General features: G+C 69.9%; 45 protein-coding genes and 2 tRNA genes (2 of these 47 cut by a window edge). 33 read left to right on the top strand and 14 right to left on the bottom strand.

Features of this window, described 5'->3' with window-relative positions; all coding sequences use genetic code 11:
* Nucleotides 1–1,478 carry the 5' portion of an aminopeptidase N gene (gene pepN / locus AB0E78_RS05005; protein WP_361828342.1) on the bottom strand. Its footprint begins 1,099 nt before the window's first position, so 1,478 of the gene's 2,577 nt are visible here — the first part of the coding sequence; the start codon lies at nt 1,476–1,478; its stop codon lies beyond the left edge, outside the window.
* 163 nt (nt 1,479–1,641) lie between these two features.
* Here pepN and AB0E78_RS05000 point away from each other — a divergent pair, with 163 nt between their 5' ends.
* A complete protein-coding gene (locus AB0E78_RS05000) occupies nt 1,642–2,289 on the top strand; it encodes a DsbA family protein (RefSeq protein ID WP_361828340.1) in 648 nt (215 codons plus the stop codon).
* A 151-nt stretch (nt 2,290–2,440) separates the two neighbouring features.
* On the opposite strand, the gene AB0E78_RS04995 is transcribed toward AB0E78_RS05000, so the two are convergent.
* The 3 genes from AB0E78_RS04995 to AB0E78_RS04985 all read right to left on the bottom strand — a co-directional run bounded on the left by AB0E78_RS04995 (nt 2,441) and on the right by AB0E78_RS04985 (nt 6,203).
* Nucleotides 2,441–3,091 (bottom strand): superoxide dismutase, encoded by a 651-nt coding sequence (locus AB0E78_RS04995; RefSeq protein WP_361828337.1) that lies wholly within the window; start codon nt 3,089–3,091, stop codon nt 2,441–2,443.
* Nucleotides 3,092–3,284: 193 nt separating this feature from the next.
* Nucleotides 3,285–4,727, bottom strand: coding sequence for an amino acid permease (locus AB0E78_RS04990; RefSeq protein WP_361828335.1), 1,443 nt, complete (start codon nt 4,725–4,727; stop codon nt 3,285–3,287).
* Nucleotides 4,728–4,862: 135 nt separating this feature from the next.
* On the bottom strand, nt 4,863–6,203 hold the full coding sequence (locus tag AB0E78_RS04985; protein ID WP_361828571.1) for an amino acid permease: 1,341 nt from the start codon (nt 6,201–6,203) through the stop codon (nt 4,863–4,865).
* A gap of 368 nt (nt 6,204–6,571) precedes the next feature.
* Here AB0E78_RS04985 and AB0E78_RS04980 point away from each other — a divergent pair, with 368 nt between their 5' ends.
* The gene (locus AB0E78_RS04980) at nt 6,572–7,150 is read left to right on the top strand and encodes a biotin transporter BioY (RefSeq protein ID WP_361828333.1); all 579 of its coding nucleotides are present in this window, start codon (nt 6,572–6,574) and stop codon (nt 7,148–7,150) included.
* Between the two features lie 18 nt (nt 7,151–7,168).
* On the opposite strand, the gene AB0E78_RS04975 is transcribed toward AB0E78_RS04980, so the two are convergent.
* Nucleotides 7,169–8,500 carry an FAD-binding oxidoreductase gene (locus tag AB0E78_RS04975; protein WP_361828330.1) on the bottom strand — a complete coding sequence of 444 codons (1,332 nt, stop codon included), beginning with the start codon at nt 8,498–8,500 and terminating at the stop codon, nt 7,169–7,171.
* Between the two features lie 135 nt (nt 8,501–8,635).
* Between AB0E78_RS04975 and AB0E78_RS04970 the strand changes: the two genes are divergently transcribed.
* Nucleotides 8,636–9,682, top strand: coding sequence for a serine/threonine-protein kinase (locus tag AB0E78_RS04970; protein ID WP_361828327.1), 1,047 nt, complete (start codon nt 8,636–8,638; stop codon nt 9,680–9,682).
* On the opposite strand, the gene AB0E78_RS04965 is transcribed toward AB0E78_RS04970, so the two are convergent.
* Nucleotides 9,679–11,178, bottom strand: a complete 1,500-nt coding sequence (locus AB0E78_RS04965; RefSeq protein WP_361828325.1) for an amino acid permease — start codon at nt 11,176–11,178, stop codon at nt 9,679–9,681. The genes AB0E78_RS04970 and AB0E78_RS04965 overlap by 4 nt on opposite strands.
* 183 nt (nt 11,179–11,361) lie before the next feature.
* Here AB0E78_RS04965 and AB0E78_RS04960 point away from each other — a divergent pair, with 183 nt between their 5' ends.
* The 3 genes from AB0E78_RS04960 to AB0E78_RS04950 all read left to right on the top strand — a co-directional run bounded on the left by AB0E78_RS04960 (nt 11,362) and on the right by AB0E78_RS04950 (nt 13,117).
* A complete protein-coding gene (locus AB0E78_RS04960) occupies nt 11,362–11,847 on the top strand; it encodes a ribose-5-phosphate isomerase (RefSeq protein WP_361828322.1) in 486 nt (161 codons plus the stop codon).
* Nucleotides 11,848–11,996: 149 nt separating this feature from the next.
* The gene (locus AB0E78_RS04955; protein ID WP_361828319.1) at nt 11,997–12,818 is read left to right on the top strand and encodes a DNA-formamidopyrimidine glycosylase family protein; all 822 of its coding nucleotides are present in this window, start codon (nt 11,997–11,999) and stop codon (nt 12,816–12,818) included.
* A 74-nt stretch (nt 12,819–12,892) separates the two neighbouring features.
* Entirely contained in the window at nt 12,893–13,117 is a 225-nt protein-coding gene (locus AB0E78_RS04950; RefSeq protein WP_361828316.1) for a superinfection immunity protein, read from the top strand.
* A gap of 19 nt (nt 13,118–13,136) precedes the next feature.
* On the opposite strand, the gene AB0E78_RS04945 is transcribed toward AB0E78_RS04950, so the two are convergent.
* Nucleotides 13,137–14,366: a GNAT family N-acetyltransferase gene (locus AB0E78_RS04945; RefSeq protein WP_361828314.1), complete on the bottom strand. Its 1,230-nt coding sequence runs from the start codon at nt 14,364–14,366 to the stop codon at nt 13,137–13,139.
* A 129-nt stretch (nt 14,367–14,495) separates the two neighbouring features.
* Here AB0E78_RS04945 and AB0E78_RS04940 point away from each other — a divergent pair, with 129 nt between their 5' ends.
* Nucleotides 14,496–15,656 carry a PP2C family protein-serine/threonine phosphatase gene (locus AB0E78_RS04940; protein ID WP_361828312.1) on the top strand — a complete coding sequence of 387 codons (1,161 nt, stop codon included), beginning with the start codon at nt 14,496–14,498 and terminating at the stop codon, nt 15,654–15,656.
* Here the strand turns inward: AB0E78_RS04940 and AB0E78_RS04935 are convergent.
* Nucleotides 15,642–16,823, bottom strand: a complete 1,182-nt coding sequence (locus AB0E78_RS04935) for a cation:proton antiporter (protein WP_361828309.1) — start codon at nt 16,821–16,823, stop codon at nt 15,642–15,644. The genes AB0E78_RS04940 and AB0E78_RS04935 overlap by 15 nt on opposite strands.
* 273 nt (nt 16,824–17,096) lie before the next feature.
* Between AB0E78_RS04935 and AB0E78_RS04930 the strand changes: the two genes are divergently transcribed.
* Genes AB0E78_RS04930 through AB0E78_RS04920 form a run of 3 tightly spaced genes read left to right on the top strand, consistent with a single transcriptional unit; the run spans nt 17,097 to nt 20,920 of the window.
* On the top strand, nt 17,097–17,948 hold the full coding sequence (locus AB0E78_RS04930; protein WP_361828307.1) for an ABC transporter ATP-binding protein: 852 nt from the start codon (nt 17,097–17,099) through the stop codon (nt 17,946–17,948).
* Between the two features lie 43 nt (nt 17,949–17,991).
* Nucleotides 17,992–20,448: an FtsX-like permease family protein gene (locus AB0E78_RS04925; RefSeq protein WP_361828305.1), complete on the top strand. Its 2,457-nt coding sequence runs from the start codon at nt 17,992–17,994 to the stop codon at nt 20,446–20,448.
* A gap of 10 nt (nt 20,449–20,458) precedes the next feature.
* Nucleotides 20,459–20,920, top strand: coding sequence for an HD domain-containing protein (locus tag AB0E78_RS04920; RefSeq protein WP_361828302.1), 462 nt, complete (start codon nt 20,459–20,461; stop codon nt 20,918–20,920).
* A gap of 47 nt (nt 20,921–20,967) precedes the next feature.
* On the opposite strand, the gene AB0E78_RS04915 is transcribed toward AB0E78_RS04920, so the two are convergent.
* Nucleotides 20,968–22,230: an acyltransferase family protein gene (locus AB0E78_RS04915; RefSeq protein ID WP_361828299.1), complete on the bottom strand. Its 1,263-nt coding sequence runs from the start codon at nt 22,228–22,230 to the stop codon at nt 20,968–20,970.
* A 641-nt stretch (nt 22,231–22,871) separates the two neighbouring features.
* Between AB0E78_RS04915 and AB0E78_RS04910 the strand changes: the two genes are divergently transcribed.
* The gene (locus AB0E78_RS04910; RefSeq protein ID WP_361828297.1) at nt 22,872–23,066 is read left to right on the top strand and encodes a hypothetical protein; all 195 of its coding nucleotides are present in this window, start codon (nt 22,872–22,874) and stop codon (nt 23,064–23,066) included.
* Nucleotides 23,067–23,204: 138 nt separating this feature from the next.
* On the opposite strand, the gene AB0E78_RS04905 is transcribed toward AB0E78_RS04910, so the two are convergent.
* A tRNA-Gly gene (locus AB0E78_RS04905) sits at nt 23,205–23,275 on the bottom strand.
* 159 nt (nt 23,276–23,434) lie between these two features.
* Here AB0E78_RS04905 and AB0E78_RS04900 point away from each other — a divergent pair.
* From AB0E78_RS04900 to clpX, 5 genes are all read left to right on the top strand, one after another.
* A tRNA-Pro gene (locus tag AB0E78_RS04900) sits at nt 23,435–23,511 on the top strand.
* A 126-nt stretch (nt 23,512–23,637) separates the two neighbouring features.
* Nucleotides 23,638–25,023, top strand: a complete 1,386-nt coding sequence (gene tig / locus AB0E78_RS04895) for a trigger factor (protein ID WP_361828294.1) — start codon at nt 23,638–23,640, stop codon at nt 25,021–25,023.
* Between the two features lie 415 nt (nt 25,024–25,438).
* A complete protein-coding gene (locus AB0E78_RS04890; protein ID WP_361828568.1) occupies nt 25,439–26,044 on the top strand; it encodes an ATP-dependent Clp protease proteolytic subunit in 606 nt (201 codons plus the stop codon).
* 59 nt (nt 26,045–26,103) lie between these two features.
* Complete coding sequence (locus AB0E78_RS04885; RefSeq protein ID WP_361828291.1) at nt 26,104–26,805, top strand: ATP-dependent Clp protease proteolytic subunit; 702 nt, start codon at nt 26,104–26,106, stop codon at nt 26,803–26,805.
* 157 nt (nt 26,806–26,962) lie between these two features.
* A complete protein-coding gene (clpX, locus tag AB0E78_RS04880) occupies nt 26,963–28,249 on the top strand; it encodes an ATP-dependent Clp protease ATP-binding subunit ClpX (protein ID WP_361828289.1) in 1,287 nt (428 codons plus the stop codon).
* Between the two features lie 89 nt (nt 28,250–28,338).
* Here clpX and AB0E78_RS04875 read toward each other — a convergent pair whose 3' ends face one another.
* Nucleotides 28,339–29,337: a hypothetical protein gene (locus tag AB0E78_RS04875; RefSeq protein ID WP_361828286.1), complete on the bottom strand. Its 999-nt coding sequence runs from the start codon at nt 29,335–29,337 to the stop codon at nt 28,339–28,341.
* 107 nt (nt 29,338–29,444) lie between these two features.
* Nucleotides 29,445–30,389: a hypothetical protein gene (locus AB0E78_RS04870; protein ID WP_361828283.1), complete on the bottom strand. Its 945-nt coding sequence runs from the start codon at nt 30,387–30,389 to the stop codon at nt 29,445–29,447.
* A gap of 136 nt (nt 30,390–30,525) precedes the next feature.
* Here AB0E78_RS04870 and AB0E78_RS04865 point away from each other — a divergent pair, with 136 nt between their 5' ends.
* Entirely contained in the window at nt 30,526–33,177 is a 2,652-nt protein-coding gene (locus AB0E78_RS04865; RefSeq protein ID WP_361828280.1) for a valine--tRNA ligase, read from the top strand.
* Between the two features lie 30 nt (nt 33,178–33,207).
* Here the strand turns inward: AB0E78_RS04865 and AB0E78_RS04860 are convergent, their stop codons facing one another.
* Nucleotides 33,208–33,873: a hypothetical protein gene (locus AB0E78_RS04860; RefSeq protein WP_361828278.1), complete on the bottom strand. Its 666-nt coding sequence runs from the start codon at nt 33,871–33,873 to the stop codon at nt 33,208–33,210.
* 119 nt (nt 33,874–33,992) lie between these two features.
* On the opposite strand from AB0E78_RS04860, the gene AB0E78_RS04855 reads away from it, so the two are divergent.
* Nucleotides 33,993–35,153: a histidine kinase gene (locus tag AB0E78_RS04855; protein WP_361828275.1), complete on the top strand. Its 1,161-nt coding sequence runs from the start codon at nt 33,993–33,995 to the stop codon at nt 35,151–35,153.
* Between the two features lie 368 nt (nt 35,154–35,521).
* Here the strand turns inward: AB0E78_RS04855 and AB0E78_RS04850 are convergent, their stop codons facing one another.
* Complete coding sequence (locus AB0E78_RS04850; protein ID WP_361828272.1) at nt 35,522–36,529, bottom strand: rod shape-determining protein; 1,008 nt, start codon at nt 36,527–36,529, stop codon at nt 35,522–35,524.
* Between the two features lie 133 nt (nt 36,530–36,662).
* On the opposite strand from AB0E78_RS04850, the gene AB0E78_RS04845 reads away from it, so the two are divergent.
* The 15 genes from AB0E78_RS04845 to AB0E78_RS04775 form a co-directional block, all read left to right on the top strand.
* Nucleotides 36,663–38,189, top strand: coding sequence for a folylpolyglutamate synthase/dihydrofolate synthase family protein (locus AB0E78_RS04845; protein ID WP_361828269.1), 1,527 nt, complete (start codon nt 36,663–36,665; stop codon nt 38,187–38,189).
* 5 nt (nt 38,190–38,194) lie between these two features.
* On the top strand, nt 38,195–38,545 hold the full coding sequence (locus tag AB0E78_RS04840) for a DUF4233 domain-containing protein (protein ID WP_361828266.1): 351 nt from the start codon (nt 38,195–38,197) through the stop codon (nt 38,543–38,545).
* 134 nt (nt 38,546–38,679) lie between these two features.
* On the top strand, nt 38,680–39,093 hold the full coding sequence (gene ndk / locus AB0E78_RS04835) for a nucleoside-diphosphate kinase (RefSeq protein WP_361828263.1): 414 nt from the start codon (nt 38,680–38,682) through the stop codon (nt 39,091–39,093).
* Between the two features lie 324 nt (nt 39,094–39,417).
* Nucleotides 39,418–40,437 (top strand): rod shape-determining protein, encoded by a 1,020-nt coding sequence (locus AB0E78_RS04830; RefSeq protein WP_160505014.1) that lies wholly within the window; start codon nt 39,418–39,420, stop codon nt 40,435–40,437.
* 166 nt (nt 40,438–40,603) lie between these two features.
* A complete protein-coding gene (gene mreC / locus AB0E78_RS04825; RefSeq protein ID WP_361828260.1) occupies nt 40,604–41,557 on the top strand; it encodes a rod shape-determining protein MreC in 954 nt (317 codons plus the stop codon).
* Between the two features lie 14 nt (nt 41,558–41,571).
* Nucleotides 41,572–42,243, top strand: a complete 672-nt coding sequence (gene mreD, locus AB0E78_RS04820; RefSeq protein ID WP_361828257.1) for a rod shape-determining protein MreD — start codon at nt 41,572–41,574, stop codon at nt 42,241–42,243.
* A gap of 97 nt (nt 42,244–42,340) precedes the next feature.
* Entirely contained in the window at nt 42,341–44,515 is a 2,175-nt protein-coding gene (gene mrdA, locus AB0E78_RS04815) for a penicillin-binding protein 2 (RefSeq protein ID WP_361828254.1), read from the top strand.
* Nucleotides 44,515–45,717: a rod shape-determining protein RodA gene (gene rodA, locus AB0E78_RS04810; protein WP_361828252.1), complete on the top strand. Its 1,203-nt coding sequence runs from the start codon at nt 44,515–44,517 to the stop codon at nt 45,715–45,717. The genes mrdA and rodA overlap by 1 nt, the downstream gene beginning before the upstream one ends.
* A 49-nt stretch (nt 45,718–45,766) precedes the next feature.
* The gene (locus AB0E78_RS04805; protein WP_361828249.1) at nt 45,767–47,377 is read left to right on the top strand and encodes a CYTH and CHAD domain-containing protein; all 1,611 of its coding nucleotides are present in this window, start codon (nt 45,767–45,769) and stop codon (nt 47,375–47,377) included.
* A 64-nt stretch (nt 47,378–47,441) separates the two neighbouring features.
* A complete protein-coding gene (locus tag AB0E78_RS04800; RefSeq protein ID WP_361828246.1) occupies nt 47,442–49,364 on the top strand; it encodes a TIGR03960 family B12-binding radical SAM protein in 1,923 nt (640 codons plus the stop codon).
* Nucleotides 49,365–49,451: 87 nt separating this feature from the next.
* A complete protein-coding gene (locus AB0E78_RS04795; RefSeq protein WP_361828566.1) occupies nt 49,452–49,934 on the top strand; it encodes a GNAT family N-acetyltransferase in 483 nt (160 codons plus the stop codon).
* Nucleotides 49,935–49,970: 36 nt separating this feature from the next.
* Entirely contained in the window at nt 49,971–51,314 is a 1,344-nt protein-coding gene (locus AB0E78_RS04790) for a hypothetical protein (RefSeq protein WP_361828243.1), read from the top strand.
* Between the two features lie 46 nt (nt 51,315–51,360).
* Nucleotides 51,361–52,164 (top strand): TIGR03936 family radical SAM-associated protein, encoded by an 804-nt coding sequence (locus tag AB0E78_RS04785; RefSeq protein ID WP_361828241.1) that lies wholly within the window; start codon nt 51,361–51,363, stop codon nt 52,162–52,164.
* Between the two features lie 236 nt (nt 52,165–52,400).
* Nucleotides 52,401–56,300 carry an Rne/Rng family ribonuclease gene (locus AB0E78_RS04780; protein WP_361828238.1) on the top strand — a complete coding sequence of 1,300 codons (3,900 nt, stop codon included), beginning with the start codon at nt 52,401–52,403 and terminating at the stop codon, nt 56,298–56,300.
* A gap of 181 nt (nt 56,301–56,481) precedes the next feature.
* Nucleotides 56,482–57,671 carry the 5' portion of a phospholipase D-like domain-containing protein gene (locus AB0E78_RS04775; RefSeq protein WP_361828235.1) on the top strand. It continues 160 nt past the right edge of the window, so 1,190 of the gene's 1,350 nt are visible here — the first part of the coding sequence; it begins with the start codon at nt 56,482–56,484; the stop codon falls past the right edge of the window.

Raw genomic sequence — 57,671 nt, 5'->3', positions numbered from 1 at the left:
ACGCGGTGCGGACGCAGTTCGGGGTGCGACTCGGCGGCCTCCTGGACCACGGAGAGCTCGGTGATCCGGCCCTCCGCGTTCAGAATGACCTGCGGCGTCAGGGAGTTGACTCCGGCCGTCTGCAGCCACGACTGCGACCAGGACGCCATGTCGCGCCCGGAGGTCTCCTCAAGGACCGAGAGGAGGTCACCGAGCCGGGTGCTCCCGTACGCGTGCCGCTTGAAGTAGCGCCGGGCGCCGTCCAGGAACGCGTCTCGGCCGACGTAGGCGACGAGCTGCTTCAGGACCGACGCGCCCTTCGCGTACGTGATCCCGTCGAAGTTGAGCTTGGCGTCCTCCAGGTCGCGGATGTCGGCCGTGACCGGGTGTGTGGAGGGCAGCTGGTCGGCGCGGTAGGCCCACGCCTTGCGGTTGTTGGCGAAGGTGATCCAGCCGTTGGTGAAGCGCGTCGCCTCGACCATCGAGAAGGACCCCATGAAGTCGGCGAAGGACTCCTTGAGCCACAGGTCGTCCCACCAGCGCATCGTGACGAGGTCGCCGAACCACATGTGCGCCATCTCGTGCAGGATGACGTTGGCCCGGCGCTCGTACGACGCCTGGGTCACCTTGCCGCGGAAGATGAACTCCTCGCGGAAGGTCACACAGCCGGGGTTCTCCATCGCTCCCAGGTTGTACTCAGGGACGAAGGCCTGGTCGTACTTCCCGAAGGGGTAGGGATAGTCGAAGTTGTCGTGGAAGAAATCAAGCCCCTGCTTCGTGACCAGGAAGACGTCGTCCGCGTCGAAGTGCTTCGCCAGGCCCTTCCTGCACATCGCGCCGAGCGGGATGTCCAGCGTCGTGCCGTCGTCGAAGGTGCGGCTGTAGGAGTCCGTCACGTAGTGGTACGGACCCGCGACGACCGCCGTGATGTACGTCGAGATCGGCTTCGTCTCGGCGAACTTCCATACGCCGTCGACCAGCTCACCTGCGCCGTTCGACCAGGCGGTCCAGCCCTCGGGCGCCCGCACCTCGAACCGGAAGGGTGCCTTCAGGTCGGGCTGCTCGAAGTTGGCGAAGACGCGGCGCGAGTCCGCGGGCTCGTACTGCGTGTAGAGGTAGACCTCGCCGTCCTCCGGGTCGACGAAGCGGTGCATGCCCTCGCCGGTGCGGCTGTAGGCGCACTGGGCGTCCACCACCAGTTCGTTCTCCGCGGCCAGGTCCTCAAGGGTGATCCGGGTGCCGTCGAAGACCTCGGCGGGGTCCAGGTCCTTGCCGTTCAGGGAGAGCGCCGTGACGCTCGGGGCGATCAGGTCGGCGAAGCTCGTGGCGCCGGGTTCGGCCGAGCGGAAGCGCAGGGTGGTGACGGAGCGGAACGTGCGCGGCTCCTGGTCGCTCTCGCCGATCGCGGAGCGCAGGTCGAGAAAGACCTCGTACCCGTCGACGGACAACAGCGCGGCCCTTTCCTGGGCCTCGTCGCGGGAAAGATTCTCACCGGGCACGGGCGGTACTCCCTTGTACTCGCGGATGTATGTCGTGGATCGCACGACCTGTACGAATGTCTACGATCCTCGCATGTGCCCCCAGTGCGCGGTATCGGGGAATGCCCGGGTAGATCACTGACGTTCTTCTGGCCAAGCGTGCACGCATTCCCTAGGGAGAGACATGTCCGAGAACGGCCGGTCCGGCAAGACCCCTGTTGACTTCTGGTTCGACCCGCTGTGCCCGTGGGCCTGGATGACCTCGCGCTGGATGCTCGAGGTGGAGAAGGTCCGCGATGTCGAGGTCCGCTGGCACGTCATGAGCCTCGCGGTACTGAACGAGGACAGGCTCGACGAGCTGCCCGAGGAGTACCGCGACATGCTGGAGACGAAGGCCTGGGGCCCGGTCCGCGTGGTCATCGCCGCCCAGCAGAAGCACGGCGACGAGTACACCGGCAAGCTCTACACGGCCCTTGGCACCCGCTTCCACAACCTCGGTGAGGGCCCGACCCGTGAGGCGGTCGTCGGCGCGCTCAAGGACGTCGGCCTGCCCGAGGAGCTTGCGGACCACATGGACTCCGACACCTATGACACCGAGCTGCGCGCCTCCCACAAGGAGGGCATCGAGAAGGTCGGCCAGGACGTGGGCACGCCCGTCATCGCCGTCCCCGGCGCGGACGGCGAGCAGGTCGCGTTCTTCGGCCCCGTCGTGACCCCCGCGCCCAAGGGCGAGGCGGCGGCCAGGCTCTGGGACGGCACGCTCCTCGTCGCGTCCACGCCGGGCTTCTACGAGATCAAGCGGACGCGCACGCAGGGCCCGATCTTCGACTGATCCCCGCCGGTCGGTCAGTCTGCCCACCGTCCCCCGGGACCCGGCATACCGAAAGGCCCCCGTGAGTCATGTCCTCACGGGGGCCTTTCGTCCATCCGCCCGCCCGCGCGAAGGTTGAGAAGACGATCACGAGACGGGACGTATCAGGGCGTCACGGAGCCAGGAGCAGGCTGTTCACGCGCTGCCTGGCGGCCTCGTAACGCTTCGCCACGTCCTGCCAGTTGACGACCTGCCACATGGCCTCGATGAAGTCGACCTTCTGGTTCTTGTACTGCAGGTAGAAGGCGTGCTCCCAGGCGTCGAAGACCAGGATCGGCGTGGAGCCCTGGCCGACGTTGCCCTGGTGGTCGTAGACCTGCTCGACGATGAGGCGGTTGCTGAGCGGCTCGTAGGCGAGCACGCCCCAGCCCGAACCCTGCGTGGTCGCCGAGGCCTTGGTCAGCTGGGCCTTGAACTTGGCGAAGGAGCCGAAGGACTCGGTGATCGCGTCCGCGAGGTCACCGACACCGTCCGCGGCCAGCGGCTCACCGCCACCGCCGTCCTTCGGGCTGTTCATGTTGTGCCAGTAGATGCTGTGCAGGATGTGGCCGGAGAGGTGGAAGGCCAGGTTCTTCTCCAGGCCGTTGATGGCGCCCCAGGTCTCCTTGTCGCGCGCCTCCTCCAGCTGCTCAAGGGTGTCGTTCGCGCCCTTCACGTACGCCGCGTGGTGCTTGTCGTGGTGCAGCTCGACGATCTGGGGATTGATGACCGGCTCGAGCGCCGCGTAGTCGTACGGAAGTTCAGGAAGCGTGTAAATGGCCATGTCCGAGCCCTCCGACTGCTGCTCTGCTGTAGTGCAACGCTTATTGCAACGTATATGCAAGTGCAGGTTAGCAGCAGGAGTCGGCCGGAGTTGATCAGCCCTTCGTCCTAGGACCGGAGGCCGGGAGAACGCGAGAGGGCCCCGAGTCGGTCGACTCGGGGCCCTCTTGAAGGTCGAACAGGGGGCGCGGCGGCTACTGGACCGCGGCCTTCTTCTCCACCTTCTCCGCCGTCTTCTGGCGGATGAAGCCGATCACCGCGAGCACCAGCGTCAGCGTGCCCGTGGCCAGGAGCTGCTTGCGGGTGTCCGGCTGGTCCGTCATCAGGTAGAAGATGTACGCCATCGCGGCCAGGGCGATCCACGTCAGGAACGGGTACGCCCACATCTTCACGACCAGCTTCTCCGGTTCCTCGCGCTCCGTCCTGCGGCGCAGGATCAGCTGCGAGACGGCGATGAAGATCCAGACGACCAGGATCATCGCGCCGATCATGTTCAGGAGCCAGGGGAAGACGTCGTCGGGGCGCCAGTAGCTGAGCAGCACGCAGACGAAGCCGAAGACCGAGGAGGCGAGGACCGCGAGGCGGGGGACGCCGCTGTAGACGCGGCCGAGCACCTTGGGGCCCTGGCCGCGTGCGATCAGGGAGTACGACATGCGCGACGCGCCGTAGATATTGGCGTTCATCGCGGAGAGCAGGGCGATCAGGACGATGACGTTCATGATCTGGCCTGCGCCGGGGATGCCCAGGTGGTCGAGGGTGGCGACGTACGGGCCCTTCGCCACGACCTCCTTGTTGTCCCAGGGGAGCAGCGTGACGACGACGAGCATCGAGCCCACGTAGAAGAGGGCGATGCGCCACATCGCCGTGCGCACGGCCTTGGTGACGCTCTGGACCGGGTTCTCGGACTCCGCCGCCGCGATCGTGACGGTCTCCAGACCGCCGTACGCGAAGACGGACGCCAGGAGGCCGATGATCAGGCCGTCCGTGCCGTTCGGCATGAATCCACCCTCACCGGTGAGGTTGGCGGTGCCGGGAGCGGAGACGTCCGAGCCGGGCAGGATGCCGAGGATCGCCAGGACGCCGATGCCCAGGAAGAGCGCGATCGCGCCGACCTTGAGGGCGGCGAACCAGAACTCGAACTCGCCGAAGTTCTTCACGGCCGTCAGGTTGGCCCCGCAGAACACCAGCATGAAGAGGGCGACCCAGGCCCACTCGGGGCTGTCGGGGAACCAGCCCACCATGATCTTCGCGGCGCCGATGCCTTCCAGGCCGACCGCGACGCAGAGCAGGAACCAGAAGCCCCAGCCCGCGGTGAAGCCCGCCCACGGGCCGATCGCGCGCTCGGCGTGCACCGAGAAGGAGCCGGACGCCGGGTTCGCCGCCGACATCTCACCGAGCATGCGCATCACGAGCATCACGAGCGCGCCCGATATCGCGTAGGCGAGGACGATCGAAGGGCCGGCCGCGGCGATGCCCGCTCCGGAGCCCACGAAGAGGCCCGCTCCGATGACGCCACCGAGGGCGATCATGGAGAGATGCCGCTGCTTGAGGCCGTGGACGAGCGGCGAATCGACCTTGGGGGCCGCGTCGGGTGATGCGTCGGGTGATGCGCCCTGGGGGGAGGACGTCCGAGACATGGGCGTGCCCTGTTCAGTAGCTGAGACGGGGGAGCGAGCGGCCCACAGTCTGAAGTCCGGCACCGCTGACAGGGAACACCTGACCGCTATACGGACACGACGCTCACACGTTGTGAAGAAGTGGGCACGACATGTTCACGCCCGTTTCATCTGCCCCTGGCGCCTCTCGCGCCACTCCCGCAGCCCCGCGACCAGAAGGACCAGGCCCGTCGCGCCCGCCGACCACAGCAACTGCGGCCGTGCCCCGTCGTCGGTCAGCATCAGGCCGAGCACGGCCGCCATCGCCGCGAGCGCCGCCCACGTCAGGTACGGGAACGCCCACATCCGCAGGACGAGCCGCTCCGGCGCCTCACGCTCGATGCGCCGCCGCAGCCGCAGCTGCGAGACCGCGATCAGGGCCCACACGAACAGCAGCACCGCGCCGACCGCGTTGAGCATGTAGAGGAAGACGGAGTCGGGCCACTTCAGATTGAGCACGACGGACACGAAGCCGAAGGCCACCGACGCGAGGACCGCCCGGCGCGGGACCCCGCCGCCCGACACCTTCAACAGGGCCTTCGGGGCCTCGCCGCGCTCGGCCAGCGAGAAGACCATCCGGGACGAGCCGTAGAGGTTGGCGTTCAGCGCCGAGAGCAGCGCCACGAACACCACGATGTTCATGATCGTGCCGGCGGACGGCACCCCGATCGAATCGAGGACCGTCACATACGGACTGACGCCTGCCTGCTCCGCCGTCCACGGAAGCACCGTCACGATGACGAGCATCGAGCCGACGTAGAAGAAGAGGATGCGGTAGACGGCGCTGCGCACGGCGCGGGCGACCGAGCGCACCGGGTCGTCGGACTCGGCGGCGGCGATCGTCACGACCTCCAGGCCGCCGAAGGCGAAGACCACGGCGAGCACGCCGGACGTCACGCCCTCCCAGCCGTGGGGCAGGAACCCGCCGTGCCCGGTGAGGTTGGTGAGGCCCACGGGATCGCCGGAAGAATCAGACGCAGCCGGGAGCACCCCGAAGATCGCGAGAAGGCCGAGCACCAGGAACGCGACGATCGCGCAGACCTTCAGTGTGGCGAACCAGAACTCGAACTCGCCGAAGTTCTTCACGGCGGCGAGGTTGGCCGCCGTGAACACCAGCATGAAGATCAGCACCCAGGCCCACTGCGGGACGCCCGGCGCCCAGCCGTTGGCGATCTGCGCGGCGCCGGTCGCCTCCACGGCGAGCACGACGACCAGCAGGAACCAGTACAGCCATCCGACGCTGAACCCGGCCCAGCGGCCGAGTGCCCGCTCGGCGTGCACGGAGAAGGACCCGGAGGCGGGCATCGCGGCCGACATCTCGCCGAGCATCCGCATCACGCACATCGCGAGCGCACCGGCGATGAGGTACGAGACGACGATGCCGGGCCCCGCGACGGCGATCCCGGCCCCGGAGCCGACGAAGAGCCCGGCCCCGATGACGCCGCCGAGGCCGAGCATGGTCAGATGCCGCTGCTTGAGGCCGCCGCCGAGGGGTTCGGGCGCGACGGACACACGATCCCCGTCCTGTGGTGCCGGTGCGGCGGGGGGTGCGTCGTGCATGGTGCTCAGGCTGCTCTCAGGATCACTAAGGCTTGGCGGGAACCTACAGTGTCGCCGGGCCGCGGCCCCCCGCGCAAAACGGGCCCACATCGCCGCTCACCTCAGTGACGAGCGTCACGCCCCCCGCGGGGGTACACCCCGCGCTTTGTACAGAGCCCACCACAACTGCACCCGGCGCCTTGTCACCCGTCGCCGGTGATCCCCGCCCCCGCCTGAGATAGCGTCGCGGAGTCCCATCTGCCCGTCCCACACCCCGCGGAGTCCCGATGAGCATCGCCGCCGTCTCTTCCCGTCCCGGCCAGGTCCTCGCGGACCTGCTCCCCGCGTCCCGCGCGAAGGACGCGGCCTTCGTCCTCGGCGGCGCCGCCCTCACCGGCATAGCGGCCCAGATCGCCGTGCCCGTCCCGGGCTCCCCCGTACCGGTGACGGGCCAGACCTTCGCCGCGCTCCTCGTCGGCACCGCGCTCGGCGCCCGCCGCGGCTTCCTCTCCCTCGCCGTGTACGCGCTCGTCGGCATGGCGGGCATGCCCTGGTTCGCCCAGGCGGGCTCCGGCGTCGCCGCGCCGTCCCTCGGCTACGTCCTCGGCATGCTGCTCGCCGCCACCGTGGTCGGCGCCCTCGCCCGCCGCGGCGGCGACCGTTCGGTCCTGCGCACCGCGGGCACGATGGTGCTCGGGTCCGCGATCATCTACGCGGTCGGCGTCCCCTACCTCGCCGCCGCGACCGGCATGTCCCTGACCCAGGCCGTCGCCGCCGGACTGACGCCCTTCCTGATCGGCGACGCCCTCAAGGCCGCGCTCGCGATGGGCGCGCTGCCCACGGCGTGGAAGCTCCTCGACCGCTGAGCGTTCACCGCTGAGCGTTCAACTGACGCCGTAGTTCCGCCTGAAGAGGTTCGCCGGGTCGTACGTGGCCTTCAGCCCGGCGAGCCTCTTGCGCGTCTCCGCGTCGTACAGCCCCTCACCGCGGTCCCCGGCGCCGAAGGCGAAGTTGAGCAGCCGCCCCTCGCCCGCGAGCAGCCCGAACGCCCGCGCCTGCACGGCCCGCACCGCGTCGACATCCGTGCCGTCCAGCGGCGAGAGCACCCGCACCAGCCACCCCGCGTCCCGGTAGGGCACGGCGTTCTCCATGGGCCCCGCGTACTTCGCGAGCGCCCCGCCCAGCTGGTTGATCTGTACGACGTGCATCGAATCGGCGGCCGGACCGGTCAGCGCGAGGAGCTCGCCCGCCGCCGCGACGTCCAGCTCGCGCACCACCACGCTGTCCCCGTAGTAGGAGTGCGGGAAATCCGGGTCGCTGTGAATGATGTGGCTGTCGGTGTACGGCATCTCCCGCACCGAGTCCGACACCACGGGCCCGATCTCCCGCAGCGGCGCCACGAGCCGCTCGCCCTTCTCCTCCGGCCCGGTGTACGCGACCCGCACCGTCACGAGGTACCGGCCCCGCAGATGGGGCGGCAGCTGCGGGATGTCCGGATAGACCAGCGCCGCCACCGACGAGGTCAGCCCGTCCGGCACGGTCCGCGTCCACGCCTCGTAAGCCCGGAGCACGGCCCCCGGATCGACCTCGCGCCCGTCGAACTCGATCGCCCCGCCGTACAACCGCGCCACCGGCACCAGGCCGATCTCCAGGGCCGTCACCACCCCCAGGTTCGCGCCCCCGCCGAGCAGCCCCCAGAAGAGCTCCGGCTCGCTCTGCGCCGTGACGTGCCGCAGGGTGCCGTCCGCCGTGACGACGTCGAGCCACCGGACGTGGTCGGCCGCGTAACCGAACTCCCGCGCCAGGATGCCGAGTCCGCCGCCAAGGGTGTACGAGACGGCGCCCACGCCGGGCGCCGAACCGTTCAGGGGCGCGAGCCCGTGCGCTGCCGCGGCCTCGACGACCTGGCCCCAGCGGACACCCGCGCCGACGGTGACCGTACGCGCGTCGGCATCGATCCGGACGGAGTCCATCCGCCGGGTGCTGATCAGTACGCCGCCCTCCGACGACCCCGGGAGCCCGTGCCCGGTGGCCTGGACCCCGACGGGCAGTTCCGCGTCCGCGGCGTACGAGACGGCGGCGACGACGTCATCGGGGCCGCCGGCCGCGAACACGATCGCGGGCCGCTGCCCGAAGCCGGTCTGGAACCCGGCGATCTCCTCGTCGTACCCGTCGTCGCCGGGCCGGAACACGAGTCGCTGAGCGGTGAAGTCCACGGTGATCCTCCAAGGTGCGCTGTCTGACGTGACAGAGCTTCCCCGGAAAACCTGACATCCGCCGTCAAGTTTTCCGGCCCTTCGGGAACCGCGCGAACTGTGCTGTCATGAAAGGGGACTCGGGGGTGAGCGCCCATGCCGGAGCTTTCAGTGGTCGCGGGCCGCTACCGCCTGCTCGATGTGGTCGGGCAGGGCGGCATGGGGCGCGTGTGGCGCGCCGCCGACGAGCTCCTCGACCGCCGCGTCGCGGTCAAGGAGATGCGGATCGACATGGCGGACGGCCCGGACGCCGAGAACGCCCGCGTCCGCAGGGAACGCGCGCTGCGCGAGGCGCGGGCCAGCGCGCGGATCGACCACCCCGGTGTCGTACGCGTCCACGACGTGGTCGAGGAGGACGGCCGGCTGTGGATCGTCATGGAGCTCGTCGAGGCCCGCTCGCTCGCGCGGTACATCGACGACGAGGGGCCCTTGGACGAGCGCGCGGCGGCACGCGTCGGCCTCGCTCTGCTGGCGGCGCTGCGGAAGGTGCACGAGGCGGGCGTCGTGCACCGTGACATCAAGCCGGAGAACGTACTGATCGGCGCCGGAGGTCCGGCCGGCCGGGTCGTCCTCACCGATTTCGGCATCGCAGCGCTCCAGGACACCGGGCGCCTCACGCAGACGGGACTGCTGGTGGGCTCGCCCGAGTACATGGCGCCCGAGCGGGTCTCCGGGGCCCCGCAGGGCCCGCCGTCCGACCTCTGGTCCCTCGGCGCGACGCTCTGCACGGCGCTGCGCGGCAGCTCGCCCTTCGCCCGCGACGAGGCCCTGACCACGCTGGTTGCGGTCCTGCACGACGCGCCCGAACTGCCGCCCGAACCCAGCGGGTTGCGCCCGCTCCTGGCGGCGCTCCTGGCCAAGGACCCGGCGCGGCGGCCGGACCTGGACGAGGTGGAGGCGGCGCTGCGGGCGGTGCTCACGGCACCACCCCCGCGGCCACCGCGCAAGCCCGCGGGCGATCGGGTCAGGGCCTGGCGGCCGCACGTGCTGACCGCTCTGGTGCTGCTGGTCGCGGCCGCGTTGGCGGCCGTCATGTTCGTCACCGCGCGCGATCCGGGCGGCGCACCACCGCCCGGACCGGCGACGTCTCCACCGACGGTGGCGGGTACGTCGACCACGCCACCGTCCGGCGGCACCGGCTAGGAGCCGATGTGGGTGTCACCGGCGTCGACGGCGTCGGCGTCGATGGCCGTGGCACCCTCGACGGCGTCGCGGGGCCGCACCTTGTCGCGCACGAGCGAGAAGACGACCACGAACGCCGCCGCGAGCAGCGAGAGCAGCACCTGCTTGCGGCCGGCCTCATCGGTCAGCATGTAGATGAGCACGAACGAGATCATCGCGATCGTGACCCAGGTCAGGTACGGGAAGAGCCACATCTTCACGACGAGCTTCTCCGGCTGCTCGCGCAGGATGATCCCGCGCATCCGCAGCTGCGTGAACGCGATCATCAGCCAGACGAAGAGGGCCACCGCGCCCGACGAGTTCAGCAGGAAGTCGAAGACGGTGTCCTTCCACTGGTAGTTGAACCAGACGGCGACGAAGCCGAACACGACGGACCCGAGGATCGCCGCCTGCGGCACACCGCGGGAGTTGGTGCGTGCGAAGGCCTTCGGCGCGTCGCCCCGCTGGCCGAGCGAGAAGGCCATGCGCGACGCGGTGTAGAGACCGGAGTTGAGGCAGGAGAGCACGGCGGTCAGGACGATGACGTTCATGACCTGACCGGCGTGCGGGATGCCGATCGAGTTCAGCGCGGCGACGTACGAACCGTCCTTGACGATCGACTTGTCGTTCCACGGGAGCAGCGTGATGACGACGAAGATCGAGCCCAGGTAGAAGACGCCGATACGCCAGATGACGCTGTTCGTCGCCTTGGTGACGGCGCGCTGCGGGTCCTCGGACTCACCGGCGGCCAGCGTGACGATCTCGGAGCCCATGAACGAGAAGACGACCATGAGGACGCCCGTGAGGATGGCGCCCGCGCCCTTGGGCATGAATCCGCCCGCGTCGGTGAGGTGCGCGAATCCGGCGCCGGGGTTGTCGGAGCCGGGCAGCACGCCGAAGACGGCGAGCAGACCGATGATCACGAACCCGCCGATGGCGACGACCTTGATCCCGGCGAACCAGAACTCGAACTCGCCGTAGGAGCCGACCGAGACGAGGTTCGTCGCGGTGAGCACCACCATCACGATGAGCGCCCAGCCCCACTGCGGGACGGCCGGTATCCATCCGTTGAGGATGACGGCACCGGCGGTGGCCTCCACGGCGAGCACGACAACCCAGAAGAACCAGTACAGCCAGCCGATGGAGAAACCGGCCCAGCGGCCGAGCGCCTGGTCGGCGTAGGTGGAGAAGGAGCCGGAGGCCGGCCGTGCGGCGGCCATCTCGCCCAGCATCCGCATCACGAGGACGACCATCGTCCCGACGAGGGCGTACGAGACGAGGATGGCGGGGCCCGCAGCGGCGATGCCGGAGCTGGAACCGACGAAAAGGCCGGCGCCGATGACGCCACCGATGGCGATCATGGAGAGGTGGCGGTTCTTCAGCCCGGCCTTGAGGCCGTCGCCGGTGTCTCCAGACTGCGAATCCCCAGGATCGACGGGGTTGCGGTCTGCCTTCGCAAGGGAGGGTTGCGAGGTCATGGACGAATCCTTAAGTTCTCGGGTCACGAGCCCCCGCATTCAAACTCAGGGGTGAACGTGACGGAAGTCCCGACTCCGGATCGTTGTATTCCGGCTCATTGGCCCAGACCTGGTGACCGAGGGTGACCAAGGTCCGGCCCCCGGTCGCCGCTACCCGCTCCCCGACGTGCCACACTCGGTCGCATGCGCGTGTACCTCGGCTCGGATCATGCCGGCTACGAACTGAAGAACCACCTGGTCGAGTGGCTCAAGAGCCACGGCCACGAGCCCGTCGACTGCGGGCCCCACATCTATGACGCCCAGGACGACTACCCGCCCTTCTGTCTCCGCGCCGCGGAGAAGACGGCGGCGGACCCCGAGTCGCTCGGCATCGTGATCGGGGGCTCCGGCAACGGGGAGCAGATCGCCGCGAACAAGGTGAAGGGGGTGCGGGCCGCCCTCGCCTGGAGCGAGCAGACGGCCGCGCTCGGGCGTGAGCACAACGACGCGAACGTGGTGTCGATCGGCGGCCGGATGCACACGCGGGAAGAGGCGACGAAGTTCGTCGAGATCTTCCTGACGACGCCGTACTCGGGCGAGGCCCGCCACACCCGGCGGATCGACATGCTGTCGGCCTACGAGACCACGGGCGACCTCCCGCCCATCCCGGACGGCCACCCGCAGCAGTAGGCGTTACTCCCCTACACGATGTCCTCAAACGCCGGACGGGCTGAAAATTCAGCCCGTCCGGCGTTTGAGGACGAACTCGGCGAAGCCGGTGATTCTCCGGTGCGCCGAGGGGCAGTACTGATTGATCCGCACCCCCCTGGGAGGACCCCGTGCCGGAGGGGCACACCATTCACCGGCTGGCTGCCGACCACCGGGAACGGTTCGAGGGCCGCGGCCTTCTCCGCGTCACCAGCCCCCAGGGCAAGTTCTCCGACAGCGCGGCCCTCCTGGACGGGCAGGCGATGGACACCGCGGAGGCCCATGGCAAGCACCTCTTCCTGGGCTTCGCGGACACCGGCTGGATCCACATCCACCTCGGCCTCTTCGGCAAGGTGAACTTCGGCGGGACGGCCAAGGCGAACCCGCCCACGGACACCGTCCGCCTCCGCATCGCCACCAAGGACGCGTACGTCGACCTCCGGGGCCCCACGACCTGCGCGCTCATCACGGACGAGGAGAAGCAGGCGATACACGCCCGCCTCGGCCCGGACCCGCTGCGGACCGGCGACGACCCGGCCGCCGCGTACGCCCGTATCTCCCGCAGCCGCACCACCATCGCCGCGCTCCTCATGGACCAGAAGATCATCGCGGGCGTCGGCAACGTCTACCGTGCCGAGGTCCTCTTCCGGCACGGCATCGACCCGTACACGGCGGGCAAGGACATCAGCCCCGCCCAGTGGACGGCGATGTGGGACGACCTGGTCGCCCTGATGCGCGAGGGCGTGCGCCTGAACCGGATCGACACCGTCAGGCCCGAGCACACACCGGAGGCGATGGGCCGCCCGCCGCGCGTGGACGACCACGGCGGCGAGGTGTACGTGTACCGCAGGGCCACCATGCCCTGCCACATCTGTGGCGGCGAGATCCGCACCGCCGATCTCGCCGCCCGCAACCTCTTCTGGTGCCCCGGCTGCCAGCGAACGGCGTCCTGAGCCCGACGGGCGGCTCGCATAAGATCACCGCTTGACTGAAATGGTCAGTGCAACGTCAGTTCAACGGGGGTCTCATGTTCCACACCAACTGGATAGACGGGCCGATCGGCATCGCGGTCGGCGTACTCTTCGTCGCCGTCTTCCTGCTCCCGTCCCTCATCGCCTTCAACCGGGGTGTGGAGCTCCGCTGGGTGATCCTCCTCATCAACCTCGTCTTCGGCGCCTCGATCATCGGCTGGCTGATCGCCCTGTACCTGGCCACCCGCGAGGTCAAGGCCCCGCTGCCGAAGACCACCTGAGGCCTCCGGTCGCAACCGGCTAGAAGCCGTGCGGCAGCCACGGCGCGACGTCCGAGCCGAACGCCGTCGTCGCCTCGGCCAGCGCGCCCGGCCGCAGCTCCCGCACCCGGCCCGCCGCCGCGAGTGACGCCAGGGACACACCGCCGAGGTAGGCCGAACCCAAGTCCCGTACGGACAGGGCGAGATCGGCGTCGTCGTCGGTGCGCTCGCAGGTCGCGTCCTTCAGATCGCCCGTGAGTCGCCAACGGCCCGCGTTCCAGGGGCAGAAGGCGTCCTCGACGTCCAACACCAGGTTCACCGGCGTCCGGTAGGTGCGTGCCGCCAGGGCGGCCCCCACATCCACCAGCCGTACGTGCAGCGAGTCCCGCACCTGGAGCCGGCAGCGCCGCACGTCCGAGACGAGCTGGAAGACCGCGTCGTCCGTCGGGCGGCTGTGCGCCTCGACCGTCGACGTCAGGTCGATGCCGAAGAGGAACCGCCACAGCGCCGCGCAGGACGCCGGGTCGTCGGCCTCCAGATCGCGCAGCCGGACCGTGCCCGAGGGGCCCGCGACGTCCCAGTCGGGCTTCACCTGGTAGCGCGCGTACCCGACGATCTCGCCGTCGCGCTCGGCGACCACGCACTGCAGTGGCGACGATCCCTGGCGCTCGCTCTCCGGATCGAGCAGCCCGAGCCGCTCCCAGCCGGGCTGCCTGGCCAGCATTCCCGGCCGCTCGCTCACCCGCCGCGCGTACACCGCCTCGCATGCCTCGTGGACGTCGGCGGGCTTGGCGTACCGAAGACGTACGTCATCCGTACCGGCCGGCACCGACAGGCTCACGCGTGCCGTGTCGATCTCGGCCTTCGTCGCGAACGTCGCCGCGCCGTACCCGAACCGTCCGTAGATGACCGGCTCGGAGGCGGTGAGCACGGCCAGGGACTCACCCTTCGCGCGTACGTCGTCGAGCTGGCGCCGCATCATCGACGTCAGGATGCCCCGCCGCCGGTGCGTCGCCGCGACGCTGACCATCGTCACACCGGCCGCGTCCACCAGGGAGCCGCCCGGCACGGAGAGGCGGAAGCTGAACGCTCCCGTCGTCCCGACGCAGGTCGTGCCCTCCCAGGTGCCGAAGAAGCGGTCGAACTCGGTCAGCGCGTTCCAGAGCTCGTGCTCCTCCTTCGCCTCGGCGACGCCGCCGAAGGCGAGCTCCAGGGTCCCGTAGTACTCGTCCCAGTCTTCCTGGCACAACTCCCGCATTTCCGTCGTCATATGCCATGCCTACCAGGGTGAAGCGGACGGAGCGACAGGATTTACGCGAGCTGACAGCATGCCCCTGTCGGGGGACAACAGGCACCTCCCGTGCGAAGTGCCTGGCCCGGTGGATAGGGTCCGGGAGCAATGGCAGGCAGGCGAGCGGAAGCCGAGACGTTTACAGCCCGGATGAAGAAGCGGATCCACCGGGCTCGCATAGGGCTGCGCAAATCCGGGGTCGACTACTTCAGGGGCGACGGCTCGGACTGGGTCGCGCTCGCGGGCCTGCTCGTCACCATCCCGGTGATCACCTTCTTCACCATCGTCAACAACGTGTGGTTCGCGCCCTCCGCGCTCGTCCTGCCCATCGTGGCCGGCGGCCTGCTCCTGCGGCCCTCCAGCCTGCTCGGCCTGTACGCGACGGCCGCCGCCGCGCTCATCGTGGAGTCCGTCCAGCTCGGCCCGTACACACAAGGGCCCTCGCGGGTCACGCCCGGCGTGGTCCTGGTCGTCGCGGCCTGCGGATTCTTCGGGCTGATCATCGCCCAGTTCCGCAGCCGGGTCGGCGTGCCGTGGCGCGGCGGCGGAACGATGCTCTTCGACCTGCGCGAACGCATCCGCGTACAGAGCAAGCTGCCGAAGCTTCCTCGCGGCTGGCACCGGGAGATGGCCCTGCGGCCCGCCGGCGGCCAGTCGTTCTCCGGGGACTTCGTGGTCGCGGCCCGCACGAACGGCGGCCGCACCCTGGAGGTCGTCCTCACGGACGTCTCCGGCAAGGGCATGGACGCGGGCTCCCGCGCCCTGCTCCTGTCGGGAGCCTTCGGCGGACTGCTCGGCTCGCTCCCGCCGCACGCGTTCCTGACCGCGGCCAACGGCTACCTCCTGCGCCAGGACTGGGACGAGGGCTTCGCGACCTCGATCCATCTGGTCCTCGACCTGGAGAGCGGCGACTACGAACTCTTCACGGCGGGCCACCCGCCGGGCCTCCAGCTGAGCGCGGGCAGCGGCCGCTGGGAGCAGAAGGCCGCCGAGGGACCGCTCCTTGGGGTGTACGACGGGGCGCAGTTCGACCCGGTGAAGGGCTCCCTGCGTCCCGGCGACGTCCTGATGCTGTTCACGGACGGACTCGTCGAGACCTCCGAACGCGACATCAGCGAGGGCATCGACCGCCTCACCGGGGAAGCCGACCGCTATGTGGCGGGCGGCTTCCACGGCGCCGCGTGGCATCTGATCGAGGCGGTCGCGAAGGACGTCAACGACGACCGGGCGCTGCTCCTGATCTGCCGGGAGCCGTCAGCGAGCGCCTGACAGCTCGGGCTCCGGCTCCGGTAGGGGATCGCGCCCGCCCGGCAGGATCCGGGCCAGCCACTGCGAGCGTCCCGCCGCCAGCGGTCCGAGCACCGCGAGCAGCAGCACGTACCCGGCGATGAACGGGGAGAGCCGTTCGTCGAGGCCCGCGGTGGCCGCCATGGTCGCCAGGATCAGGGCGAACTCGCCGCGCGCGAGCAGGGTGGTGGAGATGTTCGCCGCGGGGCCCGCCCCGAAGCCGTAGATCCGCGCCGCACCGAGTCCGGCGAGGACGTTCATGAGCAGCGTCACCGCCACGGCGGCGAGCACCGGCCAGAGCACCATGGGCAGGTCGCCCGGGTCGATGGAGAGACCGAAGCCGAAGAAGAAGATCGCCCCGAACGCGTCCCGCAGCGGGTGCACGAGCTTGCGGACGCGCTCGCCGGACGCCGTGCTGCCCACCATCAGACCGACCATGAAGGCGCCGATCGCGTCCGCGACCCCGAACCACTCCGAGACCCCGGCGACGAAGACCGCGGCCCCGAGGAAGGAGATGACGAGCAGCTCGTCGTCCCGGGTGTCCATGAGCCGCCCCACGACCTTCGTGCCGAAGCGCGCCACGAGGGCGAGCAGCAGCAGGAAGCCGAACGCCTTGCCGCCGTCCATGACGGCCGCCGCGAGGCTGTCGGCGCCGGACAGGACGGGTTGCAGCGCCGCGAGGTAGAGCGCCAGGAAGATGTCCTCGACGACGATGATGCCGAGGATCGGCTTGGTCTCCGGGTTGCCGAGCCTGCCGGTGTCGACGAGCACCTTGGTGACGATCGCCGACGACGAGATGCCGAGCACTCCGGCGAGGACCAGAGCCTCGGAGGTGCCCCAGCCGAGGGCGAATCCGAAGCCGAGGCCCGCGCCGACGTTCAGCGCGAGATACGTCCCTCCGGCGAGGGCCATCTTGCGGCCGCCCGTCTTGAGGTCGTCCATGTGGAACTCGAGGCCCAGGTAGAAGAGCAGCAGCACCAGGCCGAGCGCCGAGAGCATCTCCAGGTCGTGGGGGTCGGAGAGCAGGACCACGCCGGGAGTGTGAGGGCCGAGGAGGATCCCGGCCAGGATGAAGAGCGGAATGGTGGGGAGTCCGATGCGGCCGCCCACGCGGGCGAGCACGGCGGCGGCGAGAAAGGCGCCGCCCATGGCTATCAGGGTGTCTGCGTGTCCGATGGGCCCGTTCCTCCTGGTGGTCTGCGACGCACCCACCGCACATGAATGGCAAAGGGAGCGTCAAGAACGCGTCAATAGTTAGCTTACCAAACGATGTGGCGGCGCCCCCGTGGGGCGGATGTGTGGGGCGGACATCCCCTCGCTGCGGGGGATACCCCCACCCCCGATTCGCCGGGGAACCTCATGGTCCACAGAGCCCCCGAATCCGTACGTTCGAGGCATCACCTACGGAAGGCGGAATCGGTCATGGGGCTGCGGCGCAAGAAGCGATCCGAAGCGGGCGAGGGGTCCGGGGGATCCCCCGTGCCGCCGATGCCCCCGATGCCCGGCGAGGCACCCCGCGGCTCCGACCGGGCCGTCGAACTGCGCGGCGTGCGCCGCAGGTACGGCAGGGGCTCCGGCGCCGTGCACGCCCTCAGCGGCATCGACCTCGCCCTGGAGCGCGGCAGCTTCACCGCCGTCATGGGCCCCTCGGGCTCCGGCAAGTCCACCTTCCTGCAGTGCGCGGCCGGACTCGACAGGCCCACCGAGGGCACGGTGCACCTGGGCGGCACGGAGATCACGTCCATGAGCGAGAACAAGCTGACCGCCCTGCGCCGCACCCGCCTCGGCTTCGTCTTCCAGGCGTTCAACCTGCTTCCCTCGCTGACCGTCGAGCAGAACGTCGTCCTGCCGATGCGCCTCGCGGGCCACCGCCCCGACCGCCGCAGGGCCGCCGACCTGCTCCAGCGCGTCGGCCTCGGCGGCGACAAGCACAAGCGCCGCCCCGGCGAGCTCTCCGGTGGGCAGCAGCAGCGCGTCGCGATCGCCCGCGCCCTGGTCACGAACCCGGACGTGATCTTCGCCGATGAGCCGACCGGCGCCCTGGACACCACCACGGCCGCCGAGATCCTCACCCTGCTCCGCTCGGCCGTCGACGGCATGGGCGCCACGGTCGTCATGGTCACCCACGACCCCGCCGCCGCGGCCTACGCGGACCGGGTGCTCTTCCTCGCCGACGGCGCGATCGTGGACCGCCTGGAGAGGGCATCCGCGGCACAGATCGCGGCCCGCATGACGACGCTCACCGCACCGGCGTACGCGACAGCGGCGGCCTAGCCGCACTCGTGCCCCGCCCCTTCACCGACTCCGGAGAACCCTGATGCCCAACGGCCTCGCCCGCGCCGCGATCCGTTTCAAGCCCGCAGCCTTCGTGGGCACGTTCGTCGCCCTGATGATGGCCGCGCTGATCGTGTCCGCCTGCGGCATCCTCCTGGAGACAGGGGTGCGCGCCTCGGTGCCGCCCACCCGGTACGCGGGCGCCCCCGTGGTGGCCGCCGCGTCCCAGACGGCCCACTTCGTCACGGGCAGCGGCGACAGCCGCTCCGAGTCGAACACCCCGCTGCCCGACCGCGCCCGGATCGACGACTCCCTGGTGGCGAAGGCCGGTTCAGTGCCCGGAGCGCGCACCGCCGTCGCGGACGTCACCTTCCCGGTGCAGTCCGGCGGCAAGAGCGTCACCGCGCACGGCTGGGGCTCCACCGCCTTCACCGGCGAGAAGCTGACCGCGGGCCGCGCCCCGCATGCGGGCGAGGTCGTCCTCGCCGCACCCGGCGCGTCCGTCGGCGAGCACACCACGCTGACCACGGCGGACGGACCGCGCGACTTCCGGATCTCCGGCACCGTACGAGGCCAACAGGGCGCGCCCACCGCCTGGTTCACCGACTCCGATGCCGTACGCCTCTCCGGCCACCCGGGCCGCGTCGACGCCATCGCCGTCCTGCCCAAGGACGGCGTCACGGCCGCCGCCCTCACGTCCCAGGTGGCGCACGCCGTCGGCAAGAAGGCCGACGTCCACACCGGTGACGACCGCAGCGAGGCCGAGGGCTCCGAACTCGCCTATGCCCAGGAGATGCTCACCGGTCTCGGCGGCTCCTTCGGCGGGATCGCCGCCCTGGTCGCCATGTTCACCGCCGCCGGCACCGTGGCGCTCTCCGTCGGCCAGCGTGCCCGTGAGTACGCGCTGCTTCGGGCCATCGGCACGACGCCCCGGCAGATCCGCCGCACCATCGCCACGGAGTCCCTGCTCGTCGCGCCCCTCGCGGGAGCGGTCGGCGTGCTGCCCGGAATCGGCCTCGCCCGCTGGTGGTTCGGCCAACTGAAGGACAAGGGTGCGATCCCCGAGGCCCTGGACCTCTCGGTCTCGTTCATCCCGCTCGTCTCGGCCGTCGGCGTCGCCGTGGTCACCGCCCTGGTCTCCGGCTACGCGGCGGCCCGCCGCCCCTCCCGCATCAGGCCGGGCCAGGCGCTGAGCGAATCCTCCGTGGAACGCCTGCGCTTCGGCTGGATCCGTACGCCGCTGGGGATCGCGGCGGCCGTCGGCGGCTGTGTGCTCGCCGGGATCGCCTCCTCCCTGACCGGTGACGACGCGGCCAACGTGGCGCTCGGCATCGTCATGCTGTTCATGCTCGCCGTGGCCCTGCTCGGCCCGCTGGTCGCCCGCGGCTGCGCGGCCCTGTTCGGACTCCCGCTGCGCGGCGCGGGCCCGTCCGCCTCGCTCGCGGCGGCCAACTCCCGTACGAACGCCCGCCGTCTGGCCTCGGCGATCACCCCCATCGTGCTCGCGATGGCGTTCTCATCGACCCTCGTCTTCATGCACACCAGCGAGGAACGGGTGGCGTCCGACCAGCAGCGCGACGGCATCACCGCGGACCACATCGTCTCCGCCTCGGGTGCGGGAGTCACCGCCGACGGGGTGACGAAGGCCGGGCAGGCTCCGGGAGTCACCTCGGCCGTGGGCCTCCTCAAGACCTCCGTCCTGGTGCCGCTGGGCTCGGGCGGCGACCGCTGGCTGGAGTCGGCGTCGACGCAGGGCGTGACGGGCTCGTCCCGTGACCTGGCCAGGGTCCAGGACCTGGGCGTCAGGACGGGCACGATGGCCTCGTTCGGCAAGGGGGAGATCGCCGTCGACGCGAAGCTCGCGGAGTCCGCGCACGTGAAGACCGGCGAGCGCCTCGCCCTGCGCATGCCCGACGGCACGAAGGCGTCTCCCAAGGTGGTGGCCACGTACGACCGGGGTCTTGGCCTCTCCCAGGTCACGCTCCCCGCGGCGGACCTGAAGCAGCACGTGACCTCGTCCTTCTCCTCGGAGATCTGGACGAAGGGCAAGGCCCCGCGAGACCTCAGCGCGCTCGGCGCCCTCCGGGACCGCGACGGCTACGCCACCGCCCAGTCCACGGACCGTGCGGTCAACGCCTGGGCGAACGCGGTGATGGCGGCCGTCCTCGGCGGATTCGCGGCGATCGCCGCGGTCAACACCCTGGTGATGACGGTCCTTGACCGCCGTCGTGAACTCGGCACGCTGCGCCTGATCGGCTCGACCCGGCGCCAGGTGATGGTGATGGTCCGGTGGGAGGCGCTCCTGGTCGCTTGCGCGGGCATCGTGATCGGCTCGGCGATCGCACTGGCCACGCTGGTCCCCATGATGAACGGCCTGACGGGGGAGCCGCCGTACATCCCGCCGCTGCTGTACGGATCGTTCGTGGCGGCGACCCTGGCCCTCGGCCTCGCGGCCACGGCGCTGCCGGCGAGGGCGGCACTGAAGGAGCCGAGGACGTAAGAATGTCCGCATGAACCCCAGCGACACGCTGCCCCTCGCGGAAGTGGAAGCCATCGCCCGCGAGGCGCACGCCACCCAGCGGGACAAGGCGGGCCGCCCCTACACGGAGCATCTGCGGGCCGTGGCGGACGGCGTGCGGTCCCGGGGCGGCTCACCGGAACAGATCGCCGCGGCCTGGCTGCACGACGCGATCGAGGACCACGCCCTGAGCGAGCGGTGGCTGGAGACAGCGGCCCTGACCCCGTACACGAAGGACATCGTCCGGGCCCTGACGAAGCACCCGGGGGAGGAGCCGGAGACGTACGCCCGGCGCATCCTCGCGACCCCCGGTGCCCGCCTGGTCAAGGAGGCGGACCTGGCCCACAACGCGAATCCGGCCCGTCTGGCAGAGCTGGACGGGCCGACCCGCACTCGCCTCACGGCCAAGTACGCCAACATGCGCGCCCTGTTGGGCATCGGGTCACCGGGCTGAACCCCGCCCGGTGACCCGGTGTTGAACCGGCTACGAACATGAACCGGCTACGAAGAGGACTTGGCCCGCTCCCGGGCCAGCGCCGCGGCATCCCGCTTGAACGCCCACTCCATCTTCGGCTCCATGGCGAAGCGGAACATCCGCTGCACCGGAGGCGTACAGAGAAGCGTCACCACAGCCGCGGCCACCAGCGTCACGATCACCTGACCGACCGGCGTGTGCATCCACTCGTAGTTGTCGAACCAGCCCCAGAAACGCGAGCCCTTGGCGAGGAAGCCGTGCAGCAGGTAGCCGTACAGCGTGCCCGCGCCGAGCACCGTGAACCACATCTTCCGGCGCGGAACCCACGCGAAGAAGCACGCGGTCAGGATGGCCGAGCAGCCGAACAGCGCCAGCGTCATCACGACACCGGCCCACCACGGCGCACCCAACTCCTGTGCGCTGTCCCGGCGGTAGAACCAGGCCGACGTCATACGGGGAGCGGCCCAGTACGCGAGGAGCAGCGCGCTCGCGAAGATCGGGATGGAGAGCAGCCGCACCTCACGGCGCCGCACGAGCTGGAAGTGCTCGGGCTTCAAGAAGAGGCCGAGCACGAAGAACGGCAGGAACTGCAGCACGCGCTGCAGATCGAGGTCGTCACCGATGTCCGGCGAGACCGAGGCGAGCACCGCGACACCGAGCGCGAGCGGAATCGGCCAGCGGACCAGTTTCCACAGCGGGGTCGTCAGCCGCCAGACGAAGAGCGCGACCAGGAACCAGGTGAGGTACCAGGGGTCGAGCAGACTGATCGGCTGCGTCGGATCGTTGTCCGCGTAGCGCTTGAAGAGGGTGTACGCCACCTCGAAGATGACGTACGGCACGGCGACGCCGGTCACCAGGCGCTTGAGCCGGTCGGACCGCATGTCGAAGCTGCGTGAGAAGTAGCCGGAGATCAGGATGAACGCCGGCATGTGGAACGTGTAGACGGTCATGTACAGCGCTTCCGCGCTGCGACTCCCGTCGGTCAGCGGCTCCCAGGAGTGCGCCATCGCGACCAGGACGATCGCCAGGTACTTGGCGTTGTCGAAGAACGCGTCGCGCTGCTTTGCGGGTTGACCCGTGGATGCGGGTCTGCCCGTGGGAGCGGAGTGGCCCGTGGGGCCGGAGGGGCTCGTCGAGCCGGGGCGAGCGATGGGGCCGGCCGGGGCGTGGGGAACGGTCGCGGCCATGGTGGACTGGGGGGCGCGGGGGCCTGGAACTCCGTCCGCGGGCACGTGTGCCGGGGGGAGCGGCGCCCGGTGGCGGCCGTGCGGTTGAACCGAGTTCGTCACAGGCCCTCCCACCAAGAGCTCGGTGAGACGATCCTGGACCGCACTGCGCTTGCGGGGATGGTGGCAGCGTGGAACATCTGAGGCACCCTAGCGTCGCTTGTGTGTATTCGTAAAACCCCCAACTCGCCTGTCAGCTCAATCACAGACGGACCAGGGCTATTGAGGTCCGAGTACCCAGAAATCATCGGAGTGGACAGGGGGATTTACCTCCTGTCACGGTCGATTCACCGTCGATACGACAGGATGAATGTCCGGTACGTCACAACTCATCCCCCTTAAACGTTGCATAACGCCCGCAGGCGACTCTGGTGAAATGTCCGATTGATTGGTTCTTTGTGGAACCGATGATGTGCGCCCGGCAACAATTCGAATTTCTGGCGAACGAGTTGTGTGGCGATGGAAACGATCAAGCCGAATTAGTGGCCACGCGCGGGCTTCGAATTGCCGTGCGGGGGTGCGGGGTTCATGTGCCCCAAGGGTGGACGCGCGCGCCGGGTCCACCGCCGGGCGCCGGAGGCCTTGGCCGACGATGTGTCACCTGCCGCATACGGAAGGCGCGTTGGTGGCACGATGGTCCTGGCGGGGGTGTGCGGGGTCGTACCCCCCGGGCCGGGGAGAGACCGACCTAGGGTGTGATCAGTGTGGCCATTTCGCTGTCAGTGGTGTTGCTGTTGGCGATCATCCTCATCGTGCTGATCCGCGGTGGATCGATCAAAGCGGGGCCCGCCATCGTCGCGGTGCTCTTCGGGTTCTTCCTCGCCTCAACCGGAATGGCCCCCTCCATAAACCGCTTCCTCAACCAGGTGGCCGAGACCATCAACTCGATCAGCTTCTGAGCGGCACCCACGGCGGCAGTGCGTACGCGGCTGTGTGCGCACTGCCGTGCAGGTGGGGTCACCCAGAGAGGGCACGGGCGGCGGAACGCGAAAATGCCTCAGGCCCGGTTCCGAGGAACCGGGCCTGAGGCCACAGAGAGCGGGTGACGGGAATCGAACCCGCGTAGCTAGTTTGGAAGACTAGGGCTCTACCATTGAGCTACACCCGCATGGCTCGCGCCGCAGTCCATCCAGGACGCTGCTGGTCAGCGACCGCGGCACGGCAAGCATCGTAGCGGGTCGGACGCCCTCTCCGCACACCCCGTACGTACTCGCGATTAAGCGGGCGCCGCACTGCCTGCGGGCATGTACCCTACGTGTCGCACCGACGGGGTGTGGCGCAGCTTGGTAGCGCGTCCGCTTTGGGAGCGGAAGGCCGTGGGTTCAAATCCCGCCACCCCGACCAGCAAGATCTCCCTCACAAGATCGCATTGTGGGTCGGCTCCCGCTTGCCGTTACTATGCAAGCTGTGTGCCCGTGTGTCTCTGAGCCGGGCTCAATCCCAAGAAGTCAGCCCCAAGGAGACCGAACCGTGAAGAGCGCCGTGGAGACCCTGAACCCGACCCGGGTTCGGCTCACTGTTGAGGTGCCCTTCGAGGAGCTCAAGGAAAGCCTCGACGCGGCCTACAAGAAGATCAACCAGCAGGTCACGGTGAAGGGCTTCCGCAAGGGCAAGATCCCGGCCCGAGTCATCGACCAGCGGTTCGGCCGTGGCGCCGTCCTCGAAGAGGCCGTCAACGACGCGCTCCCGAAGTTCTACACCGAGGCCGTGAACGAGGCCGAGCTCAACGTCCTGGGCCAGCCCGAGGTGGACATCACCGAGCTGAAGGACAACGAGACCCTCAACTTCACCGCTGAGGTCGACATCCGTCCCGCGATCGAGATCCCGGACTACTCGGGCATCGAGGTCGAGGTCGACGCCGTCGAGGTCAGCGACGAAGACGTCGAGAAGGCCGTCGAGGAGCTCCGTGAGCGCTTCGCGTCCACCTCGCCGGTCGAGCGTGCCGCCGAGGATGGCGACGTCGTGACGCTGGACCTGGAGGCCAAGGTCGAGGGCGAGGTCCTGGAGGACGGCGTCGCGTCCGGCGTCTCGTACACGATCGGCTCCGGCGAGCTCCTCGAGGGCATCGACGAGGCCGTGAAGGGCCTGGAGGCCGGTGGCGAGGCCACCTTCACCTCCGAGCTCAAGGGCGGCTCCGCCGCGGGCAAGGAGTCCGAGGTGACCGTCAAGGTCACCCAGGTCGCCGCCCGTGAACTGCCGGAGCTCGACGACGACTTCGCGCAGCTCGCGTCGGAGTTCGACACCCTCGACGAGGTCAAGGCCGACAGCCGCAAGCGCCTCGAGAACATGAAGCAGTACGACCAGGCGACCCAGGCCCAGGAGCGCGTCCTGGAGAAGCTGCTCGAGCTGGTCGAGGTCCCCGTCCCCGAGAAGCTCCTCGCGGACGAGATCGAGACCCGCAAGCACAACCTGGTGAACCACCAGCTCGGCCAGATGGGCCTCGACCTCGCGAAGTACCTGGAGATCCAGGGCAAGACCGAGGAAGAGTTCGACGCCGAGACCAAGGAGCAGGCCGAGAAGGGCATCAAGACGCAGTTCGTCCTCGACGAACTCGTCAACAAGGAGAAGCTGAACGTGAACCAGGAGGAGCTCACCGAGCACCTCATGCGTCGCGCGCAGTCCTCCGGCATGTCCCCCGACCAGTTCGCCCAGGCCGTCGTCGAAGGCGGTCAGGTCCCGATGCTGGTCGGCGAGGTCGCCCGCGGCAAGGCCCTCGCGGTCGTCGTGGAGGCCGCGACGGTCAAGGACACGAACGGCGAGGTCGTGGACCTCGACGACGAGGAGGACGAGACGGCTGCCGCCGAGGGTGAGCAGACCGAGGCGTCCGACTCCGCCGAGGAGAAGACCGAGGCCTGAGCTGCCTCGCTTCACTGAGCGCATGCCGGGCCCCAGGGACACCAGTCCCTGGGGCCCGGTGCTTTAGGGGCGCGGGGAACTGCGCGAGCAACCAGGTACGAGCCGCACCCGCCGTGGGGCACGCCGCGGCAGACGCGCCTGCGGCCCCGGGGCGGGCCGTGCAGTCCCCGCGCCCCTGACGGGGCACCCCGGCGGCCCTGACGAGGCGCCTCGCCAGAACCTGCGCTCACAGCGAACAGTCACCTTTGCGGGATTCCCCGGAGGGGGCTGAGCGTTAGGGTCCATGAATACGAGGGCAGGGGAGTCCCCGAAGCCGCCCCGGAGCGGCGAGCACGCGGGGTCCCTAGCCTCAGAAGAAGACGTGAGACGGCCCGGCGCCGTCGTAAGACGAGCAGGTGGATACGTGACGAATCTGATGCCCTCCGCCGCCGGCGACCCCTCCATCGGTGGTGGCCTCGGCGACCAGGTCTACAACCGGCTGCTCAACGAGCGGATCATCTTCCTCGGCCAGGCCGTGGACGACGACATCGCCAACAAGATCACCGCGCAGCTGCTGCTCCTTGCCGCAGAGCCGGACAAGGACATTTTCCTTTACATCAACAGCCCTGGTGGATCCATCACGGCCGGCATGGCGATCTACGACACCATGCAGTACATCCAGAACGACGTGGTGACGATCGCGATGGGCATGGCGGCCTCGATGGGCCAGTTCCTGCTCAGCGCCGGCACCCCCGGCAAGCGCTTCGCGCTGCCGAACGCCGAGATCCTGATCCACCAGCCCTCCGCGGGACTCGCGGGCTCCGCGTCGGACATCAAGATCCATGCCGAGCGTCTCCTTCTGACCAAGAAGAAGATGGCCGATCTCACCGCGTTCCACACGGGTCAGACCGTCGAGCAGGTCACGCACGACTCGGACCGTGACCGCTGGTTCGACCCGGAAGAGGCCAAGGCGTACGGCCTCATCGACGACATCATGCCCAACGCGGCCAGCATGCCGGGCGGCGGCGGCACCGGAGCCTGAGCCCACCGCTCAGCCCTCCGAAGCCGACACAGCCCACGCTCCTCAGGAGACCTACAGAGATGAAGAACTACCCCGGCAGCGGCCTCTACGAGCGCACCCAGGCCGAGTACAGCGGCGCCTCCGCCGAGTACACCGGCCCCTCCGCCGAATCCCGCTACGTCATCCCGCGCTTCGTCGAGCGCACCTCGCAGGGCGTGCGCGAGTACGACCCGTACGCGAAGCTCTTCGAGGAGCGCGTGATCTTCCTCGGCGTGCAGATCGACGACGCGTCCGCCAACGACGTCATGGCGCAGCTCCTGTGCCTGGAGTCGATGGACCCGGACCGTGACATCTCCATCTACATCAACAGCCCCGGCGGCTCGTTCACGGCCCTCACGGCCATCTACGACACGATCCAGTTCGTGAAGCCGGACGTCTCGACCGTCTGCATGGGCCAGGCCGCCTCGGCCGCCGCCGTGCTCCTCGCGTCGGGTACGCCGGGCAAGCGCATGGCGCTCCCGAACGCCCGTGTACTGATCCACCAGCCCTACAGCGAGACGGGCCGCGGTCAGGTCTCCGACCTGGAGATCGCCGCGAACGAAATCCTCCGGATGCGCGCGCAGCTCGAGGAGATGCTGGCCAAGCACTCCACGACGCCGATCGAGAAGATCCGCGACGACATCGAGCGCGACAAGATCCTCACGGCCGAGGACGCGCTGGCGTACGGCCTGATCGACCAGATCATCTCCACTCGGAAGATGAACAACTCGTCGGTCGTCTGACGCAGGGGCTGTAGCATCTGCCGTTCCCTGGCACGGTTCACGTCAAAGTGAACCGTGCCAAGGGGGGCCCGAACGGGGGGCCGGGCAAGGTACCGTCAGATATGAGGCACCAGGAGTCGCTGAACGTGGCGTCTCCCAGGCGAAGGGGAAGCACCTCGTGGCACGCATCGGTGACGGCGGCGATCTGCTCAAGTGCTCGTTCTGCGGGAAGAGTCAGAAGCAGGTCAAGAAGCTCATCGCAGGTCCCGGTGTGTACATCTGCGATGAGTGCATCGACCTCTGTAACGAGATCATCGAGGAAGAGCTCGCGGAGACGAGCGAGGTGCGCTGGGAGGAACTCCCCAAGCCTCGCGAGATCTACGAGTTCCTCGAGGGGTACGTCGTGGGCCAGGAGCCCGCGAAGAAGGCCCTCTCGGTAGCGGTCTACAACCACTACAAGCGGGTCCAGGCCGGGGAGACCGGCGGCGCACAGGGCCGTGACGACGCGATCGAACTCGCGAAGTCCAACATCCTGCTGCTCGGCCCGACCGGTTCCGGCAAGACGCTGCTCGCGCAGACGCTCGCCCGCATGCTGAACGTCCCGTTCGCCATCGCTGACGCGACGGCGCTCACGGAGGCGGGCTATGTCGGCGAGGACGTCGAGAACATCCTCCTGAAGCTCATCCAGGCCGCTGACTACGACGTCAAGAAGGCCGAGACGGGCATCATCTACATCGACGAGATCGACAAGGTCGCCCGCAAGAGCGAGAACCCTTCGATCACGCGCGATGTCTCGGGAGAAGGCGTCCAGCAGGCCCTGCTCAAGATCCTGGAAGGCACGACGGCTTCGGTGCCCCCGCAGGGCGGCCGCAAGCATCCGCACCAGGAGTTCATCCAGATCGACACGACGAACGTGCTCTTCATCGTGGGCGGCGCCTTCGCCGGCCTCGAGAAGATCATCGAGTCGCGGGCGGGCGCGAAGGGCATCGGCTTCGGCGCCACGATCCACTCCAAGCGCGAGCTGCAGGAGAAGGACCGGTTCGAGGACATCATGCCGGAGGACCTGGTGAAGTTCGGGATGATCCCGGAGTTCATCGGCCGCCTCCCCGTGATCACCTCGGTCCACAACCTGGACCGCGAGGCCCTGCTCCAGATCCTGGTGGAGCCGCGCAACGCACTCGTGAAGCAGTACCAGCGCCTGTTCGAACTCGACGGCGTGGAGCTGGACTTCGAGCGCGAGGCGCTCGAGGCCATCGCCGACCAGGCGATCCTGCGCCAGACCGGCGCGCGCGGCCTGCGCGCCATCATGGAGGAGGTCCTCCAGTCGGTGATGTACGAGGTCCCGTCCCGCAAGGACGTGGCCCGCGTGGTCATCACGGCGGACGTCGTCCACTCGAACGTGAACCCGACCCTGGTGCCGCGTGACGCGCGGGGCCCGGGGACGGGCGAGATGAAGTCCGCGTAGCTTCCAGGACTACGTGACGTACGCGAAAGGGGCGCCCGGCGATTCGATCGCCGGGCGCCCCTCTCATGTGGTGCTGTACCGCGCTGCCGTCAGAGCTTGACGCGGACTTCCTTGCGGAACTTGGCGGTCTTCTCCGCGGCCTCGTCGAGGTCGGCGCTCTTGCCGCCCATCGCGTTCGCCACGTCTGTGGTGATCACGATGCCGAGCGTGCTGTTGTCACCCCAGATGCAGGTGGCCATCGACATCTCGCTCGGGCCCTGGCTGCTGCCGGCCGACGTCGACGAGCCGAAGTCGAGCTTCATCTCCTGGCACTTGAGCACCGCGCCGTCGAGCCCGGCGGGGCTGTACGACTTGGGGCTGCCGACCAGCGTCATCTTCTCGCCGCTGCTGGTGCTGCTGGCGCCTTCCTGGGCGTTCTTCTCCGCCTCGCCGAACATCGCGTCCACGACCTTCTCCGGGTCCGCTATGTCGCCGTAGACGCCGTTGAACTGCAGGATCTTCTGCGACAGCGGGTTGTCCTTGGACCCCGACTGGTACTGGCCCGCTACGTCCTTGGCGTTCTTCACGCCGTGCTTCTCGGCTTCCCTGACGTCGCTGGAGCTCATGCCGCTCTCGGTGGCGCCGTCCTCGCCCTTCTTGTAGTCGGTGAGGACCGTCTCCGGCGTGATCAGCTTGTGCGGCCCGTCGTCCTGGACCCCGGAGCCGCCGCCCGCCACCGACGAGGAACCGCCCTTCTTGCCGCTGCCGCCCTTGTCGTCACCGCCCGCGAGGACGAAGTAGCCACCCACGGCGACCGCGACGACCGCGACCACGGCGGCGACGATGACGCCGGTCTTCTTGCCGCCGCCCTGCGGAGGCGGCGGCGGGACCTGCCCGTAGGGAGCCTGCGGCTGCTGCCCGTACGGGGCCTGCTGCTGGCCGTAAGGACCCGGCTGCTGCGGCGGCACGCCCTGCGGCGGGTAGCCGTAGCCGGGCTGGGGTGCCTGCGGCGGCTGACCGTAGGGGCCGGGCTGCTGAGGCTGCTGGCCGTAGGGGCCCGGCTGCTGGGGCTGCTGGCCGCCGTACGGACCGGGCTGGTTGTAGCTCATGTGCGGGTTCCCCCTGAGTGCGCTTATGTGATCCCGACATCCTGACGGAAGCAGCCCCGGCCGAAGCGACCGGGGCTGCTGTGCGCGACGTCGCGCCCGTCAGGGCGTCAGGCCTTGACGCGGACTTCCTTGCGGAGCTTCGTCGCCGTGTCCGCGGCGTCCCCGAGCGAGGCGCCCTTGCCGGTCATGGCGGACGCCATGTCGACCGGGATCACGATGCCGAGCGTGCTGTTGTCGCCCCAGATGCAGACGGGCATGCGGATGGACTTCGGCCCGGAGCCGCCGCCCTTGACCTCCGTCTCCTGGCACTTGAGGACCGCGCCGTCCGCGTCGAAGCTCTTCGGGCTGCCGATGAGCTTGCCGGTGGAGGTGGAGGCGTCCTCCTTCTCGGACTCCGTCTTCATCTTGTCGAACATCCCGTCGACCACCTTGGACGGGTTGTCGATCTCGCCGTAGACGCCCATGAACTTGATCATCTTCTGCGCCAGCGGGTTGCTCTTGTCGCCCGACTGGTACTCGGCGTCGACGGGCGTGCCGTTCTTGACGCCGTCCTTCTCGGCCCGCTTCATGTCGTCGTCGTTGAAGCCGTCACCGGTCGACGCCTGCTTCTTGTACTCGGAGAGCACCGTCTCGGGCGTGACCAGCTTGTGCGCCCCGTCGTCCGACACCGCCGCGTTGCCCGCCGACGAGGAGCTGTCGTCCTTGCCCGCCGTGAACCACCACACACCGCCGCCGATCGCGACGAGTGCCACGACCGCGCCGATGATGAGGCCGGTCTTCTTGCCGCTGCCGCCCCCCGCGGGCGGAGGCGGCGGGACCTGCCCGTACGGGCCGCCCTGCTGGTTCATGTCGTACGGACCCGGCTGCTGCGGCTGGCTGTAGCCGCCCTGCTGCGGAGGGACGCCCTGCGGCGGCTGCTGGGGGTAGCCGTATCCGGGCTGCGGTGCCTGCGGCTGCTGGCCGTAGGGGCCAGGCTGACCCGGCTGCTGCCCGTACGGACCGGGCTGCTGGGGCTGCTGCCCGCCGTACGGGCCAGGCTGGTTGTAGCTCATCGCGTGGGTTCCCCTCCGAACGCTTATGTGATGCCGACATCCTGACCGACGCCGGAGCGCCATGGGGCACCGGGCCGCAACCGTTACTCAAGAATCCGGTTTCGGGACGGGTCTGTGACACCTCTAAACTGGCCCGGTGACCGAGAACACTCAGCAGCAGAATTCAGCGCCCATCACCGAACTGCCGACCCAGTACGCGCCGGCCGAGGTAGAGGGGACGCTGTACGAGCGCTGGGTAGAACGCGGCTACTTCTCCGCCGACGCGGCGAGCGAGAAGCCCCCGTACACCGTCGTCATCCCGCCGCCGAACGTCACGGGCTCCCTGCACCTGGGCCACGCCTTCGAGCACACGCTCATCGACGCCCTCACCCGCCGCAAGCGCATGCAGGGCTTCGAGACGCTGTGGCAGCCGGGTATGGACCACGCCGGCATCGCCACGCAGAACGTCGTGGAGCGCGAGCTCGCCAAGGAGGGCAAGTCCCGCCACGACCTGGGCCGCGAGGAGTTCATCGAGCGCGTCTGGCAGTGGAAGGACGAGTCCGGCGGCCAGATCTCCGGGCAGATGCGCCGCCTCGGCGACGGCGTCGACTGGTCGCGCGAGCGGTTCACGATGGACGAGGGCCTCTCCCAGTCCGTCCAGACCATCTTCAAGAAGCTCTACGACGACGAGCTGATCTACCGCGCCGAGCGCATCATCAACTGGTGCCCGCGCTGTCTGACGGCGATCTCGGACATCGAGGTCGAGTACCAGGACGACGACGGCGAGCTCGTCTCGATGAAGTACGGCGAGGGTGACGAGACCATCGTCGTCGCCACCACCCGTGCCGAGACGATGCTCGGCGACACCGCCGTCGCGGTCCACCCCGACGACGAGCGCTACAAGCACCTGGTCGGCAAGCAGATCAAGCTGCCGCTGACCGACCGCACGATCCCCGTCGTGGCCGACGAGCACGTCGACCCCGAGTTCGGCACCGGCGCCGTCAAGGTGACCCCGGCGCACGACCCGAACGACTTCGAGATCGGCCAGCGCCACGACCTGCCGAACATCGCGGTCATGGACGAGCACGCGGTCATCACGGTCCCTGGCCCCTTCCAGGGCCTTGACCGCCTGGAGGCCCGCAGCGCCATCGTCGGCGCCCTGCGCGCCGAGGGCCGCATCGTCGCCGAGAAGCGCCCGTACACCCACTCCGTGGGCCACTGCTCGCGCTGCAAGACCACCATCGAGCCGCGCCTGTCGATGCAGTGGTGGGTCAAGGTCGGCCCCCTCGCGAAGGCCGCCGGTGACGCGGTCCGTGACGGCAAGGTCGCCATCCACCCGCAGGAGATGGAGAAGCGCTACTTCGACTGGGTCGACAACCTCCACGACTGGTGCATCTCGCGCCAGCTCTGGTGGGGCCACCGGATTCCCGTCTGGTACGGGCCGAACGGCGAGGTCGTCTGCGTCGGACCCGACGACGAGGCGCCCACCGGCGAGGGCTGGACCCAGGACAGCGACGTCCTGGACACGTGGTTCTCGTCCGGCCTGTGGCCGTTCTCCACGCTCGGCTGGCCCGAGGAGACCGAGAGCCTGGCGAAGTTCTATCCGAACTCCGTCCTGGTCACCGGCTACGACATCCTCTTCTTCTGGGTCGCCCGGATGATGATGTTCGGCCTGTACGCGATGGACGGCACCCCGCCGTTCCACACGATCGTGCTGCACGGCATGGTCCGCGACCAGTTCGGCAAGAAGATGTCGAAGTCCTTCGGCAACGCGGTCAACCCGCTGGACTGGATGGACAAGTACGGGTCGGACGCCGTCCGCTTCACGCTGGCCCGCGGCGCCAACCCCGGCGTCGACGTGCCGATCGGCGAGGACTGGGTCCAGGGCTCGCGGAACTTCGCCAACAAGATCTGGAACGCCACGCGCTTCGCGCTGATGAACGGCGCCACGATCGAGGGCGAACTCCCGCCCGTGGAGCAGCTCTCGGCGACGGACCGCTGGATCCTGTCCCGCCTGAACGCGACGGTCGCCGAGGTCGACGCGTTCTACGACGACTACCAGTTCGCCAAGCTGTCGGACGCCCTCTTCCACTTCGCGTGGGACGAGGTCTTCGACTGGTACGTCGAGCTGTCCAAGACGACGTTCATGGGCGGCGGCGAGGCCGCGAAGGTGTCGGGCCGTGTCCTGGGCGAGGTCCTCGACGTGACGCTGCGCCTGCTCCACCCGATCGTCCCGTTCGTGACGGAGACGCTCTGGACGACCCTCACCGGCCGCGAGTCCCTCGTGATCGCCGAGTGGCCGTCCGCTGTGCTTGTTCCTGGTGCTGACGCACCGGGCGGCTTCCGTGACAGCGGGGCCGAGCGGGAGATCGAGACCCTCCAGCAGGTCATCACCGAGGTCCGCCGCTTCCGCGCCGACCAGGGGCTCCAGCCGGGCCAGAAGGTCCCGGCCCGGCTCTCCCTGGACGGCACGGCGCTCGCCCCGCACGAGGCGGCCATCCGCCAGCTCCTGCGTCTCCAGCCGGAGGGCGAGGGCTTCGCGGCCACCGCCACGCTGCCGGTCTCGGGCGCCACGGTCGCCCTCGACCTGTCCGGCACGATCGACGTCGCGGCGGAGCGCAAGCGCCTCGCCAAGGACCTCGCGGCGGCCGAGAAGGAGAAGGCGCAGGCCACGGCGAAGCTCGGCAACGAAGCGTTCCTGGCGAAGGCGCCGGACAACGTGGTCGACAAGATCCGTGGCCGCCTCACCAAGGCGGACGCCGACATCGCCCGCCTGCAGGCCCAGCTGGACGGCCTTCCGCAGGGCTAGTCGGTCGGGCAGTTCAGCCGGACAGTTCAGTCAGGCAGTGGGGACAGGGCCCATGGGACCGCAGGGTTCCATGGGCCCTGTCGCGTTTTCGGGGGCCGTCTCCTGCCCGGCCTCCGCGTCCTGTTCGGCGATGTGCAGGCCGAGGCGCACCAGCTCCGCCTCGGCGAGCGCGTCGATGATGTCTGGGTCGCCGCCGCGCCAGCCCTCGGCGAGGCTGCCCGCGGTGGCGTCGGGGAGTTCGTACGCGGTCCGCGCCACCTCGTCCAGGGGCCGCAGCAGGGCGCGCAGGGCGAGCAGCTCGCGGCCGTCGTAGCTCGCGGCGAGCTCCTGGGCGGCGGCGGCCTGCCGGATCCAGCGCAGACGGCGGGGGAGCCAGCTGCTGAGCACGAGACCGACGGGTACGAGGAAGACGGCGACGGCGCCCACGATCACCGCGGCGCGCACGGTCACCGGGTCCCCGGCTCCGGCGATGTCCGCGGCGGCCCGCAGCGCGGCGTCGACGCGATCGCCGACCAGGGGCAGGCGGGAGGGGTCGCCGATGGGCGGGGGCGGTGCCTCCGGTGCGGGGCGGGTGAGCAGACAGGCCAGCCGGTAGGCGACGACGGCGGCGCCGGTCCACAGCGCGGTCCAGAGCAGGACCGCGCCGTCCCCGAGGAGCTGGCGGGTCCGTCGGCCGGGGTTCTGGGCATACCACATGGTCTGATTTGACCCCCGGAGAAGGCCTTTCGGGGATCGCCACGCCGACGTGTCACACTTCACGAAATAAAGGTCATAAGTCTGATGATTCGGGCAGAAAGACCTTGGATGATGGATCCATGCACGACCTGCCCGCCGCCCAGGCGATTCGCGGGGCGGCGGCCGCGGGCCGCCGTCACGCCGGGCGCTGGGCGCGTGCGCCCCGGGTGCAGGACGCTCTCACCGCGCTGAGCTGCCTGGCCCTGATGAGCCTGGACATCCCCGGCCTCGCCGAGGCGGACAACTCCCTCAACGGCCCCCTCGCCGCCCTGGTCCTCACTCTCGGCGCCGCCTCCCTGCTGCTGCGCCGTGCCGTGCCCTGGGTGACGTACGCGGTGGCGCTCGCGCTCGTCGGCTGGCTGCACGAGCTGACCCTCGCCCAGTTCGCGCTGTACTCCCTGGGCAGGTACCGGGGCCGTCCCGCCGGTACGTTCGGCGTGCTCGGCTATGTGGCTTTCGCGTACGTGATGTTCACCCTGCCCGGCTGGCCGGTGCACCGCGGGGACAGCCTGAGCTCCTTCCTCAGCCTGGTCGTGCCGATCGGTGTGCTCGCCGCGGGGGTCGGCGTCGCGGCCAACCGCCAGGACCTGGTCCGTGCGCTGCAGGCGCAGCGGGCCGAGACGGACGCGCTGCACGCGGTCCAGCGGGAGCGGTCCCGTATCGCGCGGGACGTGCACGACTTCGTGGGCCGCGAGCTGACGCTGCTGAGTGTGCGCTCGCAGGTGCTCGCGCGGCGGGCCTCGGGAGGCGACTTCGAGGACGGCTTCGAGGAGCTCTCGGAGACGGCGCGGTCGGCGCACCGGATGCTGAACGAGATCATCGTGCGGCGGGGCGTGGACGGGGCGCCCACGCCGGGTCTCGACGCGCTGCCCGAACTGGCCGAGCGCAGTGAGCGCGCGGGCACGCCGGTCGACCTCCTGGTCGACGGGTCCACCCACCGCCTCTCGCCCCTCCGCCAGGCCGCCGTGCACCGCGTGGTGCAGGAGTGTCTGACGAACGCGGCGAAGCATGCGCCCGGGGAGCGGGTGGATGTGCGGGTGCGGGTGGCCGGCGGGCACCTTCGGGTGAGCGTGCGCAACGCGCTGCCCGGGGCGGGCCCTTCCTCGTCACCCGTCTCCGCCGGGACCGGCACCGCGGGGATGGCCGAGCGGGTCCGCACGGTGGGCGGCAGCTTCTGGGCGGGGCCCCGGGCAGGGTCCTACGAGGTCCTGGCGACGCTCCCGGCGGGCGACTTGGCCTGAGCCTGGACTTGCCCGGCGGGGAGCTTGGCCTGAAGCCGGACGCTTGCCCGGCGGGGAGCTGGCCTGAAGCCGGACGCTTGCCGGGCGGCGCCGCCTGCACGCACAAGCTCTCCCACCCATCCGCCCGTTCACCCCGCAGCGCCAGCCTTCACGAACGGGCCTTTCTCTCCCACCCGCCCGTTCATCCCGCAGCGCCAGCCTCCACGAACAGGCCTTTCCCACCCACCCGCCCGTTCACCCCGCAGCGCCAGCCTCCACGAACGGGCCTTTCCCTCCCACCCGCCTGATTGCCCCGCGGTGAGGGGGGCGGACACGGTGGGTGGGCAGCCGGCAGCCCCCGCGGGCGGCACCGCCCGCCCGCCAAAGCCCTACGCCGCAGACATCACCCGCTCCAGCCCGTCGAAGTCCTCCACGCACTTGCCGCATCCCATCGCCACACTGTCCAGCGGATCGTCCGCCACGAACACCGGGATCCCCGTGGCTGATGCCATGCGCAGGTCGAGGGCGGGGAGCAGTGCGCCGCCGCCCGTCAGGACGATGCCGTGTTCCATGACGTCGCCGGACAGCTCCGGCGGGCACTCCTCCAGCGTCGTCCGCACCGCCGCGATGATCGCCTCCACCGGCTCGTCCAGCGCCGCCCGCACCTCACGCACCGTCAGTTCCACCGTCTTGGGAAGCCCCCGCACCTTCTCCCGTCCGCGCACGGTGAACGTCCGGGACTCCAGCGCGTCGTCCCCCGGCACCGGCCACGCCGAGCCGATCGCGACCTTGATGTCCTCGGCGGTGCGCTCGCCGATGAGGAGACCGTGCTCCTTGCGCACGAAAGTCGTGATCGCCTCGTCCAGGCGGTCACCGCCCACCCGCAGCGACTGTGCCGTGACGATCCCGCCCAGCGAGATCACGGCGACCTCGGTCGTGCCGCCGCCGATGTCGACCACCATCGAACCCCGCGGCTCCGCCACCGGAAGCCCCGCCCCGATCGCCGCGGCCATCGGCTCCTCCACCAGGTGCACGGCGCGGGCCCCCGCCCGCTGCGCCGCGTGCACGATGGCCCGCCGTTCGACCTGCGTGACGCCGCTCGGTACGCAGATCACCATCCGCGTCCGGGGGCGGCGCCCGGGCACGGCCTTGCGCACGAAGTGCCGGATCATCTCCTCGGCGGCTTCGTAGTCACTGATCACGCCGTCCCGCAGGGGGCGGATCGCGGTGATGGAGCCCGGAGTACGGCCGATCGTCTCCTTGGCCTCCGTGCCGACGGCGAGGGCGGTCCGCGCGCCCTCCTTGACGGCGACCACGGACGGCTCGTTGAGCACGATCCCCTGGCCGCGGACGTAGAGAAGGGTGTTCGCTGTGCCGAGGTCGATACCTATGTCCATGATCGCCAAGTTTGCCCGTCCACTGACCGGATCGGCGGGACCAAAGTCCCGAATCGGGCGGGACCAAAGTCCCCGGACGGCGGTGCGCAGGTCCCGACGGCGGCTGTCGTACCCCGTCCGTAGACTGGCGTACGTGAGTGACCTCCCCCCGCCTGACAGCGAGCACCCCGACCGCGACCACAGCGACGACCGTTTCGAAGAGATCGTCGAAGCCGAGACCGACCGTGACCCCGACCTCGCCGTGATCGAGGCGGGCAGCCGCACCCTGCGCACCCAGGCGGGCCCGCCCCAGAGCGACATCCCCTCCCGCCCCACCGACCCGGAGATCGACAAGGCGCTGCGCGAGGTCGAGACCGAGCTCGCGGGCCGCTGGGGAGAGACGAAGCTGGAGCCCTCCGTCAGCCGGATCTCCGCCCTGATGGACGTCCTGGGCGAGCCTCAGCGCGCGTACCCCTCGATCCACATCACCGGCACGAACGGCAAGACGTCCACGGCCCGCATGATCGAGGCCCTGTTCAGCGCCTTCGAGCTGCGCACGGGGCGTTACACCTCGCCGCACGTCCAGTCGATCACCGAGCGGATCAGCCTGGACGGCGCCCCCGTCGAGGCCGAGCGCTTCGTGGAGACGTACAACGACATCAAGCCGTACGTGGAGATGGTCGACGCCAAGGAGGAGTACAGGCTCTCCTTCTTCGAGGTGCTCACGGGCATGGCGTACGCGGCCTTCGCGGACGCCCCCGTGGACGTCGCCGTCGTCGAGGTCGGCATGGGCGGCAGCTGGGACGCGACGAACGTGATCGACGGCTCGGTCGCCGTGGTCACGCCCATCGACCTGGACCACACCGACCGCCTGGGCGGCACGCCGGGCGAGATCGCCGCCGAGAAGGCCGGGATCATCAAGCCGGACGCGACGGTGATCCTCGCCCAGCAGCCGGTGGACGCGGCGCAGGTGCTCCTGAAGAAGGCCGTGGAGGTCGACGCGACCGTGGCCCGCGAGGGCCTGGAGTTCGGCATCGTCTCCCGCTCGATGGCGGTCGGCGGCCAGCTCCTGACCCTGCGTGGCCTCGGCGGGGAGTACGAGGAGATCTTCCTGCCCCTGCACGGCGCCTACCAGGCGCACAACGCGGCCGTCGCGCTCGCCGCGGTGGAGGCGTTCTTCGGTATCGGCTCGCAGCACACGAACACCCTGGACATCGACACCATCCGCAAGGCCTTCGCCTCGGTCTCCTCGCCGGGCCGCCTGGAGGTCGTGCGCACCTCGCCGACCGTCGTCCTGGATGCCGCACACAATCCGGCGGGCGCCCGCGCCACCGCCGAGGCGATCAGCGAGGTCTTCGACTTCAGCCGCCTGATCGGCGTGGTCGGGGCGAGCGAGGGCAAGGACATGAAGGGGCTGCTCGAAGCCTTCGAGCCGATCTTCGCCGAGGTCGTCATCACCCAGAACTCCAGCCACCGGGCGATGGACGCGGACACGCTGGCCGGGCTCGCCGTCGAGGTCTTCGGCGACGACCGCGTCCAGGTCGAGCCGCGCCTGCCGGACGCCCTGGAGGCCGCGATCACCCTCGCCGAGGAAGAGGGCGAGTACGCGGGCGGTGGCGTCCTGGTCACCGGCTCCGTCATCACGGTCGGCGAGGCCCGACTGCTCCTGGGGAGGGGCTGACTCCTGTGCGTACGCTCTGCGCTTCGACGCTGATCGGCGAGTTCTTCGTCATCGGCTTCGCCGGTCTGGTCGCCATGAAGGACCCGGACCTGTCGATGGGCACGGTCTGGACGGTCTGCGGCATCGCGATGCTGTTCAGCGTCCTGCTGTGCGGCATGATCACCAGGCCCGGCGGGGTCCAGCTCGGCTGGGCGCTGCAGATCGCGCTCATCGCGAGCGGCTTCGTCGTGCCGATCATGTTCTTCATGGGGGCGCTGTTCGCCGTGCTGTGGTGGGCGTCCCTGCACTTCGGGCGGAAGATCGACGAGGCGAAGGCCAGGTTCGCGGCGCAGGCGGAGGCCGGGGCGGGGGCCTAGCCCTTCGGCCGGGGCGGGCGCCGGGCGGCCACCGGCCGGGAGCGCTTCCGGGGTCGGAGGTAACGCGGTGTAGTGGGTGCCGGTATCGTGCCGGTCAACCCACACGCTCGTAGAAAAAATGCTTGGAGCCGCACATGACCCAGCGCACTCTCGTCCTGCTCAAGCCCGACACCGTCCGTCGTGGCCTGATCGGCGAGATCATCGGCCGCATCGAGCGCAAGGCGGGCTGGACGATCTCCGCGCTCGAGCTGCGCTCGCTCGACCAGGAGACGCTGGAGCAGCACTACGGCGAGCACAAGGGCAAGCCCTTCTACGAGCCGCTGGTCGACTTCATGTCCTCGGGTCCGGTCGTCGCGCTCGTCGTCGAGGGTGAGCGTGTCATCGAGGGCGTGCGCGCCCTCGCGGGTCCGACCGACCCGATCGCCGCGGCGCCCGGCTCCATCCGGGGCGACTTCGGCACCATCGTGCGGGAGAACCTGATCCACGCCTCGGACTCCGAGGAGTCCGCCGAGCGCGAGCTGAAGATTTTCTTCCCGAGCGCCGTCTGACGTCCGTATGCAGAGACGCGCGTAAAGAGTTCCGTAAAGACTTCTGACGCCTAGTCAGCAGGGCACCGCCCTGACCAGGGGTGGCCGGGAAAACCGGCCGCCCCTTGGCATATGCGCCCCCATTGGGGGAACCCGTGCCTCCGATGGCACGTCTCCAAGGGCGAGGCGGCGCATCATCTGCTGACAATGGCGAAGACCCTAGCGCCGTGTTCGTGCAGGCGAGACTACGATGGAAGCCTCCACGCCACACAGCACCCACCACGCCTACCTAAAAAGCCATCAGAAGCTCCAGGGAAGGCCAGACGCATCCTCATGGGGAACAACATGTCGTTCATCGGCCGTGACATGGCTGTCGACCTCGGGACCGCCAACACGCTGGTGTACGTCAGGGGTCGCGGGATCGTTCTCAACGAACCGTCCGTGGTCGCGATCAACACCAACACCGGTGGCATCCTCGCTGTCGGCGCCGAAGCCAAGAAGATGATCGGTCGCACGCCGGGCAACATCGTTGCCGTGCGACCGCTGAAGGACGGCGTCATCGCCGACTTCGAGATCACCGAGCGGATGCTCCGCTACTTCATCCTGAAGATCCACAAGCGGCGGTACCTCGCCCGCCCGCGTGTCGTCGTCTGTGTGCCCTCCGGCATCACCGGAGTCGAGCGCCGTGCCGTCATCGAGGCCTCTTCGCAGGCCGGCGCGCGCCAGGTGCACATCATCGAGGAGCCCATGGCCGCGGCCATCGGTTCCGGCCTGCCGGTCCACGAGGCCACGGGCAACATGGTGGTCGACATCGGCGGCGGCACCACCGAGGTCGCCGTCATCTCGCTCGGCGGAATCGTCACGGCACAGTCGATCCGTGTCGCGGGCGACGAGCTGGACAACGCGATCATCCAGCACATCAAGAAGGAGTACTCCCTCCTCCTCGGCGAGCGCACGGCCGAGCAGATCAAGATCACCATCGGTTCGGCGTACGACATGGACGCCGACGAGCACACCGAGATCCGCGGCAGGGACCTGGTTTCCGGGCTGCCCAAGACCGTCGTCATCTCCGCCGCCGAGGTCCGCAAGGCCATCGAGGAGCCGGTCAACGCGATCGTGGACGCGGTCAAGACGACCCTCGACAAGTGCCCGCCGGAACTTTCCGGTGACGTGATGGACCGCGGCATCGTTCTCACGGGAGGCGGCGCCCTGCTGCGCGGCCTCGACGAGCGTCTCCGCCGCGAGACGGGCATGCCGATCCACATCGCCGAGGACCCGCTGGACAGCGTGGCGCTCGGCTCCGGCAAGTGCGTCGAGGAGTTCGAGGCGCTCCAGCAGGTCCTCGACGCATCACCGCGCCGTTGAGGGTGGCGCGAACCCGCTGAAAGGGTGTCCGCCGTACGAGTGCCTGTCACCTCGTGCGGCGGATCGTTGATATAGAGGGCTTTGAAGGGCACGCGCAGTTGCCCGGACATAAGTGAATGCTCAGAATTCCAAAGATTTCCAACTGAGGAAGGCACGGCCGCCGCACGTGAGGGACACACGAGAGAGCCGGCTGCTCCTGGTGCTGCTGATCGCCATCGCGTTCGCTTTGATCACGGTGGACATCCGTGGTGGCGAGGACTCGCCGGTCGACGGTGCCCGCCAGGCCGCCGCCACGGTCTTCGGCCCGGTCGAGGACGGCGTGTCGTCCGCCGTCGACCCGATCGGCAACGCCATCGGCGCGGTCCGGGACTCGGGCGACCGGCATGACCGGATCGCCGAACTCGAGCGTCAGAACGCGACGTTGAAGGCGAAGCTCGGCAGCGACGACCGCAACCGCAGTCAGGTCAGACAGCTGGACAGCATGCTCAAGAAGGCCGGCGCCGGTCAGTACGGCATCAAGGGCGCCGAAGTCATCGGCATAGGAGCGGCCCAGGGCTTCTCCTGGACCGTCACCATCGACGCGGGCGCCAACGACGGACTCAAGCGCGACATGACCGTCCTGAACGGCGACGGCCTGGTCGGCCGCGTCACCACGGTCGGTCCGAGCACCGCGACCGTCCTGCTCGCCAACGACCCCGACTTCACCGTCGGCACCCGCATGGAGAAGACCGACGAGCTCGGCTTCGCCACCGGACAGGGCGACCGCCCGCTCTCGGTGCAGATGCTCAACGGCAAGGCCAAGGTCAAGAAGGGCGACCGCCTGGTCACCTTCGGCTCGCAGGCCGACAAGCCGTTCGTGCCGGGTGTGCCGGTCGGCGAGGTCGTCCGCGTCGACCCGTCGGGCGGTGACCTGACGCGCAACATCTACATCAAGCCGTACGTCGGCTTCACCAAGCTGGACATCGTCGGAGTCGTCGTCGAAGCGCCCCGCGAGGACCCGCGCGACACGGTCCTGCCGAAGAAGCCCGCCAAGCCGAAGCCGACCCCGACGGTGACCGTGACGGCCACCCCGTCAGGACAGGCCCCGGCCGACGGCGCCGACAACGGCAACGAGCAGTAGGAGCCCCCGGACTTATGCGCTTCAACCGAATCCTGCTCTCCACCACCCTGGTCGTCGTCGCCCTGGTCATCCAGGTCAGCGTCCTGGCCCGGCTGCAACTGCCGGGCGCGGTCCCGGACCTGGTGCTCCTCACGGTGCTCGGCCTCGCCCTGGTCTACGGCCACGTGGGCGGCGCCCTCGTCGGCTTCGGCGCCGGACTCCTCGCCGACCTGGCCCCGCCGGCCGACCACGCGGCCGGGCGGTACGCCCTGGTCCTGTGCGTCGTCGGCTACCTCGCGGGCCTGGCCAAGCCGGAGACCGGGCGGCTCAGGTCGGCCACCGGGCCGCTCGTCGTGGTCGTCGGCGCCGCCATCGGTTCGACCCTGCTGTACGCGGGCGTGGGCGCCCTCGTCGGGGACACCGCCGCCCGCCACGTGGGCCTGGGCGGGCTCCTCTTCACGGCCGCCCTGTACGACCTGCTGCTCGCGCCGTTCACGGTGCCGCTGATCATCGCGCTGGCCCGCAGAGCCGAGAACGACCCGCTGGGGGAGACCTCACCGGCCAACAAGGCCACGGACGTCGCGTCCGGCTGGCTCTCCTCCGGCACCGGCCTGCGCATCGGCAACCAGCGCGGCGGCATGCGGATGAAGGCGGCCAAGGCCCGTGTCGCGCGCGCCGGACGCATCAAGGGGGTCAAGCGCCTGTGACCGCAGCGCGGCTGACTCCGTACACGACCGGCGGCACACACAGGCCGGTCGTGTACACGTACCACTCGTACACACACTGAGAGGGGGAGGAACAGCAGTGACCAACATCCCCGAGACCGGGCGGACCCCAAGAGTCCAGATCCGTCTCATCGTCATCCAGATCCTCGTGCTCTCCCTCCTCCTCACCCTCGGCGGCCGCCTCTGGTACCTCCAGATCCGCAACGGTGAGGAGTACGCCGAGGAAGCCTCGGGCAACCACGTCCAGCAGGTCGTCCAGCCCGCCGTACGCGGCTCGATCCTGGACGCGCGCGGCGTGCCGATCGCCGACAACGAGACCCGTCTGGTCGTCTCCGCGTCCCGCACGGACCTGATGAAGATGAAGGACGACGGCAAGGCGGCCCTCGCCAAGCTCGCCGACGTCCTCGGCATGAGCGCCAAGGACGTCTCCGACAAGGTCAGGCTCTGCGACTCCAAGACCCCGCAGCCCTGCTGGAACGGCTCGCCCTACCAGCCGATCCCGATCACGGACGAGGCCTCGCCCAAGCAGGCCCTCCAGATCCGCGAGCGCGCCGAGGACTTCCCCGGCATCACCGCCGAGCCGACCGCCGTCCGCCGCTACGCCGCACCCGGCAAGTCCAACACCGCCCAGGTGCTCGGCTACCTCTCGCCCGTCACCGACGAAGAGATCACCAAGGCGGAGCACACCGACTCGCCGTTCCTGCGCTCCGACCAGGTCGGCCGCTCCGGCCTTGAGCGGACCTACGACGCGCAACTGCGCGGCAAGGCCGGCGTCACCCGCTACGAGGTCGACAACCTCGGCCGGGTCATCGGCAAGGCCAAGGACGACCCGGCCCAGCCCGGCGCGAACGTCGTCACCAGCATCGACGCGCGCGTGCAGGCCCTGTCCGAGTACTGGCTGAACGACGCGATGAAGAAGGCCCGCACGGAGTTCGACAAGAACACCGGCGAGAACTACAAGGCCGACGCGGGCGCCGTCGTCGTCATGGAGAACAAGACCGGACGCATCGTCTCCATGGCGTCCAACCCGACCTACGACCCGAACGCCTGGGTCGGCGGCATCTCCGGCAAGGACTACGCGCAGCTCACCGGCAAGAAGTCCAACTACCCGCTCCTGAACCGTGCCATCCAGGGCCAGGCGGCCCCAGGATCGATCTTCAAGGTCATCCCGACGGCGGCGGCGGTCAACGCGGGCTACGACTTCAACGGGCGCTACCCCTGCCCCAGCTCGTACTCCATCGGCGGCCAGACCTTCAAGAACTTCGAGTCCAAGGGCCACGGCAGCATCACGCTGGGCCAGGCCCTGGAGGTCTCCTGCGACACCGTCTTCTACAAGCTCTCGCACGACCAGTGGGCCAAGGACGGCGGCAACAAGCCGAAGAAGGACGCCAAGGACTGGTTCTACAAGACGGCCCACCAGTTCGGCCTCGGCAAGGAGACCGGCATCGACCTGCCGAACGAGGTCACGGGCCGCGTCCCGGACCGCCAGTGGAAGAAGGACTACTGGAAGTCCAACAAGGACGGCTGGTGCAAGCAGGGCAAGAAGGGCGGCGACTACGCGGAGCAGATCGCGTACGAGAACTGCCTCGAAGGCATGAAGATGCGCGCCGGTGACTCCGTCAACTACTCCATCGGACAGGGCGACACCCTCGTCACCCCGATACAGATGGCCACGATCTACTCCGCCATCGCCAACGGCGGCACCCTGCACGACCCCACCGTCGGCAAGGCGATCGTCAGCGCCGACGGCAAGCAGGTCCAGGAGATCAAGCCGAAGTCGCACGGCAAGCTGCCCATGACCCAGAAGACGCGCGACGACATAGACGGTGCCCTCGCCGACGTCGCCACCAAGGGAACGGCCGCCTGGCGGTTCGGTGGCTGGCCGCAGGACAAGATCCCGATGCACGCCAAGACGGGTACGGCCGAGGTCTACGGCAAGCAGACCACCTCGTGGTTCGCGACGTACACCAAGGACTACTCGATCGTGATGACGATCTCCCAGGGTGGTACGGGTTCCGGAGCGTCGGGCCCCGCCGTCCGCAAGATCTACGACGGCATCTACGGCCTGGACGACAGCGGCAAGCAGAACCTGAAGAAGGCCCTGCTGCCCCAGCCGCAGAAGAACCTGCCGAAGATCGAGACCGACGGTTCGATCGACTCGCCCAAGATCAAGCCGTACAAGCCGGAGGCCCCCAAGCCGCCGCAGGAACAACAGGAACTGGCGGGCGCGCCCGCGAACGGGAGGCGCGACTAGTGGCCGGCAACCATGGCTTCTCCGTCTCCGGCTACGGGCCCGAGCGCTCGTCCATGTCGGCCCGGCTGTTCGCCCGCGACTCGCTGGTGCGCCGGATGGACTGGCCGATACTGCTCTGTGCGCTCGCGCTCTCCGCGATCGGCTCCGCGCTCGTCTACTCGGCGACCCGCAACCGCACCGAGCTCGTCGGCGACGACCCTTACTCCTTCCTGTTCAAGCACGTCCTGAACACCGGTATCGGCATCGCGCTGATGGCGGGCACGGTGTGGCTCGGCCACCGGACGCTGCGCACGGCCGTGCCGATCCTCTACGGCATCTCCGTCTTCCTCGTCCTGCTCGTCCTCACTCCGCTCGGCGCGACGATCAACGGCGCGCACGCCTGGATCGTGGTCGGCGGCGGCTTCTCGCTGCAGCCCTCCGAGTTCGTGAAGATCACGATCATCCTGGGCATGGCGATGCTGCTCGCGGCACGGGTGGACGCGGGCGACCGCGACCACCCCGACCACCGCACGGTCCTGCAGGCCCTCGGCCTGGCCGCCGTACCGATAATGATCGTGCTCCTCATGCCCGACCTCGGGTCGGTCATGGTGATGGCGATGATCGTGCTCGGCGTGCTGCTCGCCTCGGGCGCCTCCAACCGCTGGGTCTTCGGACTCCTCGGCACGGGCGCGGCCGGCGCGGTCGCCGTCTGGCAGCTCGGCATCCTGGACGACTACCAGATCGCCCGTTTCGCGGCCTTCGCCAACCCCGCCCTCGACCCGGCGGGCGTCGGCTACAACACCAACCAGGCACGCATCGCGATCGGCTCCGGCGGGCTCTCGGGCACCGGCCTCTTCAAGGGGTCGCAGACCACGGGCCAGTTCGTGCCCGAGCAGCAGACGGACTTCGTGTTCACCGTCGCGGGCGAGGAGCTCGGCTTCGCGGGCGCGGGCCTCATCCTCGTCCTGCTCGGCGTCCTGCTCTGGCGCGCCTGCCGCATCGCCCGCGAGACGACCGAGCTGTACGGCACGATCGTCGCCGCCGGGATCATCGCCTGGTTCGCCTTCCAGGCCTTCGAGAACATCGGCATGACGCTCGGCATCATGCCGGTGGCCGGTCTGCCACTGCCCTTCGTCTCGTACGGAGGTTCATCGATGTTCGCCGTCTGGGTCGCTGTCGGCCTGCTGCAGTCGATCAAGGTGCAGCGACCGATGTCGGCGTAGGCCGGTTGCGGGTCTGCCCTTGGCCTGGGATCGCGTCTAGATTCGGGTCATGGCGGAGACACAGCGCGAGATCGAGCGTAAGTACGACGTCGAGGCGGACGCGGCGCTGCCTGACCTGACCGGGGTCGCCGGGGTGGCCGACGTCGTCGACAAGGGCGTCGTCGAACTGGACGCCGTCTATCACGACACGACCGACCAACTCCTGCTCTCCGACTCGATCACGCTGCGCCGCCGCACGGGCGGCGCGGACGAGGGCTGGCACCTGAAGCTGCCGGTGTCCCTCGCGCAGGGCGTGCGGGACGAGATCCGGGCCCCGCTCTCGGACACGGTGCCGCCCGAGCTGTCCGGGCTCGTGCGGTCCCGGGTGCGCGATGCCGGACTCGTGCCCGTCATGCGCCTGTTGACCGCGCGGGACCTGCGCCACCTCCTCGACGGCAAGGGCGCGCTCCTCGCCGAGCTGAGCATCGACCGGGTCAGGGCCGAGCGGCTCACGGAGGGCGGCGGCACCGCCGAGTGGGCCGAGATCGAGGTGGAGCTGGCGGACGGCGCGGACCCCGCGCTGCTCGACCGGGTCGAGAAGAAGCTGAAGAAGCTGGGCGTCCAGCGGTCGTCCTCCGCCTCGAAACTGGCCAGGGCGCAGGCGGACACGGCGCTGAGCGAGACCCGGGAGCGGCTCGCGGAGGGCACGTTGAAGCCTGCCAAGGCCAAGAAGGGGAAGGCGGATGAGCAGTACATCGTCATCCAGCCGAAGGACTCCGCTGTGCGACCTGACCCCGTCACCGCTGCCGACCACGTCCTCGCCTACGTCCGCACCCAGCGCGACGCCCTCGTCGCCCTCGACCCCGACGTCCGCCGCGACCTGCCGGACTCCGTGCATCAGATGCGGGTCGCCACGCGCCGGATGCGCAGCGCGTTCCGCTCGTACCGGAAACTCCTCGACCGTGCCGTCACCGACCCGATCGGGGACGAGCTGAAGTGGCTCGCGGGCGAGCTCGGGGTCGACCGCGACCAGGAGGTCCTCGCCGAGCGGCTCACGCACCGCGTGGACGCCGTGCCGGGGACCCTGCTCCTGGGTCCGGTACGGGCCCGCCTGCAGATCTGGGGTGTCGCCCGCGCCGGTGACGCCCGGAGCCGGACCGTCGCCGCGCTCGAAGGAAAGCGCTATGTGCAGCTCCTGAACTCCGTCGACGCACTGCTCGCCGACCCCCCGCTGCGCAAGGCCGCCACCGCGTCCCCGGACAAGGCCCTCCCCAAGGCCGTACGGAAGGACTACGCCCGCCTGGAGGCCCGCATCGAGCACGCCCTCGCACTGGAGCCGGGGGAGGAGCGGGACGTGGCGATGCACAACGCGCGCAAGGCCGCGAAGCGTGCCCGGTACGCGGGCGAGGCTGCCAAGCCCGCGCTCGGCAAGCCCGCCAAGCGGTTCGCGAAACGGGTGAAGGCCGTCCAGAAGGTACTCGGCGACCACCAGGACAGCGTCGTCGCGCGCGAGGCGTTGCGGAACCTGGCCATACAGGCCCAAGCGGCGGGCGAGACCGCCTTCACCTGGGGACTTCTGTACGGCCGGGAGGAGGCGGCAGCGGCGGACCGGGAACGGGAGCTGCCGGAGGTGTGGGCGAAGGCATCCAAGGCGAAACTGCGGTCGGCGCTGGGCAGCTGAGCGGCGGGGTACGCTTGATGGTCACCCCTGCCAGATCATGAGAACCCTGCCGAAAGACGCTGTGATGCCTGTCGAGTCCGTCTTCCCACGCCTGGAAGCGCTTCTCCCGCACGTCCAGAAGCCCATCCAGTACGTCGGCGGAGAGCTCAACTCCACCGTCAAGGACTGGGACGCGTGTGACGTCCGCTGGGCGCTCATGTACCCCGACGCGTACGAGGTCGGGCTGCCCAACCAGGGCGTCATGATCCTCTACGAGGTACTGAACGAGCGTGAGGGCGTCCTCGCCGAGCGCACGTACAGCGTCTGGCCCGACCTCGAAGAGCTGATGCGGGAGCACGAGGTCCCGCAGTTCACCGTGGACAGCCACCGCCCCGTCAGCGCCTTCGACGTGTTCGGCCTCAGCTTCTCCACGGAGCTCGGGTACACGAACATGCTCACGGCCCTGGACCTCGCGGGCATCCCGCTGGAGTCCAAGGACCGCACGGTCGACCACCCGATCGTCCTCGCCGGAGGCCACGCGGCCTTCAACCCCGAGCCGATCGCGGAGTTCATCGACTGCGCGGTCATCGGCGACGGCGAGCAGGCCGTGCTCGACATGACCGCGATCATCCGCGAGTGGAAGGCCGAGGGCCGCCCCGGCGGCCGCGAGGAAGTCCTCTTCCGGCTCGCGCGGACCGGCTCGGTCTACGTCCCCGGGTTCTACGACGTCGAGTACCTCCCGGACGGCCGGATCGGCCGCGTCGTACCGAACAAGTCCGGTGTCCCGTGGCGCGTGTCCAAGCACACCGTCATGGACCTGGACGAGTGGCCCTACCCCAAGCAGCCCCTCGTGCCGCTCGCGGAGACCGTCCACGAGCGCATGTCCGTGGAGATCTTCCGCGGCTGCACCCGAGGCTGCCGCTTCTGCCAGGCCGGCATGATCACGCGCCCCGTGCGGGAGCGAAGCATCACCGGCATCGGCGACATGGTCGAGAAGGGCCTCAAGGCGACCGGCTTCGAGGAGGTCGGCCTGCTCTCGCTGTCCTCCGCGGACCACACCGAGATCGCGGACGTCGCCAAGGGCCTCGCGGACCGGTACGAGGAAGACAAGATCGGCCTCTCCCTGCCGTCGACCCGCGTCGACGCCTTCAACATCGACCTCGCGAACGAGCTGACGAGGAACGGCCGCCGTTCGGGCCTCACCTTCGCCCCCGAGGGCGGCAGCGAGCGGATGCGCAAGGTCATCAACAAGATGGTCTCCGAAGAGGACCTGATCCGCACCGTCGCGACCGCGTACGGCAACGGCTGGCGCCAGGTGAAGCTCTACTTCATGCTCGGCCTGCCCACCGAGACCGACGAGGACGTCCTGCAGATCGCGGACATGGCGGCGAACGTCATCGCCAAGGGCCGCGAGGTCGCGGGCAACGACATCCGCTGCACGGTCTCCATCGGCGGCTTCGTGCCCAAGCCGCACACGCCCTTCCAGTGGGCCCCGCAGCTGTCGGCCGAGGAGACGGACGCCCGCCTCACGAAGCTGCGCGACAAGATCCGCGGCGACAAGAAGTACGGCCGCTCGATCGGCTTCCGCTACCACGACGGCAAGCCCGGCATCGTCGAGGGCCTGCTCTCGCGCGGTGACCGCCGCATCGGCTCCGTCATCCGCGCCGTCTACGAGGACGGCGGCCGCTTCGACGGCTGGCGCGAGCACTTCAGCTACGACCGCTGGATGGCCTGCGCCGAGAAGACGCTGCCCGCCTTCGGCGTGGACGTCGACTGGTACACGACGCGTGAGCGCACGTACGAGGAGGTCCTGCCCTGGGACCACCTGGACTCCGGTCTCGACAAGGACTGGCTCTGGGACGACTGGCAGGACTCGCTCGACGAGACCGAGGTCGAGGACTGCCGCTGGACCCCGTGCTTCGACTGCGGCGTCTGCCCGCAGATGCAGACCGAGATCCAGATCGGCCCGACCGGCAAGAAGCTCCTCCCGCTGTCGGTAGTGAAGTAAGTGACGCGGCGAGCGCCGGTGGACGGGGCGGGTGTTCCCCGCCTTGCCCCGCCTTCCGGCCTCGTGCATCTCTCCTTCATCGCCGCGATGGAGGAGTTCCGCGCCGAGGGCCGCGGCGGCCGTGACGACGACACGACGCTCGGCCGCACCCTGCGGGACTACGGCGAGAAGTGGCACGACCCGGTGGTCTTCGAGCGGTACGTGACCGAGGTCGTCACCGCCACCCACCCGGCCGAGCCGCTCTCCGTGCCGGTGACGACCCTCTGGTACGTGGACGGAGCCGACTACTTCGGCCGTCTCGCCATCCGGCACAACGTCAACACGCGCTTCCTGCGCGAGTACGGCGGCCACATCGGCTACGACGTACGGCCCACCGCCCGCCGACGCGGCCACGCCACGGCGATGCTGATCGGTTCCCTGCCCCACGCCCGCGAACTGGGCCTGGAATCGGTCCTGGTCACCTGCGATACCGACAACACCGGTTCGCGCAAGGTGATCGAGGGCGCGGGCGGCGTCTTCGAGGACGAACGCGGCGGAAAGCTGCGTTACTGGATCCCGACCGCCGCCTGACGAACCAGCACCCGCCACTGACGCGTCTAGGACGGCATGGACCTGGAAAAGCGGCCCCCGCTCGACGAGCGCGCGCCCGAGCCCGAGCAGCGGCTCACCGCACCTCAACCGCAGGCCGACGGCTGTCTCGCCGTGGCGATCCGCATTCCGGTGCGGATCGTGGTGCTCGTGCTCGTCGTCCCGGTGCGCCTGGTGTGGGACGCCCTCGCCGTGTGCGGCCGCTTTCTGTACTTCAGGGCCCTGCGGCCCGTGGGGCGCGCGTTCGCCTGGGTGGGGCGGACGCTGATCATGACGCCGCTGATGTGGCTGCTCAAGGCGGTGTTCGTGTGGCCATGGGTGGCGCTGTGGCGTTATGTGGCCGTGCCGGTCGGCAAGGGACTGGCGTGGCTGGGGCGCGTGCTGATCGTGATCCCCGCCACCTGGCTGTACGCATCCGTCCTCACGCCGCTCGGCCACGGCATCGCCTGGCTGGCGCAGGGCACCACCTTCGCCGCGATGTGGCTGCTCAAGGCGGTGTTCGTATGGCCGTGGGTGGGGCTGTGGCGTTATGTGGCCGTCCCCGCCGGCAAGGGCCTCGCATGGCTCGGTCGCATGCTGATCGTGATCCCCGCCGGCTGGCTGTACGCGTCCGCGCTCACGCCGCTCGGCCACGGCATCGCCTGGATGTGCAGGGCCATCGGGCACGGCACGGTCTGGCTGGGACGGACGCTCGTCGTGATCCCCGCCGTATGGCTGTACGCGTCCGTCCTGACGCCGGTCGGGCACGCGATCGCCTGGCTGGCCAGGGGAATCGGCGCGGGCATCTCCTGGACGGCGCGGGGGATCGGCTCCGGGGCCATGTGGCTGCTGCGGGGGATCGGGACGGTGCTCGCCACCCTGGGGCGCTGGATCTTCGTCGTGCCCGCCGTCGCCCTGTGGCGCTGGGTCCTCGCTCCCGTCGGGCGGGCCATCGCGGTCGTCGCGCACGAGATCGGTGCCGCGCTCGGACACGCCTGGCGCATCGCCGGGTACGTCTCGCTCGCCGTGGGCCGCTTCCTGGGCAGGCTCCTGCGGTGGCTCTTCGTCGACCCGGTGCGCTGGGTGTACCGCGCGGTCCTCACTCCTGTGGGGCACGCGGTACGTGACGGGATCTGGCGCCCGGCGGCCCGGGCGGTCAAGGAGGCGGGGCGCGCCACCCGGCAGGCCCTGGCCGCCGCCCGCCAGAGCGTGCGGGACGCCCGTGCCGACGTACGGCGCATGCTGTTCGGCGCGCCGAAGGAGCGGGTCCCCGTGGCGGCGGCCCCGAGGGAGCCCGCGCCGGTGCCGGTGGCCCGGCGGGAACCTGACACGGCGGGGACACGTACTCTAGGTAGCAGTACGACCGCACTCACGAAGGACTAGAACACTGGGCAAGCGACAGCCCGAAGGCCCGCCGCCCGCTCCCGCGGTGCAGCGCATCCGACTGCGCTACACCAAGCGCGGCCGCCTCCGGTTCACCAGCCACCGTGACTTCCAGCGCGCCTTCGAGCGGGCGCTGCGCCGCGCCGAGGTACCCATGGCGTACTCGGCGGGCTTCACGCCGCACCCGAAGGTGTCGTACGCCAATGCCGCACCCACCGGCACGGGCAGCGAGGCCGAGTACCTGGAGATCGCGCTCACCGAGGCGCGTGACCCCGACAAACTGCGCGAGCTGCTTAACGAGTCGATGCCCACCGGCCTCGACATCGTGGACGCCGTCGAGGCCCGTACGTCAGGGCTCGCCGACCGGCTCACCGCGTCCATCTGGGAGCTGCGCCTGAACGGCGTGGAGCCTGCGGACGCGGAGCGCGCCGCCGAGGCCTTCCGGGCCGCGGAGGTGGTCGAGGTCCAGCGCCGCGCGAAGAACGGCATGCGGACCTTCGACGCCCGCGCGGCCGTCGTGAGTCTTGAGACGCTCGCTCCCGGCGAGGCGCTCAGCCACGACGCTGATAGGCCGACCGACCAGCCCTGTGCGATACTGCGGCTGGTTGTTCGGCACTTGACACCTGCCGTGCGACCCGACGACGTCCTGTCCGGTCTCCGAGTTGTGGCCGACCTGGCGCCGCCGGTCCCCGCAGCGGTGACCAGGCTGGCGCAGGGGCTTCTTGACGACGAGACCGGCACGGTGACCGACCCGCTCGCGCCCGACCGCGAGGCAGCCACGCCCCCGTCTGAGAATGACGGGGCCGCCGCAGCCGCCGCGAAGACGCCGGCGCAGGAAGGTCCCGCGTAGGGACTGATGTCGTAGCGCCGCCCTGGTACTCGGGAGCCACCTGGGTCGGGCAGCGCACTGACCGAGACTTTCGCCAGGCCGTCCGCATTTGGGCGTACGGAACCGGCGAGACAGACACATAGAGCTCCCGTGCGGCGCCCACGCCCCCGGATGGCGGCCCCGCGTAGCTGAGCGAGGGCCGCGGACATCACCGGACCAGGCGCGGCGCCCGGGAGCGTGACGGGAGAACCGCCCGCATGCATGAGCCGAACGAACCCACCGAGGGCTCGGACAACAACACACCCAGCGACACCTTGCCGCCGCGCCGCAGGCGCCGTGCGGCGTCGCGCCCCGCGGGCCCGCCCGTGGGGGCCACCGAGGGCAGCGAGGGCACAGCGCCGGCCATACCGGCCACCCCCGCCGCCGAGCCCGCAGCGGCCGTGGCCCCGGAGCCCGCAGCGGCCGAGGAAGCCGCTCCCGCGCCGCGCCGCCGCCGTGCCACCCGCCGTGCCTCGGCTCCGGCCGGTGCGCCGCAGGGTGCCGAGACGCCCGCCGAGGCGCCGGCCGCCGAGCCCGCCCCGGCCGAGGCCGAGCCCGAAGAGACCGCTCCCGCGCCGCGCCGCCGCCGTGCCACCCGCCGCGCCTCCGCGCCCGCCGGTGCGCCGCAGGCCGCCGAGGCCGCCCCCGAGACGCCGGTGGTCGCCGAGCCCGCCGTGCAGGAGCCCGCCGCCGAAGCCGCGCCCGAGGCGCAGCCGGAGTCCGGCGATGCCGCTCCGCGCCGTGCCCGCCGCCGCGCGACCCGTGGCTCGTCCGCGCCCGCCGCCGAGACGCAGGCCGCCGAGCAGGCCCCCGCCGCCGAGCCGAAGGCGGACACCGCGCCTGCCGCGGCCAAGCAGACCCCCGAAGCGGAACCCGCCGAAGAGGACGCGCCCACCGGCCGCCGTCCCCGCCGTGCCACCCGCAAGGCCGCCGCCGGATTCTCGGCGCCCGCCCCGACGCGGGCCCGCAAGGCGCGCGGCGGTGACTCCGACGAGGACTCCGGGCGCAAGCCGCGCCCCGCCGTCGCCGTCTTCCAGGCGCCGGTGTTCGCCGCGCCGATGTTCCAGACTCCGGAGAGCGCTGCCGCCGCTGCCGCGGCCGAAGCGGCCGACGAGCCCGCCGAAGAGGTCGAGGCCGAGGTCGAGCCCGTGGCCGCCACCCCCGTGGTGGAGGAGGAGACGGGCCCGCGCCGGCGCCGTCGCCGCGGCCGTGCCTCCGACGAGCAGCCCGCCGCCGAGCGTGAGCCGGCCAAGGCCGCTCCGCAGCCCGCCGAGGCAGAGGTCCCCGAAGCCGAGGAGGCCGAGGACACCGCCGAGGACGTCGACAGCAACGACAGCCGCGACAGCCACGACACAGACGAGTCGGACGACTCCGGTGAGCGTCACGGCCGCCGTCGCCGTCGTGGTGGCCGTCGCCGCCGCCGTGGTGAGTCCGCCGACGACTCCGGTGACCAGCAGGACTCCGACAACGAGTCCGACACGGACGCCGCCGCAGAGCGGGGCCAGTCCGCCGACGCGGCCGAGCAGGGCGACGAGGACGCCGACGACAACGGCTCGGGCTCCGGCTCGAGCAGCAGCCGTCGCCGTCGTCGCCGCCGCCGTCGCGCCGGTGACTCCGGTGAGGCCGAGAGCACCGTGGACGGCGACCCGGAGCGTACGGTCGTCAAGGTCCGTGAGCCGCGCAAGAAGGAAGAGCGCGAGCTCGGCACCGGCGTCGACGAGGTCACGTCCATCAAGGGCTCGACCCGCCTGGAGGCCAAGAAGCAGCGCCGCCGCGAGGGCCGCGAGCAGGGCCGCCGCCGCGTCCCGATCATCACCGAGGCCGAGTTCCTGGCCCGCCGCGAGGCCGTCGAGCGCGTGATGGTCGTCCGCCAGAACGGCGAGCGCACCCAGATCGGCGTCCTCGAGGACAACGTGCTCGTCGAGCACTACGTCAACAAGGAGCAGGCCACCTCGTACGTCGGCAACGTCTACCTGGGCAAGGTCCAGAACGTGCTGCCGTCCATGGAGGCCGCCTTCATCGACATCGGCAAGGGCCGCAACGCGGTCCTGTACGCCGGTGAGGTCAACTTCGAGGCGCTCGGGATGGCCAACGGCCCCCGCCGCATCGAGTCGGCCCTCAAGTCAGGACAGTCGGTCCTCGTGCAGGTCACGAAGGACCCGATCGGCCACAAGGGCGCCCGCCTCACCAGCCAGGTCTCGCTGCCCGGCCGCTACCTGGTCTACGTGCCCGAGGGCTCGATGACCGGCATCAGCCGCAAGCTGCCCGACACCGAGCGCGCGCGTCTGAAGACCATCCTCAAGAAGATCGTCCCCGAGGACGCGGGCGTCATCGTGCGCACCGCCGCCGAGGGCGCGAGCGAGGACGAGCTGCGCCGTGACGTCGAGCGTCTGCAGCAGCAGTGGGAAGAGATCCAGAAGAAGGCGAAGAACGGCGGCGCCGCGCCGACGCTGCTCTACGGCGAGCCGGACATGACCGTCCGTGTCGTCCGCGACATCTTCAACGAGGACTTCTCGAAGGTCATCGTCAGCGGCGAGGACGCCTGGGAGACCATCCACGGATACGTCTCGCACGTCGCCCCCGACCTGGCCGACCGCCTCCAGCGCTGGACCTCCGAGGTCGACGTCTTCGCGACGTACCGCATCGACGAGCAGCTGATGAAGGCCCTGGACCGCAAGGTCTGGCTGCCCAGCGGCGGCTCGCTGGTGATCGACAAGACCGAGGCGATGATCGTCGTCGACGTCAACACCGGGAAGTTCACCGGCCAGGGCGGCAACCTCGAAGAGACCGTCACGAAGAACAACCTGGAGGCGGCCGAGGAGATCGTGCGTCAGCTGCGGCTGCGTGACCTCGGCGGCATCGTCGTCATCGACTTCATCGACATGGTCCTGGAGCAGAACCGGGACCTGGTGCTGCGGCGCCTCCTGGAGTGCCTGGGCCGCGACCGTACGAAGCACCAGGTCGCCGAGGTCACCTCGCTGGGTCTCGTGCAGATGACCCGCAAGCGCGTCGGCCAGGGCCTCCTGGAGTCCTTCTCCGAGACCTGCGTCCACTGCAACGGCCGCGGTGTCATCGTGCACATGGAGCAGCCGACCTCCGCCGGTGGCGGCGGCAAGCGCAAGAAGCGCGGTCGCGGCGGCTCGGAGCAGGGCCAGGAGCACACGCACGAGCACGACCACGAGGCGCTCGACATCACGGACGAGGTCGAGACCGAGTTCGAGACCGAGGCCGAGGTCGCCGCGGAGGCGGCCGCCCCGGTGGCGCTTCCCGAGCCCGAGTTCGTGCCGGACGAGGAGCTGTACAGCAGCGCCTCCGAGGCCGAGGCCGCGGCGTCCCGCGGTGGCCGTTCGCGCCGCAGGGCGACCCGTCGGGCCTCGGCTCCGGCCGGCGCCCCCAAGGCGGAGCCGGCTCCCAAGGAGGAGGCCGCGCCCAAGGCGGAGAAGCGGGGCAGGTCCCGCTCTGCCAGGGCCGAGGCTCCTGAGGTCGAGGCCCCGGTGGCCGAGGCCCCGGTCGTCGAGACCCCCGCCGCCGCCGAGGACCCGGTCGTCGAGGTGGCCCACGAGGCGCCCGCGGACGACGCGGCCCCCAAGGGGCGCACGCGCCGTCGTGCGACCCGCAAGGCGACGTCGCCCGCCGGCTCGCCGAAGACGGACCGGACCGCCGAGCCGGAAGCCGCCGAGATGATCGTCGCCGAGACGCCCAAGGCGGAGCCCGTCGCAGAGCCGGTCGCTGCCGAGCCGGTGGCCTCCTCCGACACAGCCGACGCAGCCCCGGCCCGTCCGCGCCGCCGTGCGGTCCGCAAGGCGACCGCGCCGACCGCGTCGGAGGATGCGGCCGTCCTGGTCGTCCCGTCGGCCGAGAAGGCCGCTCAGGCCCCTGAGAAGGCCGACGCGGACGCCGAGGCTCCCGCCGAGGAAGCCGCTCCGGCCAAGAAGACGGCGCGTAAGACCGCCGTCAAGAAGGCGCCCGCGAAGAAGGCGGCCGCCAAGAAGACCGCGGCCAAGAAGACGGCCGCAAAGAAGACGACGGCCAAGAAGGCGTCGAAGACGACGAAGAAGACCGCCGCGGCGGAGCAGGCACCGGCCGGTGTCAAGGCTTCCGCGGCCGAAGAGGGCTGACCTCCTTCTTTGTAGTCCGTACATATGACCGGATGCCCCCGGCATGGTGATTTCTCCATGCCGGGGGCATCCGGCGGTTGGAACGCGGTGAAGTACCTGTAAAACTCATGCGGTTGGTGAAGGAGCACACGGGCGTGGTGTCTGGGGAGACGCCCCGTTCGTGTCAGGGAGGGGATGGACGATGGCGCACGGTCGCCTGAGAGGCACGGGTCGTCACCGTGCCGCAAAAGAGATCAAGGGCGGCCGGCAGGCCGTCGCGCTGGCCACGGTCCTGTCGGCGGCGGGCATCCAGTCCGTGAGCGCCGTGGGGACGGCGGCGGCCGACGGGGAGCCGCCCCTGGTGGAGGCGCCGATCTTCAACGATCCGCTGGGCACTCCCGAGCAGCAGTACGCGATCCGGACGCGGCTCATCGAGCTGACGAACGCCGCGGTGCCCGGCTCGACCATCAAGGTCGCCGTCTACCACGTGTGGGAGGCCTCGGTCGTCGACGCGCTCGTGCAGGCCAAGCAGCGCGGTGTGCACGTACAGATGGTCCTGGACGAGACCAGCAGGAGTGACCGCCCGACGAACACCTCGTACAGCAGGCTCGCGGCGGAGCTGGGTACCGACAAGAGCAAGTCGTCCTTCGTGACGCTCTGCCCGACGGGCAAGTCCTGCCTGGGCGACCCCAGGTACGGCAAGTCGATCATGCACAACAAGTTCTGGCTGTTCTCGCAGGTCGAGGGCGCCAGGGATGTCGTCGTGCAGACCACGTCGAACTCGACGCCCTCCGCGCACACGAAGTTCTACAACGACGCGCTGCAGCTCCCGAACAACCCGACGATGTACCAGGCGTACGCCGACTACTTCGCGGACATGACGCGCAAGGACTGGCGGAACTGGGACTACCGCACGGTGAGCGACGGCCTCTACAAGGCGTACTTCTTCCCGCGCTCCGGCACGGTCAACGAGACCGACACCATGTACTCGGTCCTGAACAACGTGCAGTGCAACTACAGGGACGCGGCCGGGGTGGCCCGGCACACGAACGTCCGCGCCTCGATCTTCAAGATCACCCGGAAGCAGATCGCCGACAAGCTCGTCTCGCTCAAGAAGGCGGGCTGCACGGTCAGCATCGTCTACGCCGAGACCGACAGCGCCAAGAGCCAGGGCGGCACCCCCGGCACCTGGGAGGCGCTGCACAAGCCCGGCGGCCCGACCCTGCGCTGCTTCAACGACGACCGGGACCCGCTGCACCCCGGCACCAAGCTCGTGACGCCCTACATCATCCACTCGAAGTACCTGCTCATCGACGGCATGTACGACGGGAAGCCGAACAAGATCTCCTTCACCGGGTCGCAGAACTACACGGCGCCCGCGCTGCGCGAGAA

The sequence above is a fragment of the Streptomyces sp. NPDC032198 genome, assembly GCF_040636975.1.
Taxonomy (GTDB): domain Bacteria; phylum Actinomycetota; class Actinomycetes; order Streptomycetales; family Streptomycetaceae; genus Streptomyces.
The sequence above is the reverse complement of the archived record's forward strand: the minus strand, read 5'-3'. Positions and strand labels throughout refer to the sequence as shown.

Bases quoted from the DNA above. Each gene is read 5' to 3' on its own strand.
- AB0E78_RS04795 (WP_361828566.1), top strand. From the start codon at position 49,452: ATGGAGGAGTTCCGCGCCGAGGGCCGCGGCGGCCGTGACGACGACACG.
- AB0E78_RS04990 (WP_361828335.1), bottom strand. From the start codon at position 4,727: ATGTCTCGGACGTCCTCCCCCCAGGGCGCATCACCCGACGCATCACCC.
- AB0E78_RS04855 (WP_361828275.1), top strand. From the start codon at position 33,993: ATGCACGACCTGCCCGCCGCCCAGGCGATTCGCGGGGCGGCGGCCGCG.
- AB0E78_RS04805 (WP_361828249.1), top strand. From the start codon at position 45,767: ATGGCGGAGACACAGCGCGAGATCGAGCGTAAGTACGACGTCGAGGCG.
- AB0E78_RS04945 (WP_361828314.1), bottom strand. From the start codon at position 14,366: ATGACGACGGAAATGCGGGAGTTGTGCCAGGAAGACTGGGACGAGTAC.
- AB0E78_RS04930 (WP_361828307.1), top strand. From the start codon at position 17,097: ATGGGGCTGCGGCGCAAGAAGCGATCCGAAGCGGGCGAGGGGTCCGGG.
- AB0E78_RS04995 (WP_361828337.1), bottom strand. From the start codon at position 3,091: ATGGCCATTTACACGCTTCCTGAACTTCCGTACGACTACGCGGCGCTC.
- AB0E78_RS04970 (WP_361828327.1), top strand. From the start codon at position 8,636: ATGCCGGAGCTTTCAGTGGTCGCGGGCCGCTACCGCCTGCTCGATGTG.
- AB0E78_RS04980 (WP_361828333.1), top strand. From the start codon at position 6,572: ATGAGCATCGCCGCCGTCTCTTCCCGTCCCGGCCAGGTCCTCGCGGAC.
- AB0E78_RS04890 (WP_361828568.1), top strand. From the start codon at position 25,439: ATGCCCTCCGCCGCCGGCGACCCCTCCATCGGTGGTGGCCTCGGCGAC.
- AB0E78_RS04985 (WP_361828571.1), bottom strand. From the start codon at position 6,203: ATGCTCGGCCTCGGCGGCGTCATCGGGGCCGGGCTCTTCGTCGGCTCC.
- AB0E78_RS04790 (WP_361828243.1), top strand. From the start codon at position 49,971: ATGGACCTGGAAAAGCGGCCCCCGCTCGACGAGCGCGCGCCCGAGCCC.
- AB0E78_RS04885 (WP_361828291.1), top strand. From the start codon at position 26,104: ATGAAGAACTACCCCGGCAGCGGCCTCTACGAGCGCACCCAGGCCGAG.
- AB0E78_RS04780 (WP_361828238.1), top strand. From the start codon at position 52,401: ATGCATGAGCCGAACGAACCCACCGAGGGCTCGGACAACAACACACCC.
- AB0E78_RS04875 (WP_361828286.1), bottom strand. From the start codon at position 29,337: ATGAGCTACAACCAGCCCGGTCCGTACGGCGGCCAGCAGCCCCAGCAG.
- AB0E78_RS04860 (WP_361828278.1), bottom strand. From the start codon at position 33,873: ATGTGGTATGCCCAGAACCCCGGCCGACGGACCCGCCAGCTCCTCGGG.
- AB0E78_RS05000 (WP_361828340.1), top strand. From the start codon at position 1,642: ATGTCCGAGAACGGCCGGTCCGGCAAGACCCCTGTTGACTTCTGGTTC.
- AB0E78_RS04850 (WP_361828272.1), bottom strand. From the start codon at position 36,529: ATGGACATAGGTATCGACCTCGGCACAGCGAACACCCTTCTCTACGTC.
- AB0E78_RS04830 (WP_160505014.1), top strand. From the start codon at position 39,418: ATGTCGTTCATCGGCCGTGACATGGCTGTCGACCTCGGGACCGCCAAC.
- mreD (WP_361828257.1), top strand. From the start codon at position 41,572: ATGCGCTTCAACCGAATCCTGCTCTCCACCACCCTGGTCGTCGTCGCC.
- AB0E78_RS04935 (WP_361828309.1), bottom strand. From the start codon at position 16,823: ATGGGCGGCGCCTTTCTCGCCGCCGCCGTGCTCGCCCGCGTGGGCGGC.
- AB0E78_RS04800 (WP_361828246.1), top strand. From the start codon at position 47,442: ATGCCTGTCGAGTCCGTCTTCCCACGCCTGGAAGCGCTTCTCCCGCAC.
- AB0E78_RS04940 (WP_361828312.1), top strand. From the start codon at position 14,496: ATGGCAGGCAGGCGAGCGGAAGCCGAGACGTTTACAGCCCGGATGAAG.
- AB0E78_RS04870 (WP_361828283.1), bottom strand. From the start codon at position 30,389: ATGAGCTACAACCAGCCTGGCCCGTACGGCGGGCAGCAGCCCCAGCAG.
- AB0E78_RS04960 (WP_361828322.1), top strand. From the start codon at position 11,362: ATGCGCGTGTACCTCGGCTCGGATCATGCCGGCTACGAACTGAAGAAC.
- AB0E78_RS04920 (WP_361828302.1), top strand. From the start codon at position 20,459: ATGAACCCCAGCGACACGCTGCCCCTCGCGGAAGTGGAAGCCATCGCC.
- AB0E78_RS04950 (WP_361828316.1), top strand. From the start codon at position 12,893: ATGTTCCACACCAACTGGATAGACGGGCCGATCGGCATCGCGGTCGGC.
- ndk (WP_361828263.1), top strand. From the start codon at position 38,680: ATGACCCAGCGCACTCTCGTCCTGCTCAAGCCCGACACCGTCCGTCGT.
- AB0E78_RS04965 (WP_361828325.1), bottom strand. From the start codon at position 11,178: ATGACCTCGCAACCCTCCCTTGCGAAGGCAGACCGCAACCCCGTCGAT.
- AB0E78_RS04925 (WP_361828305.1), top strand. From the start codon at position 17,992: ATGCCCAACGGCCTCGCCCGCGCCGCGATCCGTTTCAAGCCCGCAGCC.